Source organism: Vibrio sp. Hep-1b-8, from assembly GCF_006124995.1.
Classification (GTDB): domain Bacteria; phylum Pseudomonadota; class Gammaproteobacteria; order Enterobacterales; family Vibrionaceae; genus Vibrio.
Genome location: NZ_QEWN01000089.1, coordinates 1 through 57671 on the forward strand (window position 1 = coordinate 1; position 57671 = coordinate 57671).

45 protein-coding genes, 5 tRNA genes and 2 pseudogenes (1 of these 52 running past the window's edge) are annotated in these 57671 nt (G+C 43.7%); 36 read left to right on the plus strand and 16 right to left on the minus strand.

Annotated elements, in window-relative coordinates; genetic code table 11:
• Window positions 1–685 (plus strand): malate dehydrogenase (mdh, locus tag DA100_RS09540; RefSeq protein ID WP_138971928.1); only part of this gene is annotated, 685 nt, incomplete at its 5' end.
• A gap of 96 nt (window positions 686–781) precedes the next feature.
• Entirely contained in the window at window positions 782–973 is a 192-nt protein-coding gene (locus DA100_RS09545) for a hypothetical protein (protein ID WP_138971929.1), read from the plus strand.
• Between the two features lie 51 nt (window positions 974–1024).
• Here DA100_RS09545 and DA100_RS09550 read toward each other — a convergent pair whose 3' ends face one another.
• The 5 genes from DA100_RS09550 to DA100_RS09570 form a co-directional block, all read right to left on the minus strand.
• Window positions 1025–1414: a RidA family protein gene (locus DA100_RS09550; protein ID WP_138971930.1), complete on the minus strand. Its 390-nt coding sequence runs from the start codon at window positions 1412–1414 to the stop codon at window positions 1025–1027.
• A 135-nt stretch (window positions 1415–1549) separates the two neighbouring features.
• Window positions 1550–2011, minus strand: a complete 462-nt coding sequence (gene pyrI / locus DA100_RS09555; RefSeq protein WP_138971931.1) for an aspartate carbamoyltransferase regulatory subunit — start codon at window positions 2009–2011, stop codon at window positions 1550–1552.
• A 16-nt stretch (window positions 2012–2027) separates the two neighbouring features.
• Window positions 2028–2957: an aspartate carbamoyltransferase gene (gene pyrB / locus DA100_RS09560; RefSeq protein WP_138971932.1), complete on the minus strand. Its 930-nt coding sequence runs from the start codon at window positions 2955–2957 to the stop codon at window positions 2028–2030.
• 250 nt (window positions 2958–3207) lie between these two features.
• Window positions 3208–4212, minus strand: a complete 1005-nt coding sequence (locus DA100_RS09565) for an ornithine carbamoyltransferase (RefSeq protein WP_138971933.1) — start codon at window positions 4210–4212, stop codon at window positions 3208–3210.
• A gap of 118 nt (window positions 4213–4330) precedes the next feature.
• Complete coding sequence (locus DA100_RS09570; RefSeq protein WP_138971934.1) at window positions 4331–5707, minus strand: PhoH family protein; 1377 nt, start codon at window positions 5705–5707, stop codon at window positions 4331–4333.
• A 474-nt stretch (window positions 5708–6181) separates the two neighbouring features.
• Between DA100_RS09570 and rapA the strand changes: the two genes are divergently transcribed.
• The 5 genes from rapA (at window position 6182) to DA100_RS09595 (ending at window position 13214) form a co-directional block, all read left to right on the plus strand.
• Window positions 6182–9091 carry an RNA polymerase-associated protein RapA gene (gene rapA / locus DA100_RS09575; RefSeq protein WP_138971935.1) on the plus strand — a complete coding sequence of 970 codons (2910 nt, stop codon included), beginning with the start codon at window positions 6182–6184 and terminating at the stop codon, window positions 9089–9091.
• Window positions 9092–9148: 57 nt separating this feature from the next.
• Window positions 9149–9886 carry a bifunctional tRNA pseudouridine(32) synthase/23S rRNA pseudouridine(746) synthase RluA gene (gene rluA / locus DA100_RS09580; protein ID WP_138971936.1) on the plus strand — a complete coding sequence of 246 codons (738 nt, stop codon included), beginning with the start codon at window positions 9149–9151 and terminating at the stop codon, window positions 9884–9886.
• A gap of 30 nt (window positions 9887–9916) precedes the next feature.
• The gene (locus DA100_RS09585; protein WP_138971937.1) at window positions 9917–10879 is read left to right on the plus strand and encodes a D-2-hydroxyacid dehydrogenase; all 963 of its coding nucleotides are present in this window, start codon (window positions 9917–9919) and stop codon (window positions 10877–10879) included.
• A gap of 167 nt (window positions 10880–11046) precedes the next feature.
• Window positions 11047–12222 (plus strand): YjgN family protein, encoded by a 1176-nt coding sequence (locus tag DA100_RS09590; protein ID WP_138971938.1) that lies wholly within the window; start codon window positions 11047–11049, stop codon window positions 12220–12222.
• Window positions 12222–13214, plus strand: coding sequence for a M48 family metallopeptidase (locus DA100_RS09595; protein ID WP_138971939.1), 993 nt, complete (start codon window positions 12222–12224; stop codon window positions 13212–13214). The genes DA100_RS09590 and DA100_RS09595 overlap by 1 nt, the downstream gene beginning before the upstream one ends.
• Before the next feature lie 65 nt (window positions 13215–13279).
• Here the strand turns inward: DA100_RS09595 and DA100_RS09600 are convergent, their stop codons facing one another.
• From DA100_RS09600 to pepA, 3 genes are all read right to left on the minus strand, one after another.
• Entirely contained in the window at window positions 13280–16138 is a 2859-nt protein-coding gene (locus DA100_RS09600) for a valine--tRNA ligase (RefSeq protein WP_138971940.1), read from the minus strand.
• Between the two features lie 219 nt (window positions 16139–16357).
• Window positions 16358–16807, minus strand: a complete 450-nt coding sequence (locus DA100_RS09605; protein ID WP_006879218.1) for a DNA polymerase III subunit chi — start codon at window positions 16805–16807, stop codon at window positions 16358–16360.
• 72 nt (window positions 16808–16879) lie between these two features.
• Entirely contained in the window at window positions 16880–18388 is a 1509-nt protein-coding gene (gene pepA / locus DA100_RS09610; protein WP_138971941.1) for a leucyl aminopeptidase, read from the minus strand.
• Window positions 18389–18578: 190 nt separating this feature from the next.
• Between pepA and lptF the strand changes: the two genes are divergently transcribed.
• Both lptF and lptG read left to right on the plus strand, forming a co-directional pair.
• Window positions 18579–19682, plus strand: coding sequence for an LPS export ABC transporter permease LptF (gene lptF / locus DA100_RS09615; RefSeq protein ID WP_006879220.1), 1104 nt, complete (start codon window positions 18579–18581; stop codon window positions 19680–19682).
• A gap of 3 nt (window positions 19683–19685) precedes the next feature.
• Entirely contained in the window at window positions 19686–20756 is a 1071-nt protein-coding gene (lptG, locus tag DA100_RS09620; protein WP_138971942.1) for an LPS export ABC transporter permease LptG, read from the plus strand.
• 47 nt (window positions 20757–20803) lie between these two features.
• On the opposite strand, the gene mutS is transcribed toward lptG, so the two are convergent.
• Window positions 20804–23368, minus strand: a complete 2565-nt coding sequence (mutS, locus tag DA100_RS09625) for a DNA mismatch repair protein MutS (RefSeq protein ID WP_138971943.1) — start codon at window positions 23366–23368, stop codon at window positions 20804–20806.
• Window positions 23369–23453: 85 nt separating this feature from the next.
• Between mutS and DA100_RS09630 the strand changes: the two genes are divergently transcribed.
• The 7 genes and pseudogenes from DA100_RS09630 (at window position 23454) to DA100_RS09660 (ending at window position 32304) form a co-directional block, all read left to right on the plus strand.
• The gene (locus tag DA100_RS09630; protein ID WP_138971944.1) at window positions 23454–23945 is read left to right on the plus strand and encodes a CinA family protein; all 492 of its coding nucleotides are present in this window, start codon (window positions 23454–23456) and stop codon (window positions 23943–23945) included.
• Between the two features lie 190 nt (window positions 23946–24135).
• Window positions 24136–24753, plus strand: a pseudogene (gene recA, locus DA100_RS09635) (recombinase RecA); the annotation flags it as partial.
• A gap of 185 nt (window positions 24754–24938) precedes the next feature.
• A complete protein-coding gene (gene recA / locus DA100_RS09640; protein ID WP_138971945.1) occupies window positions 24939–25985 on the plus strand; it encodes a recombinase RecA in 1047 nt (348 codons plus the stop codon).
• Window positions 25985–28063: a hypothetical protein gene (locus DA100_RS09645; protein ID WP_138971946.1), complete on the plus strand. Its 2079-nt coding sequence runs from the start codon at window positions 25985–25987 to the stop codon at window positions 28061–28063. Before recA (DA100_RS09640) ends, DA100_RS09645 begins: the two co-directional genes overlap by 1 nt.
• 12 nt (window positions 28064–28075) lie before the next feature.
• Complete coding sequence (locus tag DA100_RS09650) at window positions 28076–30406, plus strand: hypothetical protein (RefSeq protein WP_240800901.1); 2331 nt, start codon at window positions 28076–28078, stop codon at window positions 30404–30406.
• On the plus strand, window positions 30390–30923 hold the full coding sequence (locus DA100_RS09655) for a hypothetical protein (RefSeq protein ID WP_138971948.1): 534 nt from the start codon (window positions 30390–30392) through the stop codon (window positions 30921–30923). Before DA100_RS09650 ends, DA100_RS09655 begins: the two co-directional genes overlap by 17 nt.
• Window positions 30904–32304: a site-specific integrase gene (locus DA100_RS09660; RefSeq protein WP_138971949.1), complete on the plus strand. Its 1401-nt coding sequence runs from the start codon at window positions 30904–30906 to the stop codon at window positions 32302–32304. The genes DA100_RS09655 and DA100_RS09660 overlap by 20 nt, the downstream gene beginning before the upstream one ends.
• A gap of 250 nt (window positions 32305–32554) precedes the next feature.
• On the opposite strand, the gene DA100_RS09665 is transcribed toward DA100_RS09660, so the two are convergent.
• From DA100_RS09665 to DA100_RS09675, 3 genes are all read right to left on the minus strand, one after another.
• Window positions 32555–34360 (minus strand): ATP-binding protein, encoded by a 1806-nt coding sequence (locus DA100_RS09665; RefSeq protein WP_138971950.1) that lies wholly within the window; start codon window positions 34358–34360, stop codon window positions 32555–32557.
• Window positions 34361–35554 carry a hypothetical protein gene (locus DA100_RS09670; protein WP_138971951.1) on the minus strand — a complete coding sequence of 398 codons (1194 nt, stop codon included), beginning with the start codon at window positions 35552–35554 and terminating at the stop codon, window positions 34361–34363.
• Between the two features lie 155 nt (window positions 35555–35709).
• Window positions 35710–36213 (minus strand): hypothetical protein, encoded by a 504-nt coding sequence (locus DA100_RS09675; RefSeq protein WP_138971952.1) that lies wholly within the window; start codon window positions 36211–36213, stop codon window positions 35710–35712.
• 778 nt (window positions 36214–36991) lie between these two features.
• On the opposite strand from DA100_RS09675, the gene DA100_RS09685 reads away from it, so the two are divergent.
• The 3 genes from DA100_RS09685 to DA100_RS09695 all read left to right on the plus strand — a co-directional run bounded on the left by DA100_RS09685 (window position 36992) and on the right by DA100_RS09695 (window position 39173).
• The gene (locus DA100_RS09685; protein WP_138971953.1) at window positions 36992–38122 is read left to right on the plus strand and encodes a hypothetical protein; all 1131 of its coding nucleotides are present in this window, start codon (window positions 36992–36994) and stop codon (window positions 38120–38122) included.
• Window positions 38119–38442: a hypothetical protein gene (locus tag DA100_RS09690; RefSeq protein WP_138971954.1), complete on the plus strand. Its 324-nt coding sequence runs from the start codon at window positions 38119–38121 to the stop codon at window positions 38440–38442. Before DA100_RS09685 ends, DA100_RS09690 begins: the two co-directional genes overlap by 4 nt.
• 368 nt (window positions 38443–38810) lie before the next feature.
• Window positions 38811–39173 carry a hypothetical protein gene (locus DA100_RS09695; RefSeq protein WP_240800902.1) on the plus strand — a complete coding sequence of 121 codons (363 nt, stop codon included), beginning with the start codon at window positions 38811–38813 and terminating at the stop codon, window positions 39171–39173.
• A gap of 311 nt (window positions 39174–39484) precedes the next feature.
• On the opposite strand, the gene DA100_RS09700 is transcribed toward DA100_RS09695, so the two are convergent.
• The 4 genes from DA100_RS09700 to DA100_RS09720 form a co-directional block, all read right to left on the minus strand.
• Complete coding sequence (locus DA100_RS09700; protein ID WP_138971955.1) at window positions 39485–40414, minus strand: hypothetical protein; 930 nt, start codon at window positions 40412–40414, stop codon at window positions 39485–39487.
• A 147-nt stretch (window positions 40415–40561) separates the two neighbouring features.
• The gene (locus DA100_RS09710) at window positions 40562–41362 is read right to left on the minus strand and encodes a hypothetical protein (RefSeq protein ID WP_138971956.1); all 801 of its coding nucleotides are present in this window, start codon (window positions 41360–41362) and stop codon (window positions 40562–40564) included.
• A gap of 409 nt (window positions 41363–41771) precedes the next feature.
• Window positions 41772–43046: a hypothetical protein gene (locus tag DA100_RS09715; protein ID WP_138971957.1), complete on the minus strand. Its 1275-nt coding sequence runs from the start codon at window positions 43044–43046 to the stop codon at window positions 41772–41774.
• Window positions 43047–43347: 301 nt separating this feature from the next.
• Window positions 43348–44784: a hypothetical protein gene (locus DA100_RS09720; protein ID WP_138971958.1), complete on the minus strand. Its 1437-nt coding sequence runs from the start codon at window positions 44782–44784 to the stop codon at window positions 43348–43350.
• Between the two features lie 572 nt (window positions 44785–45356).
• Between DA100_RS09720 and recA (DA100_RS09725) the strand changes: the two are divergent.
• From recA (DA100_RS09725) to DA100_RS09805, 17 genes and pseudogenes are all read left to right on the plus strand, one after another.
• A pseudogene (gene recA, locus DA100_RS09725) lies at window positions 45357–45794 on the plus strand (recombinase RecA); the annotation flags it as partial.
• A gap of 73 nt (window positions 45795–45867) precedes the next feature.
• The gene (gene recX / locus DA100_RS09730) at window positions 45868–46332 is read left to right on the plus strand and encodes a recombination regulator RecX (protein WP_138971959.1); all 465 of its coding nucleotides are present in this window, start codon (window positions 45868–45870) and stop codon (window positions 46330–46332) included.
• Window positions 46333–46475: 143 nt separating this feature from the next.
• Window positions 46476–49058 (plus strand): alanine--tRNA ligase, encoded by a 2583-nt coding sequence (alaS, locus tag DA100_RS09735; RefSeq protein WP_138971960.1) that lies wholly within the window; start codon window positions 46476–46478, stop codon window positions 49056–49058.
• Window positions 49059–49254: 196 nt separating this feature from the next.
• Entirely contained in the window at window positions 49255–50442 is a 1188-nt protein-coding gene (locus DA100_RS09740; protein ID WP_138971961.1) for an aspartate kinase, read from the plus strand.
• 92 nt (window positions 50443–50534) lie between these two features.
• A complete protein-coding gene (gene csrA, locus DA100_RS09745) occupies window positions 50535–50732 on the plus strand; it encodes a carbon storage regulator CsrA (RefSeq protein ID WP_004415691.1) in 198 nt (65 codons plus the stop codon).
• A gap of 156 nt (window positions 50733–50888) precedes the next feature.
• A complete protein-coding gene (gene tnpA / locus DA100_RS09750) occupies window positions 50889–51323 on the plus strand; it encodes an IS200/IS605 family transposase (protein WP_033007908.1) in 435 nt (144 codons plus the stop codon).
• Between the two features lie 206 nt (window positions 51324–51529).
• A tRNA-Ser gene (locus DA100_RS09755) sits at window positions 51530–51622 on the plus strand.
• Window positions 51623–51703: 81 nt separating this feature from the next.
• A tRNA-Arg gene (locus DA100_RS09760) sits at window positions 51704–51780 on the plus strand.
• Between the two features lie 25 nt (window positions 51781–51805).
• Window positions 51806–51898 (plus strand) — tRNA-Ser (locus DA100_RS09765).
• Window positions 51899–51994: 96 nt separating this feature from the next.
• A tRNA-Arg gene (locus DA100_RS09770) sits at window positions 51995–52071 on the plus strand.
• Between the two features lie 65 nt (window positions 52072–52136).
• Window positions 52137–52213, plus strand: a tRNA-Arg gene (locus DA100_RS09775).
• A 443-nt stretch (window positions 52214–52656) separates the two neighbouring features.
• Window positions 52657–52914 (plus strand): oxaloacetate decarboxylase subunit gamma, encoded by a 258-nt coding sequence (locus DA100_RS09780; protein WP_138971962.1) that lies wholly within the window; start codon window positions 52657–52659, stop codon window positions 52912–52914.
• 31 nt (window positions 52915–52945) lie between these two features.
• Window positions 52946–54727 carry a sodium-extruding oxaloacetate decarboxylase subunit alpha gene (gene oadA / locus DA100_RS09785; protein ID WP_138971963.1) on the plus strand — a complete coding sequence of 594 codons (1782 nt, stop codon included), beginning with the start codon at window positions 52946–52948 and terminating at the stop codon, window positions 54725–54727.
• 9 nt (window positions 54728–54736) lie between these two features.
• Window positions 54737–55867 carry a sodium ion-translocating decarboxylase subunit beta gene (locus tag DA100_RS09790; protein ID WP_138971964.1) on the plus strand — a complete coding sequence of 377 codons (1131 nt, stop codon included), beginning with the start codon at window positions 54737–54739 and terminating at the stop codon, window positions 55865–55867.
• A 123-nt stretch (window positions 55868–55990) separates the two neighbouring features.
• A complete protein-coding gene (locus tag DA100_RS09795) occupies window positions 55991–56941 on the plus strand; it encodes an NADP-dependent oxidoreductase (protein WP_138971965.1) in 951 nt (316 codons plus the stop codon).
• On the plus strand, window positions 56935–57396 hold the full coding sequence (locus tag DA100_RS09800) for a YqaA family protein (RefSeq protein WP_138971966.1): 462 nt from the start codon (window positions 56935–56937) through the stop codon (window positions 57394–57396). The genes DA100_RS09795 and DA100_RS09800 overlap by 7 nt, the downstream gene beginning before the upstream one ends.
• Window positions 57397–57405: 9 nt before the next feature.
• Window positions 57406–57671: the beginning of a pitrilysin family protein gene (locus DA100_RS09805; RefSeq protein ID WP_138971967.1), read on the plus strand. It continues 2593 nt past the right edge of the window; the window shows 266 of its 2859 coding nt (coding positions 1–266); it begins with the start codon at window positions 57406–57408; the stop codon falls past the right edge of the window.

Consider the following 57671-nt stretch of genomic DNA (forward strand, 5'->3'; position numbering starts at 1 on the left):
TATGGACCGTGCGGATCTATTTAACGTAAACGCGGGCATCGTGAAGTCTCTTGCTCAACGCATCGCAGATGTATGTCCAAAAGCAATGGTTGGTATCATTACTAACCCTGTAAATACCACTGTGCCAATTGCAGCTGAAGTTCTTAAGCAAGCTGGTGTTTACGACAAGCGTCGTCTTTTCGGTGTAACTACGCTTGACGTAATTCGTTCAGAAACGTTTGTTGCTGAGCTGAAAGACAAAGATCCAGGCCAAGTACGTGTACCCGTTATCGGTGGTCACTCAGGTGTTACGATTCTTCCTCTACTGTCTCAAGTTGAGGGTGTTGAGTTTACGGCTGAAGAAGTTGAAGCTCTGACTAAGCGTATCCAAAACGCGGGTACTGAAGTTGTTGAAGCTAAAGCGGGTGGCGGTAGTGCGACTCTATCTATGGGTCAAGCGGCATGTCGTTTTGGTCTTGCTCTTGTTAAAGCACTTCAAGGTGAAGAAGTTGTTGAGTACGCATACGTTGAAGGTGATGGCGAGCACGCACCATTCTTCGCACAGCCAGTGAAACTAGGCAAAGACGGTGTAGAAGAAGTACTAAGCTACGGTGAGTTGAGTGACTTCGAGAAATCTGCACTAGATGGCATGCTTGAAACACTTAACGGCGACATCCAAACGGGTGTTGACTTTGTAAACAAGTAATCCAATTTGAATAATGATAAAGCCGACTTTCGAGTCGGCTTTTTTGATCCTTTTGTTTTTCCTGCTGTACTTACTGAGTAGCAGAGGAGAAAAAAGATGGATATTAGGGAGCTAGAAAAGGGCATGCTAGTTGAATGCCGTCAGGGAGTTGGAGTCGTGGTCGAGACGGATGAAAGTACGCATGCGGTCGTGATCGAAGATCGAAGCTCACATCAAAAGTTTGAAGTTGATGTTGAGGATTTGATTGATGAGCCTCAGCTTCATCATGGATGTGAACGTTACTATTAGCGAAAACAAAAAAGCGAGCATTAGAGCTCGCTTTTTTGGGGATGGCTTCGATTACTTACGTACAGCGATGGCTTCGATTTCGATACCAACATCTTTTGGTAGACGAGCAACTTCTACGCAAGAACGTGCTGGGTAGTGAGCAACATTGTGCTCATCAAAGAACTTACCGTAAACCTCGTTTACTGTGCCGAAGTCATTTAGATCTTTTACAAACACCGTTAGTTTTACGATGTCTGATACAGATAGGCCAGAGGCTTCAACTACTGCTTTTACGTTTTCTAGAGACTGACGAGCTTGTTCTGCGATGTCAGATGATACTTCACCCGTAGCTGGGTTTACTGGGATTTGGCCTGAAGTCAGTACCATGTTACCAAGGTTAACACCTTGCACATATGGGCCGATAGCTGCAGGAGCTGATTCCGTGTGAAGTACTTTAGTCATTGTTATATTCCATCTGTTTAGGGTTACTGGAAGAAAACTCAGTTTGCCGCGAATCTCGTGCTTCGTAAAGGTAAAAATCCCAGCTTGAGTTAAGCAGGGACAAATTCTTACCTTAAGTTAACTCTCAAATATTCATTAACGCTCAGTGACGATTTCACGAGAGAAAACTTTCTCACAGTACTTGCACTTCAATCGAATATCGTTGTTTTTCTCGAATACTTTAAAGCTACTTTCTACTGGCTCACCGTGTGTGATGCAGTTGGTGTTGGGACACTCAAATACATTATTCACTTGTTCTGGTAACTCGAGAGCCAGCTTCTTAACAACCTGATAGTCTTCAATTTGGTTGACCGTGGCATGCGGTGCATAAAGCGCTAATTTGCTTGCCTGCTCTTCAGTGATAAACACATTTTCGATCTTGAGTAGGTCTTTATGACCTAGGGCAGATGAAGGCAGGTTTAAGCCCACGGTTACGCGCTGTTGTGATTTATGCATTGAAAACAGCTTGAGCACCTTAATGCCAATTTGTGCTGGAATGTGGTCGATTACGGTGCCATTTTTAATCGCTTCAACCTGCAATTGAGTTTCTTTGTTCATGGTTTTTTCTCCTCGATTACAGTGTTTCATTTAGTACAAGTGCAAGTAGAGCCTGACGTGCATATACGCCATTTTCTGCTTGTTCGAAGTAATAAGCGTGTGGGGTTTTATCAACATCCACTGTGATTTCATCGACACGTGGAAGTGGATGAAGCACTTTAAGATTTTCACGTGCACCTTCTAGCATGGCTGCCGTAAGAATGTATGCGGATTTAATATGTGCGTATTCAGATTCGTCGAAACGCTCTTTTTGAACACGAGTCATGTAAAGAACGTCTAGGTCTGGAATGACACTTTCCATATCGGTGTGCAAACTGTATTGGATGCCAGCTTCGTCGAGTTCTTCGCAAATGTAATCTGGCATTGCAAGCGCCTCTGGAGCAATAAAGAAGAAGCGGATGTTGTTAAATTTTGCCAACGCTTGGGTAAGTGAGTGGACAGTACGACCATATTTAAGATCACCCACGAAAGCGACGTTAAGCTCATCCAGTCGACCTTGCGTTTCTGCAATAGAGAAGAGGTCCAGTACGGTTTGAGTTGGATGTTGATTTGCTCCGTCGCCACCGTTAATCACTGGGACACCATTAGAAAACTCAGCAGCTAGGCGCGCTGCACCTTCTTGAGGGTGGCGCATAACAAAGGCATCAACATACGAAGAGATAACCTGAACGGAATCCGCCAATGTTTCACCTTTCTTCGCCAGCGAAGTATTACCGCCATTATCGAAGCCAATGACATCACCACCAATGCGTTGGATTGCGGTTTCGAAAGAGAGACGTGTACGGGTTGATGGTTCGAAGAAGCAGCTTGCAACCACTTTGTTTTTAATTAACTCAGGTTGCGGCTTAGCCTTCAGCTCTCCAGCCGTTTTGACAATCAATTCCAGCTCTTCACGTGAAAGCTCAGGAATTGAGATAATATGCTTGTTATAAAGCGTGTTTGTCATAATCATCTTCCCAGTCATGAATTTTAGGCACAAAAAAGCCCCCCATTAAGGGAGGCTTTAGAAATCGGTGAAAATAGAAAAAACAAGTCCCAGTAAGCGTGTTGGCTTACTCACTGTAATACGCTTGGTAGAGCACGAATTACGTGGCATTGTTTTACTATCTCCAGACAAATTGCCGAGCATTATACGCTGAAGAATGGTGAACGCAAGCGATTACATCGACGGTTTTAGTGTCGAATCTTACCTAAGATTAACTACCGAGTGTGGCAACCATCACAGCTTTAATTGTGTGCATTCGGTTTTCCGCTTCATCGAAAACGATAGAGTGTTCGGACTCAAACACGTCTTCCGTCACTTCCAGTCCTTTCATTCCGTATTTCTCAGCGACTTGTTTCCCTACAGTGGTTTCATCATTATGGAACGCAGGTAGACAGTGCATAAACTTCACTTGTGCATTGCCGGTTTTAGTAATCACATCCATGTTGACTTGATAGGGGGTCATCATTGCGACACGTTCATCCCAAGCTTCTGGTGCTTCACCCATGGATACCCACACGTCTGTGTACAAGTAGTCACAACCTTTTACGCCTTCTTCAACGTTTTCGGTTAAGGTGATTTTTGCGCCCGTCTGATCTGCGATCTGCTGGCAAGTGGTGACCAATTCTGCTTCTGGCCAGAACGCTTTTGGTGCGACAAGGCGGATATCCATCCCCATTTTAGCCGCGCCTACGAGTAGGGAGTTGCCCATGTTGTTGCGTGCGTCACCAAGGTAAGCAAACTTAATCTCATGCAGCTGTTTTCCACGCCCATGCTCAAGCATAGTCAAAAAGTCCGCCAGAATTTGTGTCGGGTGAAACTCATCCGTCAGGCCATTCCAAACCGGCACACCTGCGTACTGACCGAGTTCTTCAACAATGGATTGACCAAAACCACGGTATTCAATGCCATCGTACATTCGGCCAAGGACTCGTGCGGTGTCTTTCATCGACTCCTTGTGTCCGATTTGAGATCCAGATGGACCGATATAAGAAACCTGTGCTCCTTGATCAAAAGCGGCAACTTCAAAAGCACAACGTGTGCGAGTCGAGGCCTTTTCGAAGATTAGCGCAATGTTCTTACCGACCAGTTTCTTCTGTTCGGTGCCAGCATATTTGGCTTTCTTCAGAGCCGCAGAGAGATCAAGCAGAAACTGAATCTCTTTCGGGGTGAAATCGAGTAGCTTTAGGAAATTTCGGTTACGTAGATTGAAGGCCATACACCAGTCCTGAATGTTGATTCGGTTTAATGGCTTTAGTTAAACATATTTAACGGCTATTTGTGAATAATTATTTTAAATAAATGCCGAGATATGAATTATATCTCGGCAAAAGTGATTATAAATTCTCTTCGGCGTATTCAGCTAGTCGGCTGCGAACCACACCATTGAGGTGAATGTTGGCACTTCCTTCAAAGTTTTTAAATCGCTCGACCATATAGGTTAAGCCAGAAGTGACGGGGGTTAGATAGTGAGAATCGATTTGTGCTAGGTTACCTGAGCAGACGATCTTAGTCCCTTCACCACAACGGGTTATGATGGTTTTGATCTGAGAAGCGGTCAGGTTCTGACACTCATCGAGCAAGACGAAGGCATTTTGGATCGAACGTCCGCGCATAAAGTTGATCGATTTGAACTGAATATTGGCTTTGTCGCAGATGTATTTCAATGAGCCTTCAGTGCAGTGATCGTTTTTATGCAATGCTTCTAATGTATCGGTGACGGCCGCAAGCCATGGCATCATTTTCTCTTCTTCACTACCCGGTAAAAAGCCGATCGCTTCACCTATGTCTGGGGTGTTTCGAGTGACGATGATTTTGTCAAAGATGCCTTTTTCTATGGTTTGCTCTAGTGCAGAGGCGAGAGCGAGTAAGGTTTTACCACTACCAGCAGCCCCAGTTAGGATCACCAGATCAATGTCTGGATCGAGTAGGGCATCTAGCGCCATTCCTTGATAGATGTTTTTTGGGGTGATATCCCAAGCGCGTCGATGCATCATTCTTTCACGGCTGAGATCTTTAATCGTGATCGTATCTTGGTCTATCTCCTCTACGCGCCCTGCGAAGTCGCTGTCCTCATCGATCATGTATTGATTGATATAAGTAGGCTCAAAGGGTTCGCGTGCGATGGTGTGATAGGTTCTGCCTGCAAGAGTTTTACTTTCGACATTTTGGACGTTGTTCCAGAACTCTCCTTCGATTTGCTGGAATCCTTTTGTCAGGTATTGCACGTCATCAATGAGCTGATCTGTGCGGTAGTCTTCAACAAACCTAACTCCGGCCCCTTTTGCCCGTAAGCGCATGTTGATGTCTTTGGTGACTAAGATGACTTCGCGCGGTGCACGTTTGTTTTGCAAATAGAGCACACCATTTAAGATGCGGTTGTCACCGGCTTTGTCGGCAAAAGCTTTGACGGTCTCTTGCAGCTCAAAGTCAGCCAGAATGGCAATGTGTCCGGTATTCTCTTTCTCTTTGTTGGTGGGGATGCCTTCGGATATCTCATCTGGAGTGGCATCTTTAAACATCGCTTCTAGTGCACGTATTGCGACACGCGCATCGCGAGCAACATCGCGTTTACTGTCCTTAATTCGGTCAAGCTCTTCAAGAACAGTCATTGGGATAACGACATCGTGTTCCTTAAATGAGTAGATGGCGAGTGGTTCATGAAGAAGAATGTTGGTGTCTAGGACAAAAATTTTCCGGTCTGTATCACCCATAAGCGTCTCCTTGCCAGTTGGCGGCCTGCTTACTCTTCAAGCTTTGCTATGAAGAGGATCTCTGCGGTTGGTTGCAGCGATGTAGCCAGGTAATCAGAGTTCGCTGATGGTTTGACTACAAAAACTGCAAACCCGTGTTGAACGTCATCCTATTTGAATGCATCAGTTGTGCCAGTCAGAAACTTGACGTGAAATGATGCTGCTCATAGATAAGTATAAACAGCTTTTTCAACACGCTCTTTTAGAAGTGCCACTGATTTCTTACACTTTGATGTCACACTCAGCTTGAGTAAAAAATTGTTGGTTTTTGAGGCCTTTGTACGTGACCAATGTCACAGCTTCAAGTAAGATTAGCGACCTTTTTCGGCGTAACGACTGACCTACTTTTCCTCGTCAGTTTCCTTTCAAGTTGCGCAAGAGTTACTAAAATAAATAGACCCATTTTCGAACAAATTTAGATGAGGTAGTCGATTCATGACATTTGCTTTGGGCCAGCGCTGGATCAGCGATACGGAGAGCGATTTAGGTTTAGGAACCGTTGTAGCATTGGATGCTCGTACTGTGACATTAATGTTTGCAGCTTCTGAAGAAAACCGCGTTTACGCTCGCAACGATGCGCCTGTAACCCGAGTGACCTTTAACGCTGGCGATGTGGTTGAAAGTCAGGAAGGGTGGTCTCTTAAAGTTGAGCAAGTTGTCGAAGACCAAGGACTACTAAGCTACATAGGTTCACGTGAAGACAGCGGTGAAGACGGTATTGTTCTGCGTGAAATTATGTTGAGCAACCAGATTCGTTTTAACAAGCCACAAGATAAGTTGTACGCGGGTCAAATCGATCGTATGGATAATTTTGTGCTCCGTTATCGTGCATTGGTGAACCAATACGAACAGCACAAGAGCCCAATGCGAGGTCTGTGTGGTATGCGTGCAGGCCTTATCCCTCATCAGTTATACATTGCACACGAAGTGGGTCGTCGTCATGCGCCACGCGTACTTTTGGCGGATGAAGTCGGCCTGGGTAAAACCATTGAAGCTGGTATGATCATTCACCAGCAAGTACTGGCTGGCCGCGCTGAGCGTATTTTGATTGTTGTACCAGAAACGCTGCAACATCAGTGGTTGGTCGAGATGATGCGTCGATTTAACCTCCACTTCTCCATCTTTGATGAAGAGCGCTGCATTGAAGCATTTGCCGACTCAGAAAACCCATTTGATACTCAGCAATATGTACTCTGTTCGCTTGACTTCTTGCGCAAGAGTCGTAAACGTTTTGAACAAGCACTGGAAGGTGAGTGGGATCTACTGGTTGTCGATGAGGCGCACCACCTAGAGTGGAGCCCAGAGAAGCCAAGTCGCGAATACCAAGTGGTTGAAGGTTTAGCGGAGCGTACGCCAGGTGTTCTATTGTTGACGGCGACACCTGAGCAGCTAGGTCGTGAAAGCCACTTTGCTCGTCTTCGCTTACTGGATTCTGATCGTTTCTTTGACTACCAAGAGTTCATCAAAGAAGAAGAGCAATATGCGCCGGTTGCTGATTCTGTTAGTGCGCTATTCTCTGGTCAAAATCTGGCAGACGAAGCGAAAAACCAAATTACTGAATTGCTCTCTGAGCAGGATGTGGAGCCACTTTTCCGTATTATCGAAAGTGATAGCGACGAAGAAGCCAAAGCCGCTGCACGCCAAGAACTGATTGATAACCTAATGGATCGTCACGGTACTGGTCGCGTACTTTTCCGTAATACACGTGCTGCAATTAAAGGGTTTCCAACACGTAACGTTCACCTTCTGCCGATGCTGATCCCACAGCAGTACACGACCTCTATGCGTGTGTCGGGCATGATTGGTGGCAAGATGAGTTCGGAAGCTCGTGCGTTAAAGAACCTATACCCAGAAGAGATCTTCCAAGAGTTTGAGGGGGATGATTCAAGCTGGTGGCAATTTGATAGTCGTGTTAACTGGTTACTTGAAAAAATTACCGAAAAGCGCAGTGAGAAAATTTTAGTTATCGCTTCTCGTGCGAGCACTGCACTTCAGTTAGAACAAGCTCTGCGTGAGCGCGAAGGCATTCGAGCTACGGTTTTCCATGAAGGTATGTCGATTCTAGAGCGCGATAAAGCGGCGGCTTATTTTGCCCAGGAAGAGGGCGGTGCTCAGGTACTGATTTGTAGCGAAATTGGCTCTGAAGGTCGTAACTTCCAGTTTGCTAACCAACTGGTGATGTTTGACTTGCCGTTTAATCCGGATTTGCTTGAGCAACGTATTGGCCGTCTTGACCGTATTGGTCAGAACCGCGATATCGATATTCATGTTCCATACCTACAGGGTACGTCACAAGCCATTTTGGCGCGTTGGTTTGATGAAGGCCTTAACGCTTTTGCAGAAACCTGTCCGACAGGTCGCACGGTTTATGACAAATTCGCAGATCGCCTCATTGAAATGCTTGCGTCAGGCGACACGAGTGATTTAGATGATGTGATTGCTGAATCAGCGGTAATGAACAAAGAGTTAAAAGCTCAGTTAGAACAAGGTCGTGACCGTCTTTTAGAAATGCACTCTAATGGTGGTGAAAAGGCGCAAGCAATCGTCGATAAGATTGCAGCAACCGACGGCGATACTAACTTAGTGACTTTCGCTTTGAGCCTGTTTGATACGATTGGTCTCGATCAGGACGACAAAGGTGAAAATGCCTTAGTCGTGACGCCATCAGAGCATATGTTGGTGCCGAGTTATCCAGGTCTGCCTTATGAAGGTGCCACCATCACATTTGACCGTGAAACTGCACTGTCTCGTGAGGATATGAACTTTATCAGTTGGGAACACCCAATGATTCAGGGGGGCATTGACTTACTGATGAGTGAAGGCGTAGGTACGACGGCGGTTTCACTACTGAAAAATAAAGCATTGCCAGTTGGTACAATGCTACTAGAACTGGTTTATAAGGTAGATGCTCAAGCGCCTAAGCGCAGCGGAATCAGTCGTTTTCTGCCAACGACGCCAATTCGCTTAATGCTGGACGGAAAAGGTAATGACCTCTCTTCACAAGTTGAGTTTGAGAGTTTTAACCGTCAACTAAGCCCTGTGGGTCGTCATATCGCAACTAAGCTGGTTTCATCGGTACAGGCACAAGTACATCAGATGATTGAAGCTGGCGATAAGCTAGTGGTAGAAAAAGTCGACGCCATTCGCAGCCAAGCTCAGCAAGAGATGCAAGCGAGCCTCAATGCAGAATTAGAGCGCTTACAAGCATTGAAAGCGGTGAACCCAAATATTCGTGATGAAGAACTTGAAGTGATTGAAGAGCAGATTAAGTTACTCACTGGCTATATTGGTCAAGCTCAGTACCAACTAGACTCGTTACGCATGATTGTGGTCTCTCACAACTAATTGGCGTCCTTTAATTGATAAACCCAGCTCTGAGCTGGGTTTTTGTCGGGTATCATTATGGCAATGACAGAATACAACCCACCACGTGAACCGTGGGTTGAAATCGTGTTTGAAGACGAGCACATCTTAGCGGTGAATAAGCCGTCTGGTTTGCTTTCTGTTCCGGGGCGAGCAGCAGAACATTATGACAGTATGTGGTCTCGCTTGATGGAAAATTACCCTGATGTTCAGGTGGTTCATCGCTTGGATATGGATACATCCGGTCTGATGGTTTTCGCAAAGCATAAACATGCTGAAAGGGCGTTAAAGAAGCAGTTTCAGTATCGACTGACGCACAAAGTCTATTATGCGCGAGTCTGGGGGCATGTCGAGCAACAAGAAGGAGTGCTCGATTTCCCATTGATTTGTGACTGGCCGAATAGACCGCGACAGAAGGTTTGCTATCAAGATGGTAAACCATCGAAAACCATTTTCCAGGTGGTGAAACGAGAAGAGAAAACCACCATCGTTAGATTACTACCTGTTACAGGTCGCTCTCATCAACTGCGCGTTCACATGCAAGCTTTAGGACACCCAATTGTCGGAGATGAATTTTATGCGGAGCAAGAGGCGTATGAATACTCAAATCGCCTAGAGTTGCATGCGGCGGAGCTCAGTTTTTATCATCCGCGCAGTGAATGGCTGCGTAGTATTTTTGTACCGTGTGACTTCTATCTTGAAGCAGAAGAGATGATCTTTGATTATTTTGATCCTGTGCGAAAATTACCAGACTACAAAACGCTGCCACACCAATAACTGTATATAAGGCAGCAACAAGGAGGTTATATGTCGCTGCCAACTGTTGTTTTTCTTGATCGAGCAACCATCCCTACGCAAATTGAATTGCCATCTCTTCCATTTCCGCATCACTGGATTGAGTACGATTTCACCACCCCAGCGTTGGTGGTTGAACGTGCTCACCAAGCAGAAGTGATCATTACGAACAAAGTAGTGCTAGATAGCAATATCTTGAGTCAACTAACTAACCTTAAATTGGTCGCTATCTCGGCTACTGGATTTAACAATGTTGATATCGACTATTGTCAGCAACATGGTATCGCTGTGACCAATGTGCAGGGGTATGCCACTCAGTCTGTACCAGAGCACGTGATTGCGATGATGTTTGCGCTTAAACGCAATTTGAAAGGCTATCACAATGATATAGCGGCAGGAGAGTGGCAACGTAATAAGCAGTTCTGTTTCTTTACTCATCCCATTAGCGATACAGCTGGCTCAACGATGGGGGTGATTGGCAGTGGAGCATTAGGGCAAGCGACAGCAGCTGTGGCTAAAGCGCTGGGGATGCATGTTGTCTTTGCGGAGCGCAAAGGGATTTCTCCGTGTCGAGAAGGTTATCTGCCGTTCGAACAAGTACTCGCACAAGCCGATGTGTTAACCCTACATTGCCCGTTAAGCGAAGAGACACGTCATCTTATCGGTCGCAATGAACTGGCTGCGATGAAATCATCCAGTATCGTTATCAACACTGGTCGAGGTGGTTTGGTCGATGAAGAGGCGCTGGTGGATGCCCTAAAACAAGGTGTCATTCGTGGTGCGGGCGTCGATGTCTTTACCGATGAGCCAGCGGATGAATCCAACTCACTTATTGCCAATATGCACTTGCCAAACTTATTACTCACGCCACATGTTGCTTGGGGGAGTGATTCCTCCATCCAGAGCTTGGTGGATATTTTAATGGATAACATTGCCGCCTTTATCGCAGGGCGAGAGAAGAACCGAGTCGTGTAATGTTGATGAGTAGATGAATCATCGTGTATTCCATATTTACTACTTATGTTTTGTGATGCATATCTATTGGTGAGGTATTTTCCGGCGTTACCTATAGACGCTTTGGATGAAATGTAAGACATTGTTAAAACTAAGGTTATTTATTCAAACGTCAGGAAAAACAAAGCATGGAAAACAATCAAATTACAAACCCTGTACAGTTTAATGGTCGAGGAGGCGAGTTTTTTGGCATCTGGATTGTCAATATCTTGCTCTCTATCATCACACTAGGTATCTACTCCGCTTGGGCGAAAGTTCGTACCAAGCGTTACTTTTATGGTAATACTTCGATTGCCGGAGACAACTTCGAATACCACGCCACGCCAATGCAAATTCTCAAAGGGCGTATAGTGGCTTTGGTTATTGTGTTGTTGTGGTCGGTGTCTAACAGTATCGCGCCGATGATCAGCATGGTGTTGCTATTAGTCTTTTACGCAGCTTTACCGTGGTTACTATGGAGCAATGCGTGTTTTGACGCGGCGATGACCAGCTACCGTAATGTGCGCTTTTCATTTACCGCAACGCTAAAGGACGCATATTTATCGCTACTTGGGCGTGGCCTAAGTGCTTTGCTGGTGGCGATGATCTATTTCTCTATCGTGGTTGCTATTGCCTCCCTGTCGGTGATGGCGACGGTGATTTTAGGCGCAAGCTCATTGATCTTATTGGCCGTACTTTACGGCTGGGTGATCGCGGGCGTACAGAAGTTCTTTGCTAATGGCTATCAATACGGCGATTGGAAGTTCAGTGCTGAGTTGACCAACGGCTTCTTTATCAAAACCTACCTGAAAGCATTATTGATTGGTGTGCTTGCTTCTGCACTATTGGGCTTTGTTATGCTCGGTTCGGTATTTAGTGGGATGGACTTCCATGCACTGCAAAACGGTAACTTTAGCTCGTTGGAAGATGGTTCTCAGATGAGCGTGTTCATATTTGGCTACTTGGTTCTGTTTGCGTTGTCTATCGCGTTAAGCGCTTACACCACGGTTTGTATTCGCAACCATGTATTTGGTCAGCTTTGTGCGAGCCACGAGCAGACACCTGAAAACCAATACCAATTCAACTCCAGCTTAACGGTCTTTGGCTATGTGTGGCTGGTGGTGTCGAACTTCTTACTGCAAGTTATCACGCTAGGTATTGCGCGCCCTTGGGTCATGGTTAGAACTACACGTTATTTGGCGGACAATACTGAAGTGATTGGTGATATGGCGCTGTTAGCAGCGATAGACCTAGATTCTGATGTGAAATCTGCGATTACAGATGAAGTCGCACAAGCGTTCGACATCGGTATTGGTATCGGTTAATGCGGATTCAAGGAACCGCCTTTCCGCCTCGTAGCTCAGTTCGTTATGAGGCGGAGCTGGACGTCAGCCAAGCCAATTTCTTAAGCCTTCGTGTAGGCGGCGATATCATCAGCTGTCAGCAACAGGAAGTAGAAATCAGCGTGCCTGTTGGCAATTTGCCGATTCGGTTTGCTTTCCCTGATGGCTGGGTCTTTGTTGTGGAGCGCAGCGTAGAAGTTAGCGCGTGGCTCAAGCGTAACCGAAAGTCAGGATTGGTGGATAAAATTGAATCCAACGTGATGGCTTGGCTCGTTGCGATAGTAGTGTGTCTTGGTGTGTTGCTCGGAGGTTATTTTTACGCGTTGCCTTGGGTCAGCGAGAAAGTGGCACAGTTGCTGCCAGATTCGGTCTCGGTGAGCTTGGGTAACAAGATTCTGGAAACCTTTGATAACAACTGGCAAGAGAGCGAGTTACCCTTAGAGCAGCAAGAAGCGATTCGACAGCGTGTTACCCAGCATTTGCAGCAACTGGATCCATTGCCGTATCCGGTCGAAATCATTTTTCGTTCATCAGACATTGGTGCCAATGCGTTTGCTCTGCCGGGTGGGAAAGTAATTTTGCTCGACCAACTGGTTGAGCTCGCCGCGAATGAGCTGCAACTGGACAGCATTATCCTGCACGAGATTGGTCATGTTCATCATCGTCACATGGTGGAGAAGTTGGTTCGTTCGAGTATTTTGTCGGTTGGGGTAGTGCTTTTGACCGGTGAGAGTTCAGGTATTGTTGATAATCTTGCAGGTGTTGGCGTGTTCCTCTTGTCTAACGGGTATTCGAGGCAGGCGGAGAGTGAAGCCGACCACTTTGCGAAGCAAGCAATGGTGAAGATATACGGCAGCAGTGAGCAGATGGCGGAAATGTTTGAGTTGTTCGAGCAGCAATACTCACTTGATGTCCCGGAGTGGCTTAACTCTCATCCAGATTTCGAGCAGCGCATCCAAGCCGCTCGGGATTAATATTCAAGTCAAAAGAAACAAAAGGCAGCGAATCCGCTGCCTTTTGTTTTATTCAGTCACTGCTATTACAGCGCTGCAATTGTTGCTTTTTGCTCTTCTAGCTTACTTAATGTCTCTTTGTAGCCTTCTAGTTTCTCACGCTCTTTCGCAACAACAGCTTCCGGTGCTTTAGCAACGAAGCCTTCGTTACCTAGCTTACCGTCAAGACGTTTGATTTCGCCTTGAGTCTTCTTGATTTCACCATCGAGACGAGCAAGTTCCGCATCTTTGTCGATAAGACCAGCCATTGGGATCATCAGTTCAGACTTAGCAACGAGTGCTGTTGCACACGCTGGAGTTTCTTCACCTGACTCAAGAACACGCACTGACTCAAGTTTCGCTAAAGAAACTAGAACTTGTTTGTTTGCTTCTAGTCGAGCTGCATCTTTTTCGTTTGCCGCTTTTAGCATAACTTCAAGCGGTTTACCTGGATTGATGTCGTACTCAGCACGTAGGTTACGAATGCTGGTGATGAATGACTTAACCCACTCGATGTCATCAAGAGCTTCTTGGTTGAAGTTTGCTTCATCAAACTGAGGAAGCGCTTGAAGCATAATGGTGTCACCTTCAACGCCGTCAACAAGAGGCTTGATGCTCTGCCAAATAGTCTCGGTGATGTAAGGAATCACTGGGTGTGCTAGGCGAAGCGTCTTCTCTAGAACTGTGATTAGCGTGCGACGTGTACCACGTTGCTGAGCTTCATTTCCTTTCCATAGAACAGGTTTGGTTAGCTCTAGGTACCAGTCACAGAATTGGTTCCAGATGAACTCATAAATTGTGTTCGCTGCCATGTCTAGACGGTAGTTATCTAGGTGGGCGTTGAACTCTTGCGCTGCAAGCTCAAACTGAGATTCGATCCACTTGTCTGCAAGAGAGTATTCAACTTCACCAGCACCAAAGCCACAATCTTGCTCTTCTGTGTTCATGAGTACGTAACGGCTCGCGTTCCATAGCTTGTTACAGAAGTTACGGTAACCTTCTAGACGTTTCATATCCCAGTTGATGTCACGACCAGTAGAAGCCATTGCCGCGAGAGTGAAACGCAGTGCGTCAGTACCGTATGGTTCGATACCGTTCTCAAATGTCTTACGTGTGTTCTTCTCGATCTTCGCTGCAAGTTGAGGCTGCATCATGTTGCCAGTGCGCTTCTCAACAAGAGACTCAAGGTCGATGCCGTCGATCATATCGATAGGGTCAAGAACGTTGCCTTTAGACTTAGACATCTTGTCGCCGTTTTCGTCACGGATTAGACCAGTAACGTAAACCGTTTTGAATGGTACTTGTGGTTTACCATTCTCATCTTTACAGAAGTGCATCGTCATCATGATCATACGAGCAACCCAGAAGAAGATGATGTCAAAACCCGTAACCAATACATCTGAAGGGTGGAATGTCTTCAGGTCGTCAGTGTTTTCTGGCCAACCTTGAGTACCAAACGTCCATAGTGCAGAAGAGAACCATGTATCTAGTACGTCGTCGTCTTGGCGTAGAACGACAACAGGTGCAAGGTTGTTGTTAGCACGAACTTCTTCTTCAGTGCGGCCTACGTATACGTTGCCGTCGTTGTCGTACCATGCAGGGATTCGGTGACCCCACCATAGCTGACGAGAGATACACCAGTCCTGAATGTCACGCATCCAAGAGAAGTACATGTTTTCGTATTGCTTAGGAACAAACTGGATTTCACCATCTTCAACAGCTTTTGTTGCTGTTTCAGCTAGTGGTGCTGTGCGAACGTACCATTGGTCAGTTAGCATCGGCTCGATAACCACACCGCCACGGTCACCGTAAGGAACCGTCAGATCGTGATCTTTAACTTCTTCCAGAAGACCCAGTTCATCAAACTCAGCCACGATCGTTTTACGTGCAGCGAAACGCTCCATACCTTGGTATTTAGCAGGTAGCTCAGTTGAGTATGCATCGCTTGCTTCACCGTTGGTGGTGAATACTTCAGCCACATCACGGATGTCTGCGTTGAAAGTCAGGATGTTGATCATTGGTAGCTGGTGGCGTTTACCAACTTCGTAGTCGTTGAAGTCGTGCGCTGGTGTGATTTTCACACAACCAGTACCTTTCTCCATATCAGCGTGTTCGTCACCCACGATTGGGATGCGACGATCAACGATAGGAAGAATGATTCCTTTGCCGATCAGATCTTTGTAACGTGGATCTTCTGGGTTAACAGCAACACCAGTATCGCCAAGCATTGTTTCAGGACGAGTAGTCGCAACAACAATGTAGTCTTTGCCTTCAGCAGTTTTAACGCCGTCCGCTAGTGGGTAGCGGAAGTGCCACATATGGCCTTTTTTGTCTTTGTTTTCTACTTCTAGATCAGAGATCGCAGTGTGTAGCTTTGGATCCCAGTTAACGAGACGCTTACCGCGGTAGATAAGATCTTCTTCGTATAGACGAACGAAAACTTCTTGAACGGCATTTGATAGACCGTCATCCATTGTGAAACGTTCACGGTCCCAGTCTACAGATGCGCCCAGGCGACGTAGCTGCTTAGTGATAGTGCCGCCAGATTCGCCTTTCCACTCCCAGATTTTGTCGATGAAAGCATCACGGCCGTAGTCGTGCTTTGTTTTGCCTTCTTCAGCAGCGATTTTACGCTCAACAACCATTTGAGTCGCGATACCAGCGTGGTCAGTACCAACCTGCCAAAGCGTGTTTTTACCTTTCATACGCTCAGCACGGATTAGAGTATCCATGATGGTGTCTTGGAACGCGTGGCCCATATGTAGGCTACCAGTGACGTTCGGTGGCGGAATCATGATGCTGTACGCTTCTTTAGTCGTGTCACCGTGTGGCTTGAAGTAGCCTTTCTCTTCCCAAGCTTGGTATAAAGCCTGTTCAATTGAAGTTGGGTTGTATGTCTTTTCCATAGTCGCCTTTTTTCTCGTCATATGTGGGCTGATAGCGGCGCTAAATGTACTCGCAAACCCGAATCAAATACTCAATGTATTTTGATAGGGATTTACTCATTGGTTGCCTTGCTCTAAGCCCAGCGATTTAGAGAAAATCTTATCTGGTTGATGGTAAATCTTAGTCAATCATTATAAGTGAACTCTCTAGATGGAGAGCTTAACTATAAAGATTGACCGCTAATTGTGTTTGATTTCGATCGTTTGTAGCTGGTAACCAGCTTGGCGGTAGATTTTATATCTTTCTCGCGCCAGTTGCTTGGCTTTTTCCTCGCAAGGAACGAAGTCTACCACCTCAGCAAACTTGTTCGCAAAGGTTGTCTCATTTTCAGCCAAATTTATTACCAATTGCCTGTTCCAGGAAGGCTTGACTCCTTGATATCCAATCTCGATGTTGGTTGCATATCTTGGGCCTTCTCCGACTAGATTATGGGCCATAAACTCGCTGCTATCGACTTGCCAAAAACGTTCAGCTATCTGTTCTGCATGTGCTTTGTTATTGCAATTAAGGTAGACCTTTGCCCCTTGCTTGGCAAAGTGACGACTGAGAAACAGAATATACTCTTCAAACCCTTCAGGCGTTGCCTGATGAGACTCTTCAGTAATGAGATAAAACGTTGCGTTCGCCATGGTCTGATCCTGTTTTGCACAAAGGCAGAGAAATAAAAAAGGGCCTTGCGGCCCTTTTTAAGATTTTGAGGTTTATTCCTCTGTCTCTTGGCCACTGCGGTTAAGCAGGAATTGGACAAGCATTGAGACTGGACGGCCTGTTGAGCCTTTAGCTGCACCTGACTTCCACGCAGTACCTGCGATATCGATGTGCGCCCAGTGGTATTTCTTCGCGAATTTAGACAAGAAGCAACCAGCAGTAATGGTACCGCCTGGTCGACCGCCGATGTTTGCCATATCTGCGAATGGGCTCTTCAGCTGCTCATGGTACTCATCTGCCATAGGTAGACGCCATGCGCGGTCGCTTGCTTGTTCAGAAGCGTTAACCAACTCATGAGATAGTGGGTTATGGTTTGAGATAACACCGCTGATATGGTGACCTAACGCAATCACACAAGCACCGGTTAGAGTTGCAACATCAACGACACAATCTGGCTCAAAACGTTCTACGTAAGTCAGCGCATCACAAAGAACGAGTCGACCTTCCGCATCGGTGTTTAGCACTTCAACCGTTTGACCGGACATCGTTGTTAGGATGTCACCAGGACGGTACGCATTACTACCCGGCATGTTTTCACAGCCAGCCAGAACACCGATAACGTTGATTGGCAGATTCAGTTTAGCCAGTGCCTTCATGGTACCGAATACAGAAGCGGCACCACACATGTCGTACTTCATTTCATCCATGCCTTCGCCTGGCTTAAGTGAAATACCGCCTGAATCGAAGGTTAGACCTTTACCGACAAGAACGATTGGTTTTGCTTCTGGATCTGGGTTGCCCTTGTATTCCATGATAGACATCATAGATTCATTTTTAGAGCCACGGCCTACTGCTAGGTATGAAGTCATACCCAGTTTTTCCATCTCTTGCTCGCCAATGATTTTAGTCGTAACGCTTTCGTAATCGTCTGCTAGGCGACGTGCTTGTGAAGCTAGGTATGCAGGGTTAGCGATATTTGGTGGCATGTTGCCAAGATCTTTCGACGCTTTAACACCAGAGGCAATCGCTAGACCATGTGCGATCGCTTTTTCACCTAGGTTGAGTTCGCGGCGTGTAGGTACGTTGAATACCAGTTTACGCAGAGGGCGACGTGTTTCTGGTTTGACACTCTTGAATTGATCGAAGGTGTAAAGACCATCTTTCGTTGCTTCTACCGCTTGACGTACTTTCCAGTATGTATCGCGGCCTTTAACGTGCAGTTCAGTTAGGAAGCAAACGGCTTCCATAGAACCTGTTTCGTTAAGTGTGTTGATGGTTTTCTGAATGATCTCTTTGTACTGACGCTCGCCAAGTTCACGTTCTTTACCACAACCTACTAGTAGTACGCGCTCAGACAGCACGCCTGGTACTTGATGAAGCAGGAGCATTTGCCCCGGCTTACCTTCTAGATCACCACGGCGAAGTAGTGAACTGATATAGCCATCACTGATTTTATCTAGCTGCTCAGCAACTGGAGAAAGGCGACGTGGCTCGAACACGCCCACAACGATACATGCGCTGCGCTGCTTCTCTGGACTGCCACTTTTTACACTGAACTCCATGCGTACTCCTACATCCTGAAGACAAATAGAACTAAATGTTAGATAATGCCGTCTTACTTGTTGATTCCTTACTCGGAACTATTCTTAAATAAGCGCATTAACAGTTAGCCAAAAATTTAAAAATAAAAGGTTCAACGGGAAATTATAGTGATTCAATTAAAAAAACAAGTTTTGTATAGGTAATTTCAGCGTGATTATTGTTAGATATTTGATCCGCGAGACACTCAAAAGCCAATTAGCGATATTTTTTATCCTCTTTTTAGTGTTCCTTAGTCAAAAACTGATCAAAGTTTTGGCTGATGCTTCGGATGGGGATATTCCCGCGAGTTTGGTCATGCACTATGTCGCATTGAGCATGCCGTCGATGGGACTACTGATGTTACCGTTGAGTCTGTTCTTGGGTATTTTGCTTACTTTTGGTCGCTTATATGCGGAAAGTGAAATTACCGTTATGAATGCCACAGGTATTGGTAACAAGTTCCTGATTCGTGCTGCTTTATACCTCGCGGTAATTACAGGTGTGATCGCTGGCTTTAACTCGTTTGTTTTTTCGCCGTACAGCCAGGATAAGCTCGTTCAGCTTCAAGAAGAAGTTGAAGCTGAAAACAGCGTTGATTTGTTGAAGAAAGGTCATTTTCAGGGCACGCCCGATGGTTCATCGGTAGTCTTTATCGATGACATCGATGGTAAGCAGCTTAAACACGTATTTGTTGCTCAAATGCGTCCACGTGACTCTATATTACCAAGTGTCTCATTTTCTCAGTCAGGCGAAGTCAAAGAGCTGAGCGATGGTCGTCAGGTTATTCGCATGTATGATGGGACTCGTTATGAAGGTGTACCTACGCGGGTAGACTACATGGTGACAAAGTTTGACCAGTATGAAGGTCTGATTGGTCAGCGAGATGTCAAACGCAAAGGTCGTGACTGGGAAGCAATCCCGACACTGGAGTTGATGAAGAACCCAGATCCGCGTGCTCAGGCAGAGCTACAATGGCGTATTTCGCTCGTGGTTTGTATCCCGCTGTTGACCATGTTAGTCGTGCCGCTTTCAGCAGTTAATCCGCGTCAGGGTCGATTTGCTAAAATGGGACCAGCGATTCTGATCTACTTAGCTTACTTCCTGTCGATTAGTGCCACTAAGTCTGCACTGGAAGACGGTTCTATCCCGGCAATTATTGGTATGTGGCCAATTAATGCTGCGCTACTGTTGACCGCGATCGGCATTAACTCAATGGACAGCATTCCTGTTCGCCGCTTTAAAGATAAATTAAGACAAAGAAAGAAGGCAGCGTAAGTCGTGTTTAAAATTCTCGATCTCTATATCGGCAAAACCATCATTGCCACGACCTCTCTAGTGCTGGCTACGTTTGTTGGCCTGTCTGCCATCATCAAATATGTTGAACAGTTGCGTAAAGTTGGCGAAGGTTCTTACGATCTTATTCAAGCACTGTTTTTTGTGCTGTTAAGTATTCCTCGTGATATTGAAATGTTCTTCCCAATGGCGGCACTGTTAGGTGCTCTAATTGGGTTAGGGATGCTGGCTTCAAGCTCAGAACTTGTGGTGATGCAGGCCGCGGGTTTTTCTAAACTTAATATCGGTATGTCCGTGCTTAAAACGGCAGTGCCTCTAATGGTATTGGTGACATTGCTCGGTCAGTGGGGCGCCCCACAGGCTCAAAAAATGGCACGTGATTTACGAGCTTTTTCTACATCTGGTGGTGCGATCTTATCGGTGCGAACGGGTGTGTGGGCGCGTGATGCCAACGATTTTATCTTTATTGGTAAAGTTGAAGACGACAAAATCTATGGCATGAACATGTGGCGTTTTGATGCGAACAAGCGCCTCGAAAGTGTCGTCCATGCTGCGACGGTAGAGTATGTTTCTGATAATACTTGGACCATGAAGGATGTTGAGCTAACTGAGATGGTGGATGAAGTAGAAATTTCGAAGCAAAGCCTACCTGAGTACAGTTGGACGACCTCGCTAGCCCCAGATAAGTTAGCGGTTGTAACGGTAAAACCAGAAGAGCTTTCTTTGGGCGGACTTTATGATTATGTCAGTTATCTCAAGGCATCGGAGCAAGACCCTTCACGCTATGAGCTAGCGTTTTGGCGCAAGGTCACTCAGCCGTTTTCTATTGCGGTGATGATGCTGATGGCGCTCTCTTTTATCTTTGGTCCTTTGCGTAGTGTGACTATGGGTGCTCGGATTCTTTCGGGCGTTATTGCCGGATTCACTTTCTATATTTCGAGTGAGTTCTTTGGTCCTCTTAGCTTGGTTTACAACATTCCCCCAGTATTTGGTGCGGTCATGCCAAGCGTGGTATTCCTGACCATCGCATTGATGTTATTGCGTCGAAAACTGTAGTGCGAAACATATTAATAAAGGCAGCCAACTGGCTGCCTTTTTCATACCTAAAGAAGTTTCTTTAATCGATACAGCTCTTCAAGAGCTTGTCTTGGGGTGAGATCGTCTGGATCGATGTTCGCAAGCGCTTGCTCAACTTCGCTTGGCTCTGGGATCAAGCTCAGTTGATTGGCGATGTCGACGGCAGGAGATTGGCTTGGTTTTTCACCGTTGAGGCTGAGTTGTTCGAGCTGAGTGAGTTTCGTGCGAGCATTTTTAATTACGCTCTTCGGTACGCCAGCAAGTCCAGCAACGGCAAGGCCATATGACTTACTTGCTGCCCCTTCTTGCACAGCATGCATAAATGCAATGCTGTCACCGTGTTCTACGGCGTCAAGGTGGACGTTCGCCAGATGTGGAATTTGATTCGGCAACTCGGTCAGCTCAAAGTAGTGCGTGGCAAACAAGGTCATTGAGCCTAGCTGTTTTGCTAGCCACTCTGCACTGGCCCAAGCCAGAGATAGACCATCGTATGTACTGGTGCCTCGACCAATTTCATCCATCAACACTAGGCTGTTTGCGGTTGCATTGTGAAGAATATTGGCGGTTTCTGTCATTTCAACCATAAAAGTCGATCGTCCTGAAGCCAAATCATCAGATGCACCAATGCGGGTAAAAATACGGTCGATTGAGCCAATTTGTGCAGATTCAGCCGGTACGTAAGAGCCGATATGAGCCAGTAACGCAATCAAAGCGGTTTGGCGCATATACGTGGATTTACCCCCCATGTTAGGGCCTGTAATAATCAGCATCTTGCGCTTTGAGTTGAGCTCAATCGGGTTGGCGATGAAAGGTTCATCCATTACTTGTTCAACGACAGGGTGACGACCATTCTGAATCTGAATGCCCGCCTCTTTTGTTAAGTTAGGGCGGCAGTAATCTAAGCTGTCGGCTCGTTCGGCAAGGTTCTGAAGAACGTCAATTTGCGATACTGCTGAGGCGAGATTCTGCATCTGTTCTAGATGAGGTAGCAATAGGTCAAATAACTCTTCCCAAAGTTGTTTCTCGACCGCGAGTGCTTTTGATTTCGAGTTTAAAACCTTGTCTTCATGCTCTTTTAGTTCAGGGATGATGTAGCGCTCGGCATTCTTTAACGTTTGGCGGCGCACATAATGGGGTGGCACAAGGTGACTTTGCCCGCGGCTGACTTGGATGAAGAAACCATGAACATTGTTGTAACCCACCTTTAGGCTGTCAATGCCGTGGCGTTCGCGTTCCTCTTGTTCGAGTTGATCAAGAAACTCGGTTGCACCATCAGCGAGTTTTCGCCATTCGTCGAGTTCCTCGTTGTAGCCAGTCGCAATAACACCACCATCACGAATAACAACGGGTGGATTCTCTTTAATTGCACGTTCGAGCAAGTCACAAACATCGTCCATTGGTGCGGCAAATTGTGCCAGCTTAACCAAATAAGGGTTGGCTAGGCTGCCCATGTTTTCTGCTAACTCTGGTAACTGCTGCATGGCAAATCGGAGACGAGCCATGTCACGAGGTCGTGCACTGCGTAACGCAAGTCGTCCTAAGATACGCTCAATATCCCCAATTTGTTTGAGAACAGGATGGAGTTCAGAGTAGACAGCCTGCTCTTTGAGCTCCGTGATAGCGTTGAGACGTTGGTTGAGTGTCTCGATGTCTCGCATTGGCTGGTGTAACCAGCGCTTGAGCATGCGACTGCCCATGGCTGTTGCGGTATGGTCGAGCACTCCCGCCAACGTATTATCTGTACCACCGGCAAGGTTATGGGTGATCTCTAGATTGCGACGTGTCGCTGCATCGAGGATGACTGAGTGATCTTGACGATCAAACGTTAAAGAGCGGATATGTGGCAGTGCGGTACGTTGGGTATCTTTTACGTACTGGATAAGACAGCCCGCAGCACACAAGCCGAGTTTGGCGTGTTCAACACCAAAGCCAACCAGATCTTTGGTACCAAACTGTTGGTTGAGCTGTTGTTTTGCCGTGTCGAGCTCAAACTCCCACACAGGGCGACGGCGGTTACCATTACGGCCGTTCATCAACTGAACTGGTTCAAAGTCCTCGGGGAATAGTAGCTCACGGGGTGCGGTACGTTGCAGCTCTGCGGCCATGGCTTCTTCGGTTTCTGGCTCCATTAACTGGAAGCGTCCAGAGGTAACGTCAAGTGTTGCGTATCCGAATTTACCGTTGTGATGGTAGATGGCAGCGATTAGATTATCTAAACGCTCAGAAAGCAGAGCCTCGTCAGTCACTGTACCCGGAGTGACAATACGTACCACGGCGCGTTCGACGGGACCTTTGCTTGTTGCGGGATCGCCAATCTGTTCACAAATAGCGACGGACTCACCAAGCTGAACGAGTTTTGCTAAGTACCCTTCGACAGCATGAAAGGGCACACCAGCCATAGGAATAGGCTCACCAGCGGATGCTCCACGCTTAGTCAGCGATATGTCTAATAGCTGAGATGCGCGCTTGGCATCATTGTAGAAGAGTTCATAGAAGTCTCCCATTCGATAAAACAGCAAAATATCTGGGTTCTCAGCTTTGAGCTTGAGATATTGCTGCATCATAGGTGTGTGTTTTTGTTCAGCTTTCACGGGCAACGTCTTTCGTTTATTTCTATTGCGGCTTAGGATACGTGAATAGCCATTCTGCGAAAAGATGCAATAGGGGAATTTAGACATGGAATCACAGCAAATTCTGTCACTAAAGTTGGGTGAGCAACTTAGCCAACGTGGTTTTGTTCTCACGACAGCAGAATCTTGTACGGGTGGAGGTGTCTCCGCGGCGATTACCGACATAGCCGGAAGTTCAGGTTGGTTTGACCGTGCTTTTATCACCTATAGCAACGAAGCCAAAATGGAGATGCTTGGGGTAAAGGAACAAACGCTTGAATCCCATGGCGCTGTCAGTGAACAGACGGTTGAAGAAATGGTAAAAGGTGCGCTGGCCAATTCGAATGCCAACATTGGCGTATCGATCAGTGGTATTGCTGGGCCAGGAGGGGCGACAGAAGGTAAGCCTGTCGGTACAGTCTGTATTGGCTGGGCAGACAAAAGTGGCTGGTTGAAAGTGACGACCTATTACTTTGCTGGCAACCGTTCTCAAGTGCGTCAACAGGCTGTCGAAGTGGCTTTGAAAGTACTGTACGAACAGTTGGAAAGTGACAGCTAATGATTGCTGGAATAATTTAAAGTGATTAAAAATCAGATGGATATCATCAAATTTCAAAAAAAATCCCCACAGCTATGGACACTGTATGAATCAACAGTATAATGGCTTTCATTGATTGCTTAGCAAAAAAGCTGAGCGGAAGAATTTGATTGATATTCATCAGCATTAGATGAGTCATTTGGAGAAAGTGATGGACGAGAACAAACAGAAGGCGCTCGCCGCTGCGCTAGGTCAAATCGAAAAGCAATTCGGTAAAGGTTCGATTATGCGCCTTGGTGACAACCGTGCAATGGACGTAGAAACAATTTCTACCGGCTCACTTTCTTTAGATATCGCTCTTGGTGCTGGTGGTCTGCCTATGGGTCGTATCGTAGAAATCTACGGTCCGGAATCTTCTGGTAAAACAACACTAACTCTTGAACTAATCGCTGCTGCACAACGTGAAGGTAAAACTTGTGCGTTTATTGATGCGGAGCATGCGCTCGATCCTGTATATGCGAAAAAACTCGGCGTAGATATCGATGCTCTACTTGTTTCTCAGCCTGATACGGGCGAACAAGCACTAGAAATCTGTGATGCGCTAGCGCGTTCAGGTGCTATCGACGTAATGGTAGTGGACTCGGTTGCAGCACTAACACCTAAAGCTGAAATTGAAGGCGAAATGGGTGACAGCCACATGGGGCTACAAGCACGTATGCTTTCTCAAGCAATGCGTAAGCTAACAGGTAACCTAAAGCAGTCTAACTGTATGTGTGTTTTCATCAACCAAATCCGCATGAAGATTGGTGTGATGTTTGGTAATCCCGAGTGTCGCTTTTCATTTTGTATGTAATGGTATTTGCTCTTGATTTACAAAGAAATTTGAGATTATATACCATTACATACAGTGTGTGTCGGTTATTTCGGTCAAACTCGAAACTGATTTGACAGAGGGTATGCAAAAAACCTAATAGACAGTTTACAAGATTTAAACAAATTCAAAGGTGAAAGAAGATGGACGAAAATAAGCAGAAAGCACTAGCCGCTGCCCTAGGTCAAATTGAAAAGCAATTCGGCAAGGGTTCGATCATGAAATTGGGCGATAACCGCACAATGGACGTTGAAACTGTTTCAACTGGTTCGCTGGCTCTAGATATTGCGCTAGGTGCAGGTGGTCTTCCAATGGGTCGTATCGTTGAAATCTACGGCCCAGAGTCTTCTGGTAAAACAACGTTAACTCTGGAAGTAATTGCAGCAGCTCAGAAGCAAGGCAAGACATGTGCATTTATCGATGCTGAACACGCACTAGATCCTATCTATGCACGAAAACTAGGTGTTGATATTGATGCACTACTTGTTTCTCAGCCAGATACGGGTGAGCAAGCGCTAGAAATCTGTGATGCATTAGCTCGTTCTGGTGCAATCGATGTTCTTGTTGTCGACTCTGTTGCAGCTCTGACACCAAAAGCTGAAATCGAAGGCGAGATGGGCGACAGTCATATGGGTCTGCAAGCACGTATGCTTTCTCAAGCAATGCGTAAGCTAACAGGTAACCTAAAACAGTCTAACTGTATGTGTATTTTCATCAACCAAATCCGAATGAAGATCGGGGTCATGTTTGGAAATCCTGAGACAACTACTGGCGGAAACGCCTTGAAGTTCTATGCTTCTGTACGTTTAGATATTCGCCGTACAGGCTCTATTAAAGAAGGTGATGAAGTAGTTGGTAACGAAACTCGCATCAAAGTAGTGAAGAACAAAATTGCTGCACCATTTAAACAAGCTGAGACTCAAATCTTATACGGACAAGGCTTCAACCGCTTCGGTGAACTAATTGACCTAGGTGTAAAGCATAAGTTGGTTGATAAGGCTGGTGCTTGGTACAGTTACAATGGGGATAAGATTGGTCAGGGTAAGGCTAACGCATGCAAATTTATTAGCGAAAATAGCCAAATAGCTCAAGAGTTAGACTCAAAACTGCGTGAACTATTGCTAACTCCAGCGACCCTTGAGGCTAAAGGTGACGATGTAGCCGACCAAGCGGAAGATGAAGCCTTTTAATGCAGAAGGTCAACTTTATTGTTGAAAGTAGAGAATACTGCTTTAGAAAAGCAGGGTTCTCTACCCTATTCCACCCTGAATTCATAAGTTCACTATGTGACGTCCCAGACCTAATAGACGGGCTTAAGAACTCGACATTCGGAGGGCACTGGCAAGGGATAAAACTATTCCTTACATATTTGGTCGAAGAAGCCCCCACCCTATATAACTCAATCAAGTTTTCTAATACCCCTTACCAGCCTGTTCAAGATACATACACTTGGACGACAGCTCTTCTTGCTTACCGCCAATGGATATTAATAGAGCGAGAAACTAATGTACGTGCCAACAAGTCGCTATCTTCATTGAATTGGTGGCTCACTCGGTTGCAGTCTGCAAAGAGCATTCCATTCTTTGATGGAGTTGCAAGATACCCAACTCCGAAAGTCAGAAATAGAAAAAAGCCGAGTACCATTATCGACACTCACCTTCCGGAGCATGTATTGAAGGTTTTGGGTGCCATGAATTTGGAAGAGCCAGATGAAATTAAGCGGATTTATACTCACACGAGATATGAAATCAGCCTACTTGAGGAGAAACCAAGTGGCTTTGATGAGCTTCCTCCTCACGACCAATCGCGTTGGGTTTTAGAAACAAGACTAGCCACCTTGAGAGAAGGTATAGAAACTCAGTTTTTAGAAGCAAAACACATCCGACTTGAAGGTCTTAAAGCAATTAGACAACACCGTCACTTAGTTCCTTTAATTGACAACCTACTAAGTTGGAGAAAAGGTGTAGGCTCAGGAAAATCGAATCCATATAAAAGTGATGCACATGCATTGGGGTATGAAGCTTTCCGAAACGCGCTGCTTTCATGGTTTTGGTATAAGAACAAAAAGCTACAACTAAAAGAAACCGTAAACACAGGTCATTACAGGACTGCCATCAAGAACTTCAACGAAATAAGGTTAGAAGAGAATCTACCAGTCGAAGAGTTCAAATGGGATGACCGTTGGTTTGCAGAACGATTGGGATGCGGGGAAAGCCTTATTGCACCTGCTACCTTGATGCTTGTATTTGACCACTGTGTAAATCCGACATCAGCTTATGATATTGAGAATAAACCACTATCGAATGAATTTGGAGTACCTGTCCTTCACTGGGTGAAGAATCGTGCAAAAAGCTCACTATTCAAGCTCTTACCAATAAATGCCTCTGTAAGTACAGATGAGGTAATTAGGGTCGTAGCTAATGCCACGAGGGTGTATCGAAGTTACCTTTTGGATGAGTTTAACATCATTGATAAGCACCTCTTCCTAAACTACCACAGCAGTAAAGAGCAAAAGACAGGTCTATTTATCCCTCGTAAGCCAGAATGGGCAACTTTTGCTAACTACACGAAAAGTGCATTGTCGAAGGCGAGTGGCGCTGAATGGACATCTACTGCAAATCAATTGAGAAATAGCATTCTTTTACTTATAGCCTTAGATGATGGGGTTGAAGGGCTTAAGAAAGAAGCTCAACACAGTGACGCTAACGGGAGTTCAGCGGTATCAACCAGATATGCAGACAAGGCTCTAGTACGGTTGCAACATAACGAGTCCATGCGTGAATTTAAAGAGTGGCTCCAAACCATTATTACATTAAGCATTGAGGGTGCTGCTGAAAAACTTGGTGTCGATCCTGATGAATACAAAAAACGGGCAGAGATGACCGTTAGGTATAGGTTTGGAGGGTTGGGCTGCAATAACCCGAAGGCAGGCACCCAAGAAGGAACGGTGAAGGGGGTCACATGTAACAAAATAGCTCGATGCTTATTTTGTCCGCAACGCAGGAATGTATTTATTGAGACTGTTCAAAATTTAGTTCACCTATTGCAATGGGAGGAAGCGTTAACTCTTGGTGCTGAGCGTAAAGAGATAGACCCAAAAGCACCGAACTGGTTTTTTTGGATGGCTTTTATCAGAGAAATGCTTCGCAGAATGACAGAGGACGACATAGCAAGCGGAAGAAAACAAGCGATGCTGGCTGAGGCGAAAAGTATTGTTGCATCAACGCCAAACCCTTACTTGGCTATTGACTTCAAGGAGGTTGTCTAAGTGGTTTCACTGATGAAATTTAGTGATTACATTCAATTGCCCCGTCATGAACAAGAAGTGCTAAAGGCTGCCGTTAAATGTAGTGGCTTTAGGCTGAGCAGTATTATCTCAATGGAGTTTGATTGGCTTATTGAGGGTGACTTCGAAGACCATCGTTGGGTGATTAAAATCGGAAATAAGAAGGAGACTATTAATTGGGACTCCACTTTCCCAGCCCCTATTCGTAGAGATAGCAAAAACACTGTTTTGTTAGGTAAAGGGCGGAAGATCAGTGATAACCCATTGATTATCGAGGATATGAAAGTTGCTTTTATCATAGTTAAAATGACAAAACCTAATATCAAATTATCCCTCGATAACGCCAGTGGTTGCAGGTCATTTGCATATTCATTAAAGCGCTATGTAACAGATGTAATGATGTCACCACACATGCTGAACCCATCGATGTTAAAGAGGACTACCTTTGACAGGGTTATGGAGGCGGCATCTAACAAAAGGTCGATAACTTTGGGCTATGCGGAGATCATCAAACGTTATTTCGAACAAACTAAACTTGATGATATTCCAGTCCAGTATACGCCTGCCAATAGATACCCTCCTCAACTGGATGTTGCGTACCTAAAGAAAGAGCTAGGTTTAGACCCAGAAGTTTACAGAGCTGATGACAACGTAAAGGCGATTCTTGGTCGAAAAGAGCAAGAGATGATAGGTGCGCTAGCAATAAAGGGGTTCAAGCCACGGTACGCGGCTGCACTTGAGAAAACAGCTTATTCGACCAAGACAAACAGAGCAACATACGAAGATTTTCTATCGGCAGTTGAGGGGGCACATAAGGCGTACAGGTTGCTGCCTCACCTATTCAATTACGATTTTGCGCCATACACATTTGAAAGAAATGCTCTTTTAGAAAATCAGAACTTTGATGAGAAGCTCGATTTAGCTGGACGGACTCGTGATATTCCCCCGCTAACTTTCCTACAAATGATGGATGCAGCGGCTCGATTCGTTCTGGATTATGCGGATGAGCTTCTAGAGGCAGAAAAGTATTTGCGACAAAAATATGAGGAATATATCGAACAGGGGCTTTCACCTGAAGCTGTAACTGATCGTACCAATATTGACGCTCGAAATTGGAGATGTAGTGATGATCGTAAGCACTCCCCTTTTCCTTTAGGTGCTTACAAGCACACTCAGAAAGGTAACGAAGCAAGCAAGAAGTATCCTCAAGAAGTCATTGATTTAATTAGGCTATCTATACGAAATGGTGAAGAGTCGGCGACCACTCGTGAACGATTTAAGTTAACACGGGCGCAGTATAATTCATTAAAGCGAAGGCTTGTTCTTCACCCAAACAATGGTGGAATGTCATTGCAAAAGGCTATCTACCAGTACCTTATATTCTCGTGTACTGTCATTATCTTTGCGTTGACAGCTAGGCGTGAGTCAGAGGTTTACTCTTTGAAGGCTGGCTGTGTTTCCTGCGATGCCTCAAATAAGCTATGGATAAACGGCTACGTTGCCAAAACACTACAGGATGAATACAACTTTTCGACAGTTTCTTTGGTAGGGAAGGCCGTAAAAATTCTGGAAAAGCTTAGTGCCTCTGCCCGTAAAAAGCTTGGAACCGATTCACTTTTTGTCTTCGAAGATACCTATCAGCGAGATGCACCTAGAAACCTAAACAGAATCAATGACGTGGCTGAGAGATTCTTTGATTTTATCGGTGCAGAACGAGATGAAAATGGTAAGCACTGGAGGCTTTCAGAGCACCAATTTAGACGATTTTTCGCCGTGATGTATTTTTATCACTACGAGGACGCAAAAGCCGATGCCCTAATGCATGAGTTTAAACATGTTGATTGGGGTATGACAGAGGTTTATCTAACATTAAGAGCCGCTGGTGCAATGAAAAGGGAACTGGCTAAAGCCAACCGCTCTGTAATTAATGACCGGATATATGACTATCTTGTGCGAGAGAACGTTGGTGGCAAGATGCTTCCTAGACTCAAAGCGGAAGTGGCAGAATCGATAAAATCTGTCGCAGATGTCAGGAACAAACGAGATCGTGCAATTCGGAAGATTGCAGAGCACAGCTATGTCATCGATTTTATTAGCACTGGTATTTGTTTCGGTGCTACACCATCGTTATCAGATTCTGGTTGCTGTAATTGCCACGATGAAGCCCTTGGTAAGGCTCTAATCCATAAAGCTTCTAATGATATGTGTTCAGGATGTCCGGCGCAGTTGACGGTTCCAGAGATTGCTAAGGGACATATCAAATTACTCGAAGACAACGGGCAATCAGACATCTTAATGGAGGTATGTAGTGGCTGCGAGAGGTAAACCTAACAAAGGTCATGAGAACGTTCGTAAGCATGCAGAAGAATCCAGAAAACAATCTCTAGATAGGTTAAAAGCGCGAATTGCACTCTTCAGGAGGTTGATCAATAAACGTAAGGAAAACCTTATTTCGATGGAGGGGTTACCACGTAATCCGACGAAGTTTTTGGATGATGGCTGGTTACCCGAAGTTACCAACCCCGCTGAAATAAAGGTGTCCAGAGCAACCTTATACAAAAAAGAAGATGAGTTCATTTCTAAATTGAATGAAGTCACAACTCTATGTAAGGCCGTCAAAGAACCAGAAAATGTTGCTAAAGAAAAAAAAGCGTCAGAGGCTGAAATTGAGAGGCTTACTATCCGCACTCAAAACCTTGCTGAGTTAAACACTCAGATTGAACATGAGTACCAACAACAGATAGAGGAGTTGCAGACCCGGATTTCAGAACTGCTTGAGGAGAATGAGCGCTTGGAATCCATTCTTGCGAATAGGAGTAGCAATGTTACATCCATCTTCTAGTGGTACCCAACTTAAGCTGAGCCAAAATCCACGTCATTTCAGGCTAGAGACAATTAGGTTGTCCGAGCATTTTCAGATAGATGGAACCGAGCTTCCAAGGTTGCCTTTCGTTCTAGATCAGGATGGAAGGCCACATCAAGTAATTAACGCCTATATTCGGCACAGAGCTGTTGTGCAAGGAATGGATATTGATAGCACTATTTATCAGGATTCGCTGAATATTGTCATAACATACAATGCTTTAGCTGGTTTGGTGCGTGGAATTGAGACTAGGTGGTCAATACGTGGTGGTGTTGATATCACAACCGCTTCAGCTTCGAATAAGTTCCATGATTGCTGGCTTAACAGTTCAAGATCAAGATTCAGAAGAATACTAAAGACTTGGAAAGTCGAGAAAAGAAAAGATGGTTACGACCCTAATACGCTGAACAGCTATATCAGGGCATTCGTTCGTTTTTTATGGTGGACTAACAAAAGGGGTTATTCCCAAAATCTAATTGGAATCCATGATCAGGGTACTCCGGCTTATCCTGTACCAGTTGATAAACCGAAATCTAGTAAAAAGTCCGTCACTAGAGCTGATTATCATATTCCTTGGCTTCTTGATGAACCAATTTCCACACCAAGAAAAAAGAGAGCCATCATAAACAAAACTGATCTCGCTCTTAAATCAACGTTTGAGCGCTCTGAAAATGAAAACCTCAGTGAACGCTCCAACGTCGTAGCCGAACGTGACTACCTGATGCTAAGACTAATGAGAGAGGCAGGGCCACGTGTTTCCGAAGTGACCACATTGAAAAAGTCTGCGTTCCTAGAAAAGCCACAGTATGACGAAACTGGCAATGTTGTCTTAATCGACACATCAGTGACTAAAGGCAGAGGAAAGTATTCTCGACCACTAGAGGTTCCAAAAGAATTGTACATAGCTATTAGGGATTACATTGAGGAAGAGGTTTCTGATGACCTAATTCCTAAAACCAGATCAAACAAGATATCCAAAGCAGACGAAGAGTACCTATTCCCGTCTAGCAAAACGGGTAAACCATTGAAACGCCAAACAATAAATAAGAAGTTGAAACCTTTTGAACTTAGCCCTCACGATTTACGAAAAGTTAGTGCGACAGAGTACGGAGTGGTTTGCATTAACGCAGGGTTCGATAAACCCACATCGTTGCTATTGATTGGTGAGTTTCTGGGGCATTCTTCACGTTCAAGAGGTAAAACCGCCGAGTACCATTACACATTAGCGTTTGAGATGTGTCAGCGAGACAAAATGGGTTCAATTGGTTCATTGAAGGCCGATATTATCGCCAAGGATGTCATGATAGAAAAGCTAATGAAGGATGTTGAAGAGTTGAAAAAGAAGGTTTCAGAACAGTAACCATATATAAAATGACCCAACTACAAAGTAAGTCAGATAAGGCTATGGTGAGAAGGGTATTTTAACATGCGCAAGATTTTTGGGCGTTTCTGTGTCACAGACCCTGTAAGCACACCTTTGGACAGAAGTGACTTAGAGCATTAACTCCAAGCCATTCTCTTTGGATAACTTTTGTTTGGGCAAAGCGAAGTAGACGACATTCTTCTTGTACAACGATGATATCTAAAACGACACGGGGCGCTAAACTGCGTTATTCCTCTTTTTTATCTGCGAGTTCCCAGAGTTCAGCAAGATCAACATCATCGCTAGCAGGGCGGCTTTCTTTGCTCTCGATGTAATCTACTTGCATTACAATTGGCAAATCGAAAGCAGTGCCAGTTACAACACATGCACCCTTCGATAAGTTAGGGATCAAACTTTTTGACATTCGATCTAGCGTACTAATCGTGTTGTCGATTAAGAATAAATCCTTGTCATTTACAAGCCTATGGATAAAGAAGTTATGAAGCTGAGACATTATCGTTGGTGAAATGTCTGCTGGTCTCTGGCTTGATAAGGTCAGGAACATCCCAAACTTACGCCCTTCTTTGATGATCTCTTCGAACATCTCCAGTCTGTAATCCTTCCAGATCTCGTGCTCACGATTTGACTGTTGTGACAAGATGTTATGTGCTTCATCAATAATAAAGTGCAAAGTATTTTGAGGAGGCGTATCGACATTATCTCTGTGTTCTTGATAAAACATCTTTGCCAGCAGCAAAGGTACAATTTTCTTCGTTGCTTGATTACAGCCCCTCAATGAAACAACATTCAATAGCTTGAACTCATCATTTACCTTGTCTTTGACGCTAAAAATTTTCCTTAGGTCATTCACGGCACTTTCAACTCTCTTCAAAAGAGGCTGAATGTGTTCAAATTGGATATGTCCGTATGATAAATCTCTAAGTAGTTGAACGTTAATTCGCACAACCAATTCATCTAATGCGTCAATTTGCGTTATGTCTAAGCCGTTTAATATTGGTCTTAGATTGTTATCAAAATCCTCTTTGGTATCAAAAAAGTCCCAGTTTGCTTTTCCTGCAATTTTACACGCGAACTTTGAGGTCTTATCATACCAAAATATGTTACTTAGCTTCTCTTTTAGAGGGACGTTAGAAAGGTGTTCTGCGATAACCTTAAGATGAGCCAAAGAATCTCTATTTTGTGCTGAATTAGCAAAGCATAAGTAAAACGTGCCTATGATGTAGTCCTTTAAGCTTTCACCATTCTTTTTATCTTTCTTTCTTCGCTCAATAACACGGTTGATGAATGGAGTTTGGGTATTGGAAGTTGCCTGAAACAACAGAGCTAATATTTCAGTATTCCAAAGCTGAACACTTGCTAACGGTAACTTTTCACCTGTATTTTTGCCCGTGCTTAGATTGAATGACTTTTTGTTGTCGGGGTCATTGATAAGCTGATTACCAGTGTATTCACCGTTAAAATCAATCAGGAGAAACTGACTTTTACCTATCAATTTCTCTTCAAAGTTGGAAAACAACTCCGCATACAACCTAGTGAGCGTGTTAGATTTACCACTACCCGTATTACCAAAAATACCAACGTGGCTATTAAAAATTTTGTTCCATGGAAGTGATACGGGTAGCTCCTCTTTCAGCATTTTTCCAATATTGAATTTCCCATCTGTTCCCTGACTAAAAATGCTGACTACTTGGTGCTCGTTGAGCAGGTAAGCTTTATCTTTGATCATCGGCATTAGTTTAATGCCGTCTTTAAACTTACTCTGCTCAAAGTAACCGATGGGCTTGGCTTCTACCTTGCGGATATATTTAATTCTCTTGTCTTCTAGTTCAAATCGCTGCTCATCCAGATACTCACCTTCAATGATGCACACGATGAGACAAAAGCCACGCTTAATACCGATGTATTCACGTATAGAAACTCCCTTGTATTTCTTACCATCGTGAAACATAGTTTCTAGGCTTGATTCATCGTAGATGCGTAGAGACACTTGAGTACCCCGAACCGCAATGACTTCACCAACGTTAATGCTCATTTAATCATCACCCCTAAGCAAGTCCGCATTGAATACTTCTTTATTGAACTTAGTGAAGTCCAAGTTCTCACCATCGAACTTTATTAGAGTGACGTTTTTATGATCACTAAAATGGCCATACATAGTTTCATGCTCTTTTTCATTAAAGCAGCAAACGAATACCTGTAGTTTATGGTTCGATAGTGAACGTTTGATCAAGTTTCGGATGTGCTCGTCAGCGAATGAAAAAGCGAAGCTAATTAAAATAGAATTTTGCTCTTCCAAGCGATAGCTAAGTAATCGAAGCATTTGATAATAATGCTCTTCAAAGACAGTCTCATGAAACTTCCACTTGGTAGGGTTGACAATAGGAAGCTTGTCGTAAGAATCCCAAAATGCAGTTCGAATGCCTTCATTAATCTCCACTTTAAGGGCAAGTAAATCTTGTGTTGTTTTGGTTTTATCATTCAGAATGTCACTTAGCTGATTAAGGCTATCGCGAGCTTCTTCTGGAATTACCACCGCAGTTTCAAGGAAATTATAATCTACCTTGATAGTGTCTTTTAACTTGCGCCAATAAGCAGAACCATGCAGATTGATAAAGTTGATTTGTGGAATATCAGATGAGTTTCGTCCGAATACGCCTGATTGACATACGTAATTATTGAAGTTACGTGCTGATAGAGTTCTTTCGAGGAAGCCACTTGAGCCGTCATTGATATAGAATTCAAGATTCCCTTTCTTAATCAACTTGTCTGCTACCAATGGTACACAGCCATCGTAGTTAGTAGTAAAAAGGTTACAACGTCTTTGAAAGTCATTCTTCTGTTGCAACAGCCTTACAATAGAGTCAATGAAAGTTTCATAATTCTCGATAGCCTTTTTTCTTAGTTCTATTTTTTCACAGACCTTACATTGACCATCATTTGTACATTCATCATCATGAGGAATATGGACGTCGCTAAGTTGAAACTTACACACTGGCTCGATTATGTTTTCGTAGTAGTACATAAACAGCAAAGCATAATGATCCTTGAACTGCTCTCCTAGATGATCTAGCTTGGTTGCAAGTGTTTCTATTGTTTCGTTTTTCTCTTCGTCATCAGAATCTTTGATAGGTAGCCATAGTGTAGGGAACAGGCCGCTAGAGGCTCCAGCACCGATAAGAAAATTCAGTTTGTGTTGATAAATTTCGTTCAGAGGTATGAGAGCCATTTTGATACATTACTGAGTTGATAAAAGTATTGTTGCATAATAAATGTATTAGATAAATTCAGTCAAAAGGCATTGTACAGAAATGGTGTATTCATCTCCTCTAACACGCAAAGGGGCAAAGGTGAGCCTGCATGGAACTGGCAGAAGTACATTACTCAGTCTTCAGTGTAAAGCTCGGCATAATCGATTAAGTCCATACAGCGATCGATACACTTTAAGTCTTCATAAGCCCTCCACTTTTTAGCGAGCCTAAGCGAATATTTAAACTCGACAGTGCTTTCTAAAATTTCTTTATTGGTATGCTCAACATGCACAAACTCAATACGACCAAATGGTATTGAGTACAGACCGGGTTCTCCTGTTGTCGCAAGGATTAACATCATGGGTATCTGCGAGATTACATGCCAACGTGATAGAGCGTCTTCGAATGATATATAGCACTGTTGGTCTTTACGGAGTGATAAAGCGATCTGCTCAATGGCACCTGAAGGTGTTTGAGAGCCAAAAAACACAATCAACTCAAACTGAATATTCACGAGATAAGGACTTCTAGCCAATATCTGTTCAACATTGTCAGTTTGGAAAATCGAGCAGATCTCATCTTTCGTGTAAATAAATTGTCCTGTGCGGCGGTAACGCATTTCAAGGAGCATTCTCATGCAAAGACCTCGTATAGCTAATGAGCTCTCATATTTTACATGCAAATTTAGGTTACAAAGAAAACCTGAACCAGTACTTTTGTCTTCCTCATACTACGATTCAGTGGAAGTGTGTTGGATCAGTCCAAACAAGGAATGGGGCAGGAACAACTGAGGGCAACCAGTCAGATTGAGGTTGCAATATAGAGAGATTGTAATCAACCTAATTCAACTAATATCCCTTCAAAAACTAGTCAAAGGATGGAACATTCTTGAGGGTGTTTAGGAAGCCTAGATTTGTCAATTAAGTTAGAGCACAAGGACCTTTTATCGATGGATTAACTGCCGTCATCACGTGAAGCAAAAAGTCTCACGTAAAAGCGCTCTTGAGATTCACGCTTCATTCTTCTCATTTCATCATAGTTAGCTTTGTGTGCCATATAGAGAACCTCCCGTGGTGACTATAAAAACAATTTACATACAAAGCGATTCATTTGTAAAGGCATCACTGATTTCGAGCTACTCCTCAAGTGAACTGATGCTTGGTTGCCTATCAAACTCTGTCATTTTATATGATCCTTGTTTTATATTATTGGAAACAAAGTAGTACTTTACGTCCACAAAACTTGCTTTTGTCCGTTTAGTGTTTAGGGTTGCTTTTGGATGACATACACGGGATTGCTGGCGGTTCCACCTAGGTCGTAAAACTCACAACCCGGCTCTCAATGATTCATTAGTTGAAATGACCGATGCGCTTTAGTTCGCCAGCCGAAAGCGTAACGTCTTCAGGAAATGAGTTATGTTTGTAAATAAAACTTCTTTTAAAAGCATCCTCGATTCTTTCTCCAAAGCGTTAGAGAAAGAAGTTAAGATATCTTACCTTGAACTACCTCCATGTAAAAAAGGCCCTCAAGAACTCAGTTATGCCAATCGAAAAAATTTGGCTTGCTGTGTTTTGTTTGGTCAAACAAGAGCTGAGATAGATCAGTTTTTTCATAAAAAACCCAATGGTTTCATTGGTGTGAATTTTGATGTACTTGAAGATGGCAGCCTCTGCATCTTACATAGGGCTTTTCAACAGCTCCGTCATATACCGTTAGATAGTCACTCATATCTTGGAAAGAAAGTATCAGTTCATTTAGATCCTCGTCAGATTCAAAGCATAATTTTTCAAACACTATGCCCGATAATTACTGAACTAGACCCTTTCTTTGCTTTGGTTGAGTTTGAGGCTAGACTTAGTTCTAAAATGAAAGTCTATGACTTCGGAGAGTGGTTTGCCGATGAAGATAGAATAAAAAACAAGAATGCACTTTCTTCCGGGTTTAGAATTGAAAACAAAAATTTAGCTTATACAGGTCACTATACACCAGTTTCATCCCATCACAGCCTATATCAATTTTCATTTTTCACGCCAGAAACTCACAAGCTATTACGTAAAATCTCACATACACTGCTCTTAAACGCACAGTCCAACCTCTTTCCAATGGAACGTAAACTTAGTCAACCTGAGCTCGCTGATATGTCGTGTAGATTTATTGTGTCCAAGCTAGGCTTCCTAAAAGACGAGTTTACTGAACAGATCAAAGACCGTTTTTCAGAGTGTATAGATCCCCCTTATTATTCAGTAGAAGCAGAAGCTCTTAGTTATTTCGAAAGCATCAGTATTCCGATGGGAATAACACTACTCGACGAGTGCTCGCTAAGCTCAACAGCTGAGTGGATCCTAAGCAATTTGGCACAAACACGCATGCCTGAATATACCTTTCCAGCTTGCAGCACCTTTGGACACAACTTTTGCACTAACATAAAACAATATTTAGATGATAGCTATGACGACGACGCTAGATGTACTCTCGATTCCATCATGAACTACTTTGAAATTTCTTTCGATCACGAAGTTTTAAAAACCGAAGAGGAATTCTCATGAGACACCATAAGCCCAATATTGGTTGGATTACATTGCGTGTTAGTTCTGATGACCATGGCACACACTATAGAATATTCGGGTTGTGGAGTAGTGGGCAATGGCGATTGAGCAGTGGTGCAGATAGTGTTGATACAATCGAGTCTATCAGTGAAGAGTCTATCTCTTGGCCTCAGAGCTCTTCAATCTATGAACTAGATTTAAACCTAGAAGGGAATATTCCGGTTAGTGATAAGGTGCTCCTAGATAAGATCATCACTTCCGCTCCTTCACATTACTGCGTGGAAGTTGTTACGCTGAAACAACTTAAGATAAAGAGCTAACCATATAATAACAGCAGAAAGAAAAGGTAAGTAAATCATAATGTTGTCCGTTTGGGTAAGAAGTGGTAAATGATTTACCACTTCTTACCCAAACTCTTCTCTTCGCTTTCGAAAACATTAAAATATTTAGTAATTGAGTCAATTGAATTACTAAAACCAAATCAAACCCAAATAGCCGAGCATTGAGATTCTGTCTTTTTGTGATGGTGATTAAAGGTAGAATAAAGAATGTTAGAAACCTCAATAGGCTAGCGCTGGTAAGGGCATTGGTGTAGCAGTTGGAGGTGTAACATACTCAACTGCTGAGGTATATACGAACTTGGTGAGTTTATTTACGAGACCACAGTAGAGTTAGTTGAGGAGTTTTAGTGGACAAATGGATCATCGTTTTGGCTGGGGTACCGTTCTTTTTACTAGTGGCTTTGTGGCTACTTTGGGTATTCCCGTATATGTTCTTGATGCTTCGTTCGGGGCTTGGTGATGCAAAACATATAGCCAAGCTAGACAAGGTCTTTGGCTTTGAGGAATCGAAAATCACCGACTCACAATCCTTTGGTCGAGGCTCTCGTTTCATTTCCTATTCAATGAAGTATCCGCGACTTAAGGGCGAGAACAAACTCACTTCTCGTAAAGAGCACCTGATAATGTTAATAAGCTCTGCCTTTGCCTACTCATCTGCGACTCTTTTTGTTTTGGGGATAGGGTTTAAGCTCTTCAGTTTAGATGGGTGATTACACTTTGCTGATGAGGACGACCGTAAGCTGTGATCTTGAATCTATGTAGAATACTTTAGCGCCCCTTAAAATTTAAAATGAACGTCAACTCTGTCCCGATATTTTAAATTGTCTTGAGTTAGCACTCTTTGGAGCACTTCTGAGTTATGAAGTGCCACCTGTGAAGATTCTGGACAAAAGTGTGTCAGTGGTTTTGCTATTTTAGTAAATGTTGAATTACTTCACATATAGCGAAATCAAGCTCAGAGACCGTGTAATGTAGGTCAAGACCAGCGTCAGGACTGAACAATTGACGCCATAGCCTCTTGTTATATCATTTTACCTGTGTACTCAAATGAAACCTGATTGCGATCTACATAGCTTTTTGGGGGATAATTTGAAGCATTAAGTAGAGCTAATTGCTGTCCCGATAGCGGAACATATATTGGCTGTTCTTCTGGAAAGTGCACCGATGTAAAGCCTCCATTTTCTGCAAGTATCTCTTCGTCAAATAGATCTCTGGCTTCGTTTGCCAAAGTTTCGGCCACTTTTCTGTAATCTTGAATTAATTCACATAGCTGTTTATTAATTTCTTCGGAGAATTGAAGAAAATTAGTAAACTCAAAAAATGACAAGTCACTTTCGAAGTCATTCGCTTGGATAGAGTGAGAACCTTCACCGACATACTTTAACCTTGTTAAGACAGGGAATATTTTCCCTTCATACAGTTCATTTCTGCGTTGAATCGAGTTAAGTATAGCCTTTACGTTGCCTTCCAGCTGTGTGTAATAAACTGTATTGAAAGCTTGTAGACTTTCGTCCACCTCGGTACCGACAGTATGCTTACCCGTCATTTTTCTTGAAAGGAAGTAAAAGCGCCCAAAATCTGGACTTTTAAAATCAGTGACTGGAACTATGTATGGTGTAAATAATCCACGACAAAACCAATCAATGTGATTGTTTCGATTAGAGTGACCAACTAACCCCCGAAGCAGATAGTAGCGTTCACAAATAATCTGTAGCAAATCCACATATGCTAAGTACTCTTCTCGTGCTCTTTTTTTCTGTTCATTCACGTCCATATTATTGAAAGCAGCCATTGCAGTTAGCAAAGCGATTAAACTAGTTCCTACAAACGATAGAAGAAACTTACCCAATTCAACATCGTTCAAGAACAGACATAAACTAAAAATAAACAGTCCATTCCAAGGCAAAAACCACAACCAAAAATTCTGACTCAAAAAGTTTCTGTATTTCAAATCACTACTCTCACACTGAACGCTACAACGGACTACTAAGGTGAGTCACGTAATACCGATACTACTGCATAGCACCTTAAACAATAAACGTAACGCATAGCAAATAAGCCATGCTTTAGGAATAAATCATATATGCATTGTTTGGCACTAGTTACCCCCTTTTTGTTTCTCTCTTATTACAGCTAATAGAGGTGCAGAAACTCGTATATCAATTTTCGATAGAGTGCCATACATAAGGTCATTAGTTTCGTCATTGGAGAAATAGTAATGTTCAAACAGAAACAAGTCATCAAAGCTAGTTTTAATAGACTCACAAACACTCATAATTTCAAATACTTTTTTTGTAAAAGCGTACTCTTTAAGGCTATCAGTTTGTGAGGTCACAGTCTGGTCAAATTGAGCGTCAAAAAAGGACTCACCCTTGTGCTCTCGATCTAAATTTAAATTGTCAAAAAGGGAGTTTATGGTGAGTAATTTAAGGGTTACAGATAGATGATTATAATGCATATCTTGCCAATGCATTCGTACTATTGCTTTGTGAATGTCATCCGACAAGGCATTATAAAGAGCACTAAAATCAGTACCGAGGTTCGACATTGTATTTACAAAACTATTAATATCGGTGTTTGTAAATGAAGTATTCTTTCCTAAGTTGTCAGACAACTCTGCCATACGGCATACAATTGTTTTAGCTTCTGTAGCTATTATTATTTGTCGTTCCTTTTCACCATTCTTTCGATATTGATGAACCGCTAAAAGAAATGCTGATGCCGTGGCAATTTGGGCTACCGAGTTTAAGATCTCACTTATCTTCACCGCACCGTCAGTTATCGCCACAATCGAAGTAAAAATATAAGTGAAGTAAACAACACCAATTACTGCAACTGCACCATAAACTATAGAATCCAAAATTATTGTGCTTTTTTTATTCTTCTTCTCATACAACATTTTAACCTCATGTAATTCCTAACGCTTTTTAGACGGAACCTTTCAGTTACGGCACTACGTCTATCTTGCTGACCTTTAGAAAACAACCCCTTGCATATTAACAGGTTATGTGATTTTTGTACGTGGACTTAATAAGAATTACGGAAAAAGTCCATCTACTACCTTGTCATTAGCCCTAGTAAGGCAAATAGGTATGATCAATATGTAAAAGAACTTCTACTCTAAATGAGAATGGGGCAAAGGTGTGTTTGCCGTGATCGGCGCTGGCACACCTATGGACAGAAGTGCGTTTGATTAGTTACGTGAATTCTCAGATCTCGAATAACTTTTTGTATCGCATACATACCTTCATTTCCACGGATTGTTAGCATCTGAAATATTCTATTTACTACCATCAGGCTTCTAAGCGCTAATCGAGTCTAATCAACTCCTTCAGCAAACATGCTTGCTTTAACTGTTTGTCGAGTGCATCTTCATACTCTTGCATTTTGGCACTTGTTGTTGGCAGATCTAATAAACTCTTGATGTCATCATCAAGCCTTACTTTAAGCATTATATCGAGAATGAAGAATATATAGTGTCTTATATAGCCATACAGCATATACGCGTAATCTTCAGCTTGATCGACCTGTTCTCCAGTATGAATTGCCATGTTCCTCTTCTGTCTTAATAACTCAAGCTCCTGACTTGCAAGAAACTTATCTTTGAACAGAACGAGTGTTCTATTGATAGTTGTCGTGTAATTGTCCTTTTGGGTAAACGTAAGTTTCTCAAGCAATGCCCACAAATTTAAAAACACCTTCTGCATATCATTCGTCTCTAGCGCATCCGTCAATTGACCAAACACTGTCCTGAAGAACCTATATCTTTTGGTCTTTAGGATCGTTTTATGTAACTTTCTAAAATGAGTGCAAGCATCTTTAAATTCTTGATCATAACTATAAGTTGCACCTTTCAGTGAGAAATGTGGCTCGTACCAATAAATTGGAGTCGCTAACGTAGCATCATGATTGTAGAGGTAGTGTAAAGGGAACTTTCTTACTTTACTTATTGGGTCTACTCTGCCGAAACTTTGCCTACGACCTCCAGCAACTAAGTAGTGGTTGATTACACCAAGAAAATAGCTTAATTCTTCCAATGCTAAGGTCGCTCCAGAATAAAAACATCTCGCTGATACCTTAACAACAACCCAAGAAAAAGCCTTTAAATTGATTTTATCATATGACTTTTTGACAGATTCAAAATCGTAATTGGCTTTGAACCTCTTTGGAAAACCTTTAGATATTGTAATTTCAGCGAGTTCTGTTCTGACTCTCAACTTGGACTTCAGACCATTTACACTTACACCAGTAACTAAGAAAAATTCTTGGTATGGTTTTGCAAGGTATTTTGCTTCTTCGTGTTTTAGAATGTTAGAAACATAACCACTATTCAGTTTATTGTCATCGGCAGATTTGAAAATAGCTGTAAAAAGTGCTTGGTCTCTTACATTTTTAGGGATATCACCGAACCTAATATTCTCTTGTAGAAGGCTCATGTATTTCTCGAACTCAGATCCATCAAATGAAGACTTGTAGTTTTGGTGTAGACGCTTAACACCAGAACTTTGATTTGATTGACACTTAGATATACGAGCTATCAACTCCTTAGCTATAGAATCATCTTTCCATTTAGATTTGGCCACTATCTACTCCGTCATGTATCTTTAATGTATCGACTATTATTTCGATTAACACTTGCCAAAACAAAGTGCTGACAAACGTTATCCTAGTTTAATAGAGACATTAATGATATTACGAAAAATAAGTCAAATAGCACATTGATAAAGCGAGTGTTTAAGCTATTGAAACACACAAGAGGTAGTTCTGAGCTAGCCACGATTGCTAGCTCGTTGTTGGACAAAAGTGTTTTAGGTCTATCGTTCTAAAACACTTGTTCCAGATTAGAAAAAGTATCTTGAAACCTTAAGCGTTAGTATGGACACATTAGCTGAAGTTTATATGACTAGATGCCAATGTTTTAAACTCAGTTGTTTTTAACGTTTTTTCTAAAGTCTGACCATTGGAAATTAAATGATCTAAGATCTGCTTAAGCTTGTCACTAACAACATTGGTTTTTAGATTAGTTAAGATCTGTACTGCATGATTTCTACAGTTTGAGTTGGACAACAGATAGTAAATATCTTGTCTGTAGAGAGCTATCAGAACTTGCACTATATTGTCATCGCCTAACATATTTAAGATTGAGTCATATACAACCTTACCCGAAGGAGAAACACCTGTATTATAGGAAACTCCGTTACCAATACGACAAGACAAGATAATACGAATTAATTTTTCTTTACGCTCATTGGGAATGTCTGCTTCATTGGAGATATAACTTAAGATTTTCCTAGCATGAGGAACTTCATTATAGAAGTTATCCCAACCACTATGAGCAGAGCTTAAGTCGTCTAGGTGCTCATCTAGAAGAATAACTCTTGCTTCAAGTGTCTTAAATTGGTTTCCAGAGCAAAACTCGAAGAATTCGTTACCAGCAGCAAACTTATCGTTGTGCAAATTTGTACGATAGCCGTCTAACGTAACACCTAATTTATATTTGAGATTATTATCGGCGTGTTGCCAAACCGTTGGCGCAATAAGGGAAATATTTTTCTTTAAGATATTGTTAGCGCCAGCACCAACGTACATCCCAAAGATCGTCTGAAGAACGTTATCACAATTTTTTGTGTGCAATTGCTTAAGACCATTCTGCATATGCTGTAAACTTGAGCTATCTATAACTTCTGTTTGATTACGCAAGTTTTCAACAAAAGCCTTAACTTGTAATGCAGCCTCTGAAGGAGTGTCATTAATAACTTCTTGTACACACGTTTGTAGCCATCCCATCAACTCAAAAGCATTGATATTCGCATCATTCGGATGACTAGCACCAATGTCATTACGCATAATCAGGATATGGGTTAACTTTTTATAAATTGAATCAGAGATCAGTTCTAGCTTGGCGCAGTTATCAAGGAGAACTTTATCCTTAATGCCACTTAAGTCATTCTCGGTACTAAATAAATCTCGGTGCTTTCCTCCAACCGCAGCATCAAAAAACAGCTCTAAGCCATAAATAACAGTTTTTTTCCGCAAGTTTAAAACCACTTCGTTCCATACGTAGTTCAATGCAGCATCAAATAGACCTATCGCACTTGCTGCTGCAAATTTAGATAAGTATCTAGACTCGCGCTTAACCTCATCTGGCAATGTCATAACAAACTGAGGAAAGTTTGTCTGAACAACCTGACGCTCAGCGGTTGTAGCTAGAATATTTTCCTTTGGTAATCCAAGAGACTCTAAAAACTGCTCAAATCGATTGAAATCAGTAGAGACAAGTTGCCCTTGTGTTTGCGCACTAACCACTTCATTCGTACTCATATATAACCTAACCTTTTATTCTTATATAACTCAAAGGGTTCGTTGTGTGCTCGGATTTTCCATCTTTGCATTTCGTCTATGTTGCTAGCATTTATTATGAAACTCAACTGGTATCAACTTGTTGTGTGAATCGATATAAAGTTACGGGAGAAATTACGGAAAAATTCCGTATAAAAGGTCTAAGTATGGAATTAGATTAACTTGGTCTGGCTAGATCGACTGGTCGCTGGTTCTGAGAAGCTTTGGAGCATTTCTGAGTTACACAACACATCAACTCTCTTGAATTGGTCAATTTTGCTTTAGCTAGTTCTCTGTTTACTTGAGTTATATTCTTAGTCGGTTGTCTAGATTGTTTTCAACATTACTCTTTGTCATTGGCTGTAAACTGTTTGAGTGTAAATTTGAACAGTTAAAACCAGTTGCCAAGTAGAGCAAGTATCAGCTTCACTCCCTATGTGTATTGGAAGGTTATTAATTTGTTAACGGCAAATGGGTGTTTTACTTTTCCTTCTACCGTTGTATATTAACCACCATCTCAGACAGAATTATGCAGTATTGCTAAAGCTACACTGAATCCCGAGACGACAACAGGCGGAAATGCTCTAAAATTCTATGCTTCAGTCCGCCTAGATATCCGTCGAACAGGCGCTATTAAAAGTGGCGATGAAGTAATCGGTAACGAAACTCGCGTTAAAGTGGTTAAGAACAAGATTGCTGCACCATTTAAACAAGCTGAGACGCAAATTCTATACGGTCAAGGCTTCAACCGTGAAGGTGAGCTAATTGATCTAGGTGTGAAGCATAAGCTGATTGAAAAAGCGGGTGCTTGGTACAGCTACAATGGCGACAAGATTGGTCAAGGTAAGGCAAACGCAGGTAAATTCCTACGTGAAAACCCTCAAGCCGCGAAAGAAATTGATACTAAGCTACGTGAAATGCTGCTTTTACCCGCAGAAGAACAGCCTGTTGAAGCTGAATTAGGCCAGATGCCAGAGCAAGAAGAATTTTAATTCTGTTTAAGTGAAATCAAAGCCCTGCGAATGCGGGGCTTTGTTATATCTAGAATTTGAAAATAAGTAAGTTATGTTTCAAAGAAAACCACCCACATTATCGAGTAAAGAAGCGGCTATGCAGTTGCTAAGCCGCCGTGATCATGGTGAGTATGAGCTTTATCAAAAACTGAGCTTAAAAGGCTATGAGGATGAAGCGATTCAAGAGGCCATCAACTTTTGCCTCGATCACAATTATCTTGATGATTTGCGTTATGCCAAAAGTCAGATACGCCAGCATGTTTATAAAGGACATGGCGAAAGAAGGATTCGCCAAGAGTTAAATCAAAAGCGTGTCGCCGAGGCTACGATAGAAAAAGCGATGGAGCAAGAGCCTCAAGATTGGTTTGAATTGGCAAAAGGTGCAGCAGAGAAGAAATTTAAAGGGATTAAAGCCAAAGACGCAAAAGAGTACGCCAAACAAGTCCGATTCCTGCAATATCGTGGCTATAGTTTTGAACAAATTAGTTATGCACTCAATTCGGATTGCGACGATTAATCGAGAATAAGCAGCTTGATCTGGAGATTTGTCGTTAATTGCAGGAACAACAGGCTCTTTTCTGCGAGAAAACTAGTCGTAGCGTGAACCATGATCTACAATAGCGCAAAAATTTCACTCGACTATTTTTCAGGAAGAGCTGCATGTACATGAGCACTGATGAGGTTCGTAACGCGTTCCTTAAGTTCTTTGAAAGCAAAGGACACCAAATCGTAGACAGTTCATCGTTGGTTCCACATAACGATCCAACCCTGCTATTCACAAACGCAGGTATGAACCAATTCAAAGATTGCTTCTTAGGCGCAGAAAAGCGTGCCTACACACGAGCAACTACGGCTCAGCGTTGTGTACGTGCGGGTGGTAAACACAACGACCTCGAAAATGTGGGTTTTACAGCTCGTCACCATACTTTCTTTGAAATGCTAGGTAACTTCAGCTTTGGTGATTACTTCAAAGAAGATGCGATTGCGTTTGCATGGGAATTCCTCACTGAGACATTAAAACTGCCTACTGATCGTCTACTGGTAACGGTTTACGAAACAGATGACGAAGCATTCGAAATTTGGAACAAGAAAGTAAGTGTTCCCGCTGATCGTATTATCCGTATCGGCGATAAAGAAGGCGGTAAGCAGTACGAGTCTGATAACTTCTGGACTATGGGTGACACAGGTCCTTGTGGTCCGTGTACTGAAATTTTCTACGATCATGGTGAGCACATCTGGGGTGGCCGTCCAGGTACACCTGAAGAAGATGGTGACCGTTTCATCGAGATCTGGAACAACGTATTTATGCAGTTCAACCGTCATGCTGACGGCACGATGGAGCCGCTACCAAAGCCTTCGGTAGACACGGGCATGGGTATCGAGCGTATCTCTGCAATCATGCAAGGCGTCCACTCAAACTACGAAATCGACGTATTCCAAAAACTAATCAAAGCAGCCGCTCAAACCATCGGTTATGAAGATTTGTCTAACCAGTCTCTACGCGTGATTGCTGACCATATCCGTTCTTGTTCATTCTTGATCGTTGATGGTGTCATGCCTTCGAATGAAGGGCGTGGTTATGTCTTGCGTCGTATCATCCGTCGTGCAGTTCGTCACGGTAACAAACTTGGTGCGAAAGGCGTATTCTTCCACAAACTGGTAGGTGTTCTTGCTGAAGTCATGGGCAGTGCTGGTGAAGAGTTGAAGAAACAACAAGCGGTTGTGGAAAAAGTTCTACGTATCGAAGAAGAGAACTTCGGTCGCACGCTAGAGCGTGGTATGGCGATTCTGAATGAAGCGTTAGATAACCTAGAAGGCAAAGTGCTAGACGGTGAAACCGTATTCAAACTTTACGATACTTACGGTTTCCCTGCTGACCTGACAAACGACGTTGCGCGTGAGCGTGATTTCGCTATCGATGAAGAAGGCTTCGAGAAAGCGATGGAAGAGCAGCGTCAGCGTGCTCGCGAAGCCGGTCAGTTCGGTACAGACTACAACGCAACCATCAAAACGGAAGCAGAAACAGAGTTTTGTGGCTACGCTGGTACTCAAGGTGAAAGCACAGTAGTAGAAATTTTTGTTGAAGGCGAAGCGGCTGATACTTTGTCTGCGGGTGACAAAGCCATCATCGTTCTTGGTGAGACTCCGTTCTATGCTGAATCAGGTGGTCAATGTGGTGATGCTGGTTTTGTGAAGACGGAATCGGGTCTATTCAAAGTTGAAGACACACAAAAACTCGGTAATGCGATTGCTCATCATGGGGTCATGGCTGAAGGCGTCCTAGCTAAGGGTGACCAAGTTGAAGCGGTTGTCGATGCAGAGCGTCGTGCAGCGATCTCACTAAACCACTCGGCAACGCATTTACTGCATGCAGCACTAAGACAAGTTCTTGGCGAGCACGTAACGCAGAAAGGTTCTCTCGTTAAGCCTGAAAACCTACGTTTTGACTTCTCTCATCTTGAAGGGGTAACGGGGGCTGAACTTAAAGAAGTTGAGCGTCTAGTCAATGCGCAAGTTCGTCGCAACCACGTTATCGAAACCAATGTCATGGACATCGAATCAGCGAAGCAGAAAGGTGCGATGGCACTCTTCGGCGAGAAGTACGATGATGAAGTTCGCGTGCTATCGATGGGCGAGTTCTCTACTGAGCTTTGTGGTGGTATCCACGCATCGAACACCGGTGATATCGGTCTATTCAAGATCATTTCAGAAGGTGGTATCGCAGCTGGTATTCGTCGTATTGAAGCGGTAACCGGTGAAGCAGCACTTGACGCAATTGAAGCACAACAAGCTAAGTATGAAGAGAAACTGGCTGAATCTGCTTCTAAAGCGAAAACGTTAGAGAAGGAAATCCAGAAGCTGAAAGACAAGATGGCTGCAGCAGAAAGTGCAAACATCATGGGTAAAGCTCAGGAAATTAATGGCGTTAAAGTACTTATTGCTGCAATGGAAGGTGCTGATAGCAAGAACCTACGTACTATGGTTGATGACATCAAAAACCAAATGGGTAGTGGTGTTGTGATGCTTGCAAACATCAGTGATGGCAAGGTTGGCCTAATTGCGGGCGTAACTAAAGATCTGATCGGCAAAGTGAAAGCCGGAGACCTTGTTAAGATGGTTGCAGAACAAGTTGGTGGTAAAGGCGGTGGTCGTCCAGATATGGCTCAAGCGGGCGGTACTGACGTGTCTGCGCTACCAAAAGCGATCGAAAGTGTTCAGCCTTGGCTAGAAGAACGCCTATAGACATCGAATATTAAATGATAACGCTCAATCAGTTCTTTGATTGAGCGTATTTTTTTTGAGCTAACCAAGTGGTTTAATTAGTCGTCTAAAAGACGGTTAAATAGGCCGCTTGGTTTTTGTTATAACTACTGCAAACAATATTCAACATATTGAATGTGGTCCGAATGAGACTTTGGTCTTGGGAAGGTGAAGACTGGTGAAAAAGCCCCTTATCGTGCAAAAGTTTGGTGGAACATCTGTAGGTTCCGTAGAAAGAATTCATACAGTAGCCAAACACATCATTAAGGCGAAAAATGATGGTAATCAAGTTGTCGTAGTTGTCTCTGCGATGTCTGGTGAAACAAACAGACTAATGGATTTGGCTAAACAAGTAGACAGTGTACCTACTGCTCGAGAACTTGATGTTTTGCTCTCTGCTGGTGAACAAGTGTCCATGGCACTACTGGCAATGACTTTAAATAAATTAGGTCATTCCGCTCGTTCACTTACCGGAGCACAAGCGAACATTGTGACGGACAATCAACACAATGACGCGACGATTAAACATATTGACACTAGCGCGATAGATGAACTGTTAGCGCAAGACCAAATTGTCATAGTGGCAGGTTTTCAAGGTATCAATGAAAATGGGGATATCACCACCCTGGGAAGGGGCGGTTCTGATACCAGTGCTGTTACTCTCGCAGGTGCGTTGAGTGCAGATGAGTGCCAGATATTTACCGATGTTGATGGTATTTACACTTGCGATCCTAGAGTCGTTTCTTCGGCGAAGAAACTGGATGTCATTGATTTTCCTTCGATGGAAGAGATGGCTCGTAAAGGCGCAAAAGTGCTTCATTTACCATCGGTTCAATACGCTTGGCGTAACAGTGTACCATTGCGAGTGCTGTCGACGTTTGACACTAACAACGGCAGCTTAGTCAAAGGGGAGCAGTGTTTGGCATCGGTATGTGGCGTCGCTATTCAACGTGATATGTGTCTGATCAATATTGAGAAAGATGCGCTTTGCGGTTTAAAAACACAGTGCCAGATGATAGGTGTGACGATTTGGAATGTGATCGAGCATGCAGAATGGGTAGGTGTAGTGATAAAACACGATGCTTATGCAAAACTGGAACTGGTTTTCAACGACAAAATCCGTAATAGTGAATGGGTAAGCTTGTTGACCGCAGTAGGCCTTCATGTCGAAGGACTGGTTGAAAGGTCATACGCTTTGCTCTCAGAACAGGGGATCGATATTGAGCATTATGCGGTAAACTCACAATCGCTGGTGCTAGTGTTGCAACCCGAATGTGTCGACAAAGCGGCGAACATACTGCATGATGCTTACATTACGTCTTCACAGGCACTCGATTGCCAACAAAAACATGCCTTTTTAGGTTAGATTCGAACCACAATAGAGTTTACGAAAATATCACTTTTGTTGGATAATAGCTTTGTAGCAAGATAAATCAGAGATTACTCAAGGAGCACAGAATGCTAATTTTAACTCGCCGCGTTGGCGAAACTCTAATGATCGGTGATGAAGTCACAGTAACTGTACTGGGTGTTAAAGGTAACCAAGTACGTATCGGCGTAAATGCACCGAAAGAAGTGTCTGTTCACCGTGAAGAAATCTACATGCGCATTCAGGCAGAAAAAGGTAATGGTAACGTTGCATCTGGCAACTACTAATTACACAAAAAGGCTGACATTTTGTCAGCCTTTTTTGTTTTCAGCCCTAAACCACCTACTTCAGTAGGTGGTTATCATCCGTTTCGGCTTTGCCTGTAAAACTACTCATGCTAAATGCGTCTTTGATTTTTCCAGAAGTCAAAGAGGACAAATAACATGAGTAGATACAATCAAGCTTCCCACGTATTTTGGCGATGTCAATACCATATAGTGTGGACTCCAAAGTATCGATTTAGGATCTTGAAGAACAATATAGGTAAAGAAGTTTATCGATGTATTTATGTTTACTGTAATCAACTTGGATGTGAAGTAGTAGAGTTAAACATACAAGTTGACCACGTGCATTTAGTAGTAAAGATTCCACCAAAGCTATCGATATCCAAGTTGATGGGGGTATTGAAAGGCAAAATAGCCTTAAAGCTATTTAGTAAGTTTCCTCATCTTAGGAAGAACAGGCTTTGGGGTAATCACTTTTGGCAAAGAGGCTATTTTGTCGATAGTGTTGGAATCAATGAAGAAATCATACGCCGATATGTAAGACATCAAGAGAAGCAAGAGCGAGTAGAGCAGCACCAGTTGGCGTTGGATTAAACAAAGGCCCCCTTTTAGGGGGCTCACACAAAGCCACCTTCTTTAGAAGGTGGTAATTTACTGTTAGAAGGCACCTATTTACTGTAAAAAGAGCGAATTAGCACCGCTTTGATTAAATAGCCAACGGTTGAAAGATTTTTTGCCGTTTTTGCCAAGAAAGTGTTTGACATATTTTTGGTAAATCGTAATATGTGCCTCCGCAAGACGGTGAGGTGGCCGAGAGGCTGAAGGCGCTCCCCTGCTAAGGGAGTATACGGTTTGTAGCCGTATCGAGGGTTCGAATCCCTCCCTCACCGCCATTCTTGCACTTCTTCTTTAATCAGAAGAATTGTTCTTCGGAACAGCTTTAAAACAACTTTCCTTTAGCAAGAAAGCATAGTGCGTCCTTAGCTCAGCTGGATAGAGTACCTGGCTACGAACCAGGCGGTCGGAGGTTCGAATCCTCCAGGACGCGCCATAATTTCCTTACCAGGGAATAAAACGGTGAGGTGGCCGAGAGGCTGAAGGCGCTCCCCTGCTAAGGGAGTATACGGTTTGTAGCCGTATCGAGGGTTCGAATCCCTCCCTCACCGCCATTAATTGGCTTATGGCCAATTTTTTTGTTTTAAAGCCCTGTTGTTTGAAAGAGCTAGTGTGATATACTTCACAAATCTCGTTTTTGAGAACATTGCGCGTCCTTAGCTCAGCTGGATAGAGTACCTGGCTACGAACCAGGCGGTCGGAGGTTCGAATCCTCCAGGACGCGCCACTCTTTAGGGTTACTTTCATAATGAAGAAATCCTGATATTGATAAACATCGATATCGAAACTTGCGCGTCCTTAGCTCAGCTGGATAGAGTACCTGGCTACGAACCAGGCGGTCGGAGGTTCGAATCCTCCAGGACGCGCCACATTATAAGCCCTGCTAGACATAGCAGGGCTCTTTTATTAACACCTTTGCAACATTCTTTAAACACTAGCATTACAACTAGTTGTTTCTACAGCGATTTTGCCATTTCTTTTACCCACATCTCAGTAACACATGATGTTTTGTCATAGGGTCATAAAACACACAGTTATTTATGCTCATTTGGCTAAATATTGCAGATTTATGTGATTTGTGTGACGAATAATTCCCTAGATCTGTGCTTTATCGTCAATAGCTTCTTAAACAAAATTGACAAAGTTTAACCAATCGAGATAATCCTAAGCCTCTTGTCAGGATTTTACTGTATGTTCTGGCAACAAGAGCACCGGCATCACGCCGGTATACGTTAGTGTTTATCTATCGTCATGATGATGATTTTCGAGAGGCCTAATGTTGTTGTCAGGATGACAAAGAAAGGATGCAAAAATGGATAATATTGGAAGCCTGCTAGTAGACGCTGCAACCCTGATGCTTACAGGGATGGTTGTAGTGTTTATATTCCTCACTATTCTTGTCTATCTCGTTCGGTTGATGTCTAAACTTTTGCCAGAAGAAGTTCCAGAGCCGATCGCTGTACCAAATCAAAATAACAAAGTTCAATTACCATCTTCTGCTGTGAGTCCGAAGGTTGTTGCGGCAATTTCCGCAGCAGTACATCAGTACCGTACTTCGGTGGCTAAATAGCATTTGATAGGATTAAAAGGAGTTAATGAGCATGTCTAAACCACTAGTTTTAACAGATGTGGTCCTTCGTGACGCCCATCAGTCGCTATTCGCGACGCGTATGCGTCTAGAGGATATGTTACCTATCGCGGAAGAGCTCGATAAGGTCGGTTATTGGTCTCTAGAAACATGGGGCGGTGCTACGTTTGATGCGTGCATTCGATTCCTGGGCGAAGACCCTTGGGAGCGTTTACGTGCATTAAAGAAAGCAATGCCTAACACACCAATGCAAATGCTACTGCGTGGCCAAAACTTATTGGGTTACCGTCACTACGCTGATGATGTAGTAGAAAAGTTTGTTGAGCGTGCCCATACCAATGGTATGGATGTGTTCCGCATTTTTGATGCGATGAACGACGTGCGAAACTTTGAAAAAGCCGTTAAAGCGACGGTTGATGTTGGTGCTCATGCACAGGGTACACTCTCTTACACGACCAGTCCGGTCCACAATACCGAGACTTGGGTAGACCTTGCTAAGCGTCTAGAAGATCTCGGTTGCCATTCGCTTTGTATCAAGGATATGTCGGGACTTCTGAAACCCTACGAAGCGGAAGATCTTATTACACGTATCAAAGCATCGTGTGATGTGCCGCTTGCTTTACATTGCCACGCGACCACGGGTCTTTCGACTGCCACAGCAGTGAAAGCTGTCGAAGCTGGTATCGATATTCTTGATACGGCTATTTCGTCAATGAGCTGTACTTACGGTCATACGCCAACTGAAACAGTTGTGGCTATGCTTCAGGGCACTGAACGTGACACTAACCTTAAGCTTGATCAGATCGAACCAATCGCGGCGTATTTCCGCGAAGTACGTAAAAAGTACGCCAAGTTCGAAGGTCAACTGAAAGGCGTCGATTCTCGTATCCTTATTGCTCAAGTTCCAGGTGGCATGCTGACCAATATGGAAAGCCAGCTCAAAGAGCAAGGTGCAGCGGATCGTATTGATGAAGTGTTAGAAGAGATCCCACGTGTTCGTCAAGATCTTGGCTACATTCCTCTGGTTACTCCTACTTCACAGATCGTGGGTACCCAAGCGGTGATCAACGTTCTGACCGGAGAGCGTTACAAGAGTATCACCAAGGAAACGGCTGGTGTCCTAAAAGGTGAGTACGGTGCGGCACCTGCTGAGCTTAATGCAGAGCTTCAGGCGAAAGTGCTTGATGGTGGTGAAGCGATTACTTGTCGTCCTGCTGATTTGCTTGAAGCTGAAATGGAAACTTTGACCGATGATCTGTTAGCCAAGGCTAAAGCGGAAGGTATCTCGCTAGCAGAAGATACGGTCGATGATGTTCTGACTTATGCATTATTCCCACAAGTCGGACTTAAGTTCCTTAAAAACCGTCACAACCCAGACGCGTTTGAACCAGCACCGGGTAAAGAAGAGCCAACACCAGTTGTGGCTCAACCAGCTCAAGGTGGTATTGAAACTTACAGCGTGAAGGTTGATGGACAGGTTTATGATGTTGAAGTTGGTCCACAAGGTCAGCTGACATCAGTAACTCCTTCTCAATCGGGTGCTAATACTCAAGCTGTGGCTCCTGCGGCACCTGCGGGCAATTCAGAAGCAGTACCTGCTCCACTAGCGGGCAACATCTTTAAGGTTAACGTTCAGAGCGGTGCTCAGGTTGCAGAAGGTGATGTGTTATTGATTCTTGAAGCTATGAAGATGGAGACAGAAATCCGTGCTGCCCATGGTGGCATCGTCCAAGATCTGCATGTCAAAGAAGGTGATTCTGTGACTGTTGGTGCTCCACTACTTAGTCTGGCGTAAGGGAGTCTCATGGAAGGATTAATGACTCTTTGGTCAGAAACAGGGATCGCTAACTTTGAATTTGGCCAGATCTGCATGATCTTGGTCGGGTGTGCACTGCTGTTTTTGGCCATTCGCAAAGGCTTTGAGCCGCTACTACTTTTGCCAATAGGCTTTGGTGCCATCTTAGCGAACATCCCTAACGCAGGGTTTACGGAAGAGGGCGGATTGCTCTACTACGTCTACTATGTAGGTATAGAGTCGGGTATTTTCCCACTACTTATCTTCATGGGCGTTGGCGCGATGACCGATTTCGGTGCTCTTATCGCAAACCCTAAGACGTTATGGTTAGGTGCGGCAGCTCAGTTTGGTATCTTTGCAACACTATTTGGTGCGATCCTACTTAACTATGTGCCGGGTATGGAATTTAGCATGCCTGATGCTGCTTCGATTGCGATCATTGGTGGCGCAGATGGCCCGACGGCTATTTTCTTAGCAAGCCAGCTCTCTCCAGATCTGCTGGGTGCGATTGCCGTTGCAGCATATAGCTATATGGCATTGGTTCCTATCATTCAACCGCCTATTATGAAGGCGCTGACGACACCGGAAGAGCGTAAAATCCAAATGGCTCAACTTCGCCATGTTGGAAAAGGTGAGAAGATTCTATTCCCACTGGCTGTTCTGCTAATGACGATCTTGTTCCTACCATCAGCAACACCGCTGGTCGGTATGTTCTGCCTTGGCAACTTGATGCGTGAAGCTGGTGTTGTAGACCGTCTATCTAAGACTGCACAAAATGAACTCATCAATATTGTGACTATCTTCTTGGGTCTAGGCGTCGGTTCTAAACTGCAAGCCGAAGAGTTTCTTAATGTTGAAACGCTTGGCATTCTGGCGTTAGGGGCTGTGGCTTTTAGTATCGGTACTGCGGGTGGTGTCTTGATGGCGAAATTACTCAACAAGCTGTCTAAAGAAAATATCAACCCATTGATCGGTGCTGCCGGTGTTTCTGCTGTACCAATGGCAGCGCGTGTTGTAAACAAAGTCGGTTTAGAGGCAAACTCACAAAACTTCTTATTAATGCACGCAATGGGACCTAACGTAGCTGGTGTTCTTGGCTCGGCGGTAGCTGCGGGTATTTTGCTTGCCTTGGTTGGCTAAGCGTGAATTACGGTTAGTAGTTGGTCAAATTGAGAGTAAGTGGTTAACTTGCTAGCAATAAATGGTATATATTCAAAGGGATGCTTTCGCATCCCTTTTTTATATCGATAGGGAAATGAAGAAATGGAAAACAAACAAATCGCAATCTCACAATTTGGTGATCCAGACGTTCTCGTTATTCAAACTTCACCAATTCCAGAACCTAAAACGGGTGAAGTACTGGTTAAGGTCCATTTCTCTGGTGTGAATCCTATTGATGTAAAAACGCGGGCAGGTTTAGGCTGGGCAGCTTCTCAGAATAAAGATAACCTGCCTTGGGTACCCGGCTATGATATCTCCGGTGAAATTATCACGCTTGGAGAAGGTGTCGAGCGTTTTGCTGTTGGCGACAATGTTGCAGGCTTTATTGGTTTCCCTCTCGCAGGGGGCGGTTATAGCCAATTTGTTTGTGTACCCGAAACCGCGTTAAGTCTTGTGCCAAATTCTATCACGCTTGAAGCGGCAGCTGCTCTTTCACTGGCAGGCCAAACAGCGGTACAGGCCTTGGATAAGGCTGGGGTGAAAGAAGGCCAGCGTGTTCTGATTCTCGCTGGTGCGGGTGGCGTGGGTCACATTGCGATTCAGGTTGCCGTTGCTGCTAAGGCAGAAGTCTTTACTACTTGTAGCGAAGCGAATTTGGATTATATGGCAACTCTAGGTGCTCATGCGATCAACTACCAGTTTGCTCCTGTTTCCGAGCGAGTCGAAGAAGCGGATGTGCTTATCGATTTGGTCGGTGGTGATGCCGCTCTTGATGCACTTAAATGCTTAAAAGATGGTGCGAAAGTGGTAACGGTTCCCACTCTTTCCGCAGAGTTGATTTGTGAGAAAGCGAAACTTCTAGGCTTTGAAGCAACGGGAATGCTTGTTGATCCAAACCCAGAGCAACTTGATGCGCTTCTCTACATGGTGAGTGTTGGTTTAGTCAAGACTGAGATTCATCAGGTGTACCCATTCGAACAGGTTGCTGAAGCACATAAACAGATTGAAACCGGTCATACAAGAGGCAAGGTCTTGCTTGATATGCAATGTTAGAAGCGTTTAACAGCGCATTCGAATCTTTCGCTCTTTGGTTTTCAGACTCGGCACTGTGGGTACTCTTTCTAAGTGGTTTCCTCAGTGCCACTTTATTGCCTGGAGGTTCAGAGGCCGGGCTGATCGCTACCTTGAGCTTAAACCAATACCCTACCTTTTATATTATTGCCGTTACTACGTTAGGTAATACTCTTGGTGGTTTAACGAATTTTTGGCTTGGATTATGGCTACCAAACCGAACTCAGAACGAAAAACATGGTCATAAAGCCTTATTATGGCTAAATAAATACGGCTATTGGTCGCTTCTTTTTAGCTGGTTGCCAGTGATTGGTGATCCATTGTGCTTAGCTGCGGGTTGGCTACGGATGCGTTTTTGGCCTTGCTTTTGGTTGATACTGATTGGTAAAGCACTCCGTTACATTCTACTTGCTGCAGTTTTTTTCGGTTTTTTCTAAGGGGATGTCATGAGAAAGATTTGGCTTGGTGCTATTTCTCTTGTTGCACTATATGGTTGCAGTTCTAGCAACCTTTCTTCTGTACCTTTCTTTTCCTCCTTACCTGAAGGTGTCACTCTTATTGAAGAAGTGGATGCTGAGCCAGGTAAGGCAATGATCCCATATTCAAAGTATCAGTTAGAAAATGGGCTGACAGTGATATTGTCTCCGGATCATTCAGATCCACTTGTCCATGTTGATGTTACCTACCACGTAGGTTCAGCTCGTGAGGAGGT

Coding starts and splice junctions, on each gene's coding strand:
- DA100_RS09545 (WP_138971929.1), top strand. CDS start 782: ATGGATATTAGGGAGCTAGAAAAGGGCATGCTAGTTGAATGCCGTCAG.
- DA100_RS09550 (WP_138971930.1), bottom strand. CDS start 1,414: ATGACTAAAGTACTTCACACGGAATCAGCTCCTGCAGCTATCGGCCCA.
- pyrI (WP_138971931.1), bottom strand. CDS start 2,011: ATGAACAAAGAAACTCAATTGCAGGTTGAAGCGATTAAAAATGGCACC.
- pyrB (WP_138971932.1), bottom strand. CDS start 2,957: ATGACAAACACGCTTTATAACAAGCATATTATCTCAATTCCTGAGCTT.
- DA100_RS09565 (WP_138971933.1), bottom strand. CDS start 4,212: ATGGCCTTCAATCTACGTAACCGAAATTTCCTAAAGCTACTCGATTTC.
- DA100_RS09570 (WP_138971934.1), bottom strand. CDS start 5,707: ATGGGTGATACAGACCGGAAAATTTTTGTCCTAGACACCAACATTCTT.
- rapA (WP_138971935.1), top strand. CDS start 6,182: ATGACATTTGCTTTGGGCCAGCGCTGGATCAGCGATACGGAGAGCGAT.
- rluA (WP_138971936.1), top strand. CDS start 9,149: ATGGCAATGACAGAATACAACCCACCACGTGAACCGTGGGTTGAAATC.
- DA100_RS09585 (WP_138971937.1), top strand. CDS start 9,917: ATGTCGCTGCCAACTGTTGTTTTTCTTGATCGAGCAACCATCCCTACG.
- DA100_RS09590 (WP_138971938.1), top strand. CDS start 11,047: ATGGAAAACAATCAAATTACAAACCCTGTACAGTTTAATGGTCGAGGA.
- DA100_RS09595 (WP_138971939.1), top strand. CDS start 12,222: ATGCGGATTCAAGGAACCGCCTTTCCGCCTCGTAGCTCAGTTCGTTAT.
- DA100_RS09600 (WP_138971940.1), bottom strand. CDS start 16,138: ATGGAAAAGACATACAACCCAACTTCAATTGAACAGGCTTTATACCAA.
- DA100_RS09605 (WP_006879218.1), bottom strand. CDS start 16,807: ATGGCGAACGCAACGTTTTATCTCATTACTGAAGAGTCTCATCAGGCA.
- pepA (WP_138971941.1), bottom strand. CDS start 18,388: ATGGAGTTCAGTGTAAAAAGTGGCAGTCCAGAGAAGCAGCGCAGCGCA.
- DA100_RS09630 (WP_138971944.1), top strand. CDS start 23,454: ATGGAATCACAGCAAATTCTGTCACTAAAGTTGGGTGAGCAACTTAGC.
- recA (WP_138971945.1), top strand. CDS start 24,939: ATGGACGAAAATAAGCAGAAAGCACTAGCCGCTGCCCTAGGTCAAATT.
- DA100_RS09645 (WP_138971946.1), top strand. CDS start 25,985: ATGCAGAAGGTCAACTTTATTGTTGAAAGTAGAGAATACTGCTTTAGA.
- DA100_RS09650 (WP_240800901.1), top strand. CDS start 28,076: ATGAAATTTAGTGATTACATTCAATTGCCCCGTCATGAACAAGAAGTG.
- DA100_RS09660 (WP_138971949.1), top strand. CDS start 30,904: ATGTTACATCCATCTTCTAGTGGTACCCAACTTAAGCTGAGCCAAAAT.
- DA100_RS09665 (WP_138971950.1), bottom strand. CDS start 34,360: ATGAGCATTAACGTTGGTGAAGTCATTGCGGTTCGGGGTACTCAAGTG.
- DA100_RS09670 (WP_138971951.1), bottom strand. CDS start 35,554: ATGGCTCTCATACCTCTGAACGAAATTTATCAACACAAACTGAATTTT.
- DA100_RS09675 (WP_138971952.1), bottom strand. CDS start 36,213: ATGAGAATGCTCCTTGAAATGCGTTACCGCCGCACAGGACAATTTATT.
- DA100_RS09685 (WP_138971953.1), top strand. CDS start 36,992: ATGTTTGTAAATAAAACTTCTTTTAAAAGCATCCTCGATTCTTTCTCC.
- DA100_RS09690 (WP_138971954.1), top strand. CDS start 38,119: ATGAGACACCATAAGCCCAATATTGGTTGGATTACATTGCGTGTTAGT.
- DA100_RS09710 (WP_138971956.1), bottom strand. CDS start 41,362: ATGTTGTATGAGAAGAAGAATAAAAAAAGCACAATAATTTTGGATTCT.
- DA100_RS09720 (WP_138971958.1), bottom strand. CDS start 44,784: ATGAGTACGAATGAAGTGGTTAGTGCGCAAACACAAGGGCAACTTGTC.
- recX (WP_138971959.1), top strand. CDS start 45,868: ATGTTTCAAAGAAAACCACCCACATTATCGAGTAAAGAAGCGGCTATG.
- alaS (WP_138971960.1), top strand. CDS start 46,476: ATGTACATGAGCACTGATGAGGTTCGTAACGCGTTCCTTAAGTTCTTT.
- csrA (WP_004415691.1), top strand. CDS start 50,535: ATGCTAATTTTAACTCGCCGCGTTGGCGAAACTCTAATGATCGGTGAT.
- tnpA (WP_033007908.1), top strand. CDS start 50,889: ATGAGTAGATACAATCAAGCTTCCCACGTATTTTGGCGATGTCAATAC.
- DA100_RS09780 (WP_138971962.1), top strand. CDS start 52,657: ATGGATAATATTGGAAGCCTGCTAGTAGACGCTGCAACCCTGATGCTT.
- oadA (WP_138971963.1), top strand. CDS start 52,946: ATGTCTAAACCACTAGTTTTAACAGATGTGGTCCTTCGTGACGCCCAT.
- DA100_RS09790 (WP_138971964.1), top strand. CDS start 54,737: ATGGAAGGATTAATGACTCTTTGGTCAGAAACAGGGATCGCTAACTTT.
- DA100_RS09795 (WP_138971965.1), top strand. CDS start 55,991: ATGGAAAACAAACAAATCGCAATCTCACAATTTGGTGATCCAGACGTT.
- DA100_RS09800 (WP_138971966.1), top strand. CDS start 56,935: ATGTTAGAAGCGTTTAACAGCGCATTCGAATCTTTCGCTCTTTGGTTT.